The 50,032-nt window shown below is 69.9% G+C and carries 47 protein-coding genes and 1 pseudogene; 22 read left to right on the top strand and 26 right to left on the bottom strand.

Annotated elements, in window-relative coordinates; translation table 11 throughout:
- Positions 1–249: hypothetical protein (locus VI238_RS01235; protein ID WP_331647595.1), on the top strand; the 249-nt coding region annotated here is incomplete at its 5' end.
- 67 nt (positions 250–316) lie between these two features.
- On the opposite strand, the gene VI238_RS01230 is transcribed toward VI238_RS01235, so the two are convergent.
- From VI238_RS01230 to VI238_RS01180, 11 genes are all read right to left on the bottom strand, one after another.
- A complete protein-coding gene (locus VI238_RS01230; protein WP_331647593.1) occupies positions 317–1,345 on the bottom strand; it encodes a TraB/GumN family protein in 1,029 nt (342 codons plus the stop codon).
- Between the two features lie 163 nt (positions 1,346–1,508).
- Positions 1,509–2,876 carry a glutamate-1-semialdehyde 2,1-aminomutase gene (locus VI238_RS01225; RefSeq protein WP_331647597.1) on the bottom strand — a complete coding sequence of 456 codons (1,368 nt, stop codon included), beginning with the start codon at positions 2,874–2,876 and terminating at the stop codon, positions 1,509–1,511.
- Between the two features lie 160 nt (positions 2,877–3,036).
- The gene (locus tag VI238_RS01220) at positions 3,037–3,738 is read right to left on the bottom strand and encodes an MtnX-like HAD-IB family phosphatase (protein WP_331647591.1); all 702 of its coding nucleotides are present in this window, start codon (positions 3,736–3,738) and stop codon (positions 3,037–3,039) included.
- Between the two features lie 180 nt (positions 3,739–3,918).
- Positions 3,919–4,821, bottom strand: a complete 903-nt coding sequence (locus tag VI238_RS01215) for an efflux RND transporter periplasmic adaptor subunit (RefSeq protein ID WP_331647589.1) — start codon at positions 4,819–4,821, stop codon at positions 3,919–3,921.
- Between the two features lie 58 nt (positions 4,822–4,879).
- Complete coding sequence (gene chrA, locus VI238_RS01210) at positions 4,880–6,052, bottom strand: chromate efflux transporter (RefSeq protein WP_331647587.1); 1,173 nt, start codon at positions 6,050–6,052, stop codon at positions 4,880–4,882.
- Positions 6,049–6,783 (bottom strand): ABC transporter ATP-binding protein, encoded by a 735-nt coding sequence (locus tag VI238_RS01205; RefSeq protein WP_414650011.1) that lies wholly within the window; start codon positions 6,781–6,783, stop codon positions 6,049–6,051. The genes chrA and VI238_RS01205 overlap by 4 nt, the downstream gene beginning before the upstream one ends.
- Positions 6,755–7,885 carry an ABC transporter permease gene (locus VI238_RS01200; RefSeq protein WP_331647583.1) on the bottom strand — a complete coding sequence of 377 codons (1,131 nt, stop codon included), beginning with the start codon at positions 7,883–7,885 and terminating at the stop codon, positions 6,755–6,757. The genes VI238_RS01205 and VI238_RS01200 overlap by 29 nt, the downstream gene beginning before the upstream one ends.
- On the bottom strand, positions 7,885–9,297 hold the full coding sequence (locus VI238_RS01195; RefSeq protein ID WP_331647581.1) for a TolC family protein: 1,413 nt from the start codon (positions 9,295–9,297) through the stop codon (positions 7,885–7,887). Before VI238_RS01195 ends, VI238_RS01200 begins: the two co-directional genes overlap by 1 nt.
- 159 nt (positions 9,298–9,456) lie before the next feature.
- Complete coding sequence (locus tag VI238_RS01190) at positions 9,457–10,923, bottom strand: hypothetical protein (RefSeq protein ID WP_331647579.1); 1,467 nt, start codon at positions 10,921–10,923, stop codon at positions 9,457–9,459.
- A gap of 76 nt (positions 10,924–10,999) precedes the next feature.
- Complete coding sequence (gene recQ, locus VI238_RS01185) at positions 11,000–12,817, bottom strand: DNA helicase RecQ (RefSeq protein ID WP_331647577.1); 1,818 nt, start codon at positions 12,815–12,817, stop codon at positions 11,000–11,002.
- 162 nt (positions 12,818–12,979) lie between these two features.
- Positions 12,980–13,735, bottom strand: coding sequence for a DUF2884 family protein (locus VI238_RS01180; protein ID WP_331647575.1), 756 nt, complete (start codon positions 13,733–13,735; stop codon positions 12,980–12,982).
- A 191-nt stretch (positions 13,736–13,926) separates the two neighbouring features.
- Between VI238_RS01180 and VI238_RS01175 the strand changes: the two genes are divergently transcribed.
- Positions 13,927–15,147 carry an esterase/lipase family protein gene (locus tag VI238_RS01175; protein ID WP_331647573.1) on the top strand — a complete coding sequence of 407 codons (1,221 nt, stop codon included), beginning with the start codon at positions 13,927–13,929 and terminating at the stop codon, positions 15,145–15,147.
- 102 nt (positions 15,148–15,249) lie between these two features.
- On the opposite strand, the gene VI238_RS01170 is transcribed toward VI238_RS01175, so the two are convergent.
- A complete protein-coding gene (locus tag VI238_RS01170; RefSeq protein ID WP_331647571.1) occupies positions 15,250–15,615 on the bottom strand; it encodes a winged helix-turn-helix domain-containing protein in 366 nt (121 codons plus the stop codon).
- A gap of 184 nt (positions 15,616–15,799) precedes the next feature.
- On the opposite strand from VI238_RS01170, the gene modA reads away from it, so the two are divergent.
- The 10 genes and pseudogenes from modA to dxs all read left to right on the top strand — a co-directional run bounded on the left by modA (position 15,800) and on the right by dxs (position 26,523).
- Complete coding sequence (modA, locus tag VI238_RS01165; RefSeq protein WP_331647569.1) at positions 15,800–16,594, top strand: molybdate ABC transporter substrate-binding protein; 795 nt, start codon at positions 15,800–15,802, stop codon at positions 16,592–16,594.
- Between the two features lie 84 nt (positions 16,595–16,678).
- Complete coding sequence (gene modB / locus VI238_RS01160; protein ID WP_331647567.1) at positions 16,679–17,365, top strand: molybdate ABC transporter permease subunit; 687 nt, start codon at positions 16,679–16,681, stop codon at positions 17,363–17,365.
- Positions 17,362–17,964: pseudogene (locus tag VI238_RS01155) on the top strand (ATP-binding cassette domain-containing protein); the annotation flags it as partial. The gene modB and the pseudogene VI238_RS01155, both read left to right, overlap by 4 nt.
- A gap of 134 nt (positions 17,965–18,098) precedes the next feature.
- The gene (locus VI238_RS01150; protein WP_331647565.1) at positions 18,099–18,542 is read left to right on the top strand and encodes an LEA type 2 family protein; all 444 of its coding nucleotides are present in this window, start codon (positions 18,099–18,101) and stop codon (positions 18,540–18,542) included.
- Between the two features lie 60 nt (positions 18,543–18,602).
- A complete protein-coding gene (locus VI238_RS01145; RefSeq protein WP_331647563.1) occupies positions 18,603–20,393 on the top strand; it encodes an acyl-CoA dehydrogenase C-terminal domain-containing protein in 1,791 nt (596 codons plus the stop codon).
- Positions 20,394–20,680: 287 nt separating this feature from the next.
- Positions 20,681–21,172, top strand: coding sequence for a GNAT family N-acetyltransferase (locus tag VI238_RS01140; protein ID WP_331647561.1), 492 nt, complete (start codon positions 20,681–20,683; stop codon positions 21,170–21,172).
- Between the two features lie 111 nt (positions 21,173–21,283).
- A complete protein-coding gene (locus VI238_RS01135) occupies positions 21,284–21,877 on the top strand; it encodes an HNH endonuclease (protein WP_331647559.1) in 594 nt (197 codons plus the stop codon).
- Positions 21,878–21,880: 3 nt separating this feature from the next.
- Complete coding sequence (locus tag VI238_RS01130; RefSeq protein ID WP_331647557.1) at positions 21,881–22,582, top strand: ion channel; 702 nt, start codon at positions 21,881–21,883, stop codon at positions 22,580–22,582.
- A gap of 46 nt (positions 22,583–22,628) precedes the next feature.
- Positions 22,629–24,509 carry a chloride channel protein gene (locus tag VI238_RS01125; RefSeq protein ID WP_331647554.1) on the top strand — a complete coding sequence of 627 codons (1,881 nt, stop codon included), beginning with the start codon at positions 22,629–22,631 and terminating at the stop codon, positions 24,507–24,509.
- 118 nt (positions 24,510–24,627) lie between these two features.
- Complete coding sequence (dxs, locus tag VI238_RS01120; protein WP_331647552.1) at positions 24,628–26,523, top strand: 1-deoxy-D-xylulose-5-phosphate synthase; 1,896 nt, start codon at positions 24,628–24,630, stop codon at positions 26,521–26,523.
- A gap of 85 nt (positions 26,524–26,608) precedes the next feature.
- Here the strand turns inward: dxs and folE2 are convergent, their stop codons facing one another.
- The 6 genes from folE2 to efp form a co-directional block, all read right to left on the bottom strand.
- Positions 26,609–27,550 carry a GTP cyclohydrolase FolE2 gene (gene folE2 / locus VI238_RS01115; protein WP_331647550.1) on the bottom strand — a complete coding sequence of 314 codons (942 nt, stop codon included), beginning with the start codon at positions 27,548–27,550 and terminating at the stop codon, positions 26,609–26,611.
- Between the two features lie 118 nt (positions 27,551–27,668).
- Positions 27,669–28,508, bottom strand: coding sequence for a squalene/phytoene synthase family protein (locus VI238_RS01110; protein WP_331647548.1), 840 nt, complete (start codon positions 28,506–28,508; stop codon positions 27,669–27,671).
- A complete protein-coding gene (locus VI238_RS01105; RefSeq protein WP_331647546.1) occupies positions 28,508–29,170 on the bottom strand; it encodes an HAD-IA family hydrolase in 663 nt (220 codons plus the stop codon). The genes VI238_RS01110 and VI238_RS01105 overlap by 1 nt, the downstream gene beginning before the upstream one ends.
- Positions 29,167–29,871 carry a bifunctional 2-polyprenyl-6-hydroxyphenol methylase/3-demethylubiquinol 3-O-methyltransferase UbiG gene (ubiG, locus tag VI238_RS01100; protein ID WP_331647544.1) on the bottom strand — a complete coding sequence of 235 codons (705 nt, stop codon included), beginning with the start codon at positions 29,869–29,871 and terminating at the stop codon, positions 29,167–29,169. The genes VI238_RS01105 and ubiG overlap by 4 nt, the downstream gene beginning before the upstream one ends.
- Positions 29,872–29,892: 21 nt before the next feature.
- Complete coding sequence (locus tag VI238_RS01095) at positions 29,893–31,206, bottom strand: TRZ/ATZ family hydrolase (RefSeq protein WP_331647542.1); 1,314 nt, start codon at positions 31,204–31,206, stop codon at positions 29,893–29,895.
- Between the two features lie 81 nt (positions 31,207–31,287).
- Positions 31,288–31,854 carry an elongation factor P gene (efp, locus tag VI238_RS01090; protein WP_331647540.1) on the bottom strand — a complete coding sequence of 189 codons (567 nt, stop codon included), beginning with the start codon at positions 31,852–31,854 and terminating at the stop codon, positions 31,288–31,290.
- Between the two features lie 139 nt (positions 31,855–31,993).
- Between efp and epmB the strand changes: the two genes are divergently transcribed.
- Together epmB and VI238_RS01080 are read left to right on the top strand one after the other, a co-directional pair.
- On the top strand, positions 31,994–32,998 hold the full coding sequence (gene epmB, locus VI238_RS01085; RefSeq protein ID WP_331647538.1) for an EF-P beta-lysylation protein EpmB: 1,005 nt from the start codon (positions 31,994–31,996) through the stop codon (positions 32,996–32,998).
- Between the two features lie 161 nt (positions 32,999–33,159).
- Complete coding sequence (locus VI238_RS01080; RefSeq protein ID WP_331647536.1) at positions 33,160–35,232, top strand: GGDEF/EAL domain-containing response regulator; 2,073 nt, start codon at positions 33,160–33,162, stop codon at positions 35,230–35,232.
- 175 nt (positions 35,233–35,407) lie between these two features.
- Here VI238_RS01080 and htpX read toward each other — a convergent pair whose 3' ends face one another.
- Positions 35,408–36,289 (bottom strand): protease HtpX, encoded by an 882-nt coding sequence (gene htpX, locus VI238_RS01075; protein WP_331647534.1) that lies wholly within the window; start codon positions 36,287–36,289, stop codon positions 35,408–35,410.
- A gap of 249 nt (positions 36,290–36,538) precedes the next feature.
- Between htpX and gluQRS the strand changes: the two genes are divergently transcribed.
- The 4 genes from gluQRS to phbB (VI238_RS01055) all read left to right on the top strand — a co-directional run bounded on the left by gluQRS (position 36,539) and on the right by phbB (VI238_RS01055) (position 40,125).
- Positions 36,539–37,456 carry a tRNA glutamyl-Q(34) synthetase GluQRS gene (gene gluQRS / locus VI238_RS01070; RefSeq protein ID WP_331647532.1) on the top strand — a complete coding sequence of 306 codons (918 nt, stop codon included), beginning with the start codon at positions 36,539–36,541 and terminating at the stop codon, positions 37,454–37,456.
- A 72-nt stretch (positions 37,457–37,528) separates the two neighbouring features.
- Positions 37,529–38,269, top strand: a complete 741-nt coding sequence (gene phbB, locus VI238_RS01065) for an acetoacetyl-CoA reductase (RefSeq protein WP_331647530.1) — start codon at positions 37,529–37,531, stop codon at positions 38,267–38,269.
- A 520-nt stretch (positions 38,270–38,789) separates the two neighbouring features.
- Positions 38,790–39,287, top strand: coding sequence for a polyhydroxyalkanoate synthesis repressor PhaR (gene phaR, locus VI238_RS01060; protein WP_331647528.1), 498 nt, complete (start codon positions 38,790–38,792; stop codon positions 39,285–39,287).
- 91 nt (positions 39,288–39,378) lie between these two features.
- Entirely contained in the window at positions 39,379–40,125 is a 747-nt protein-coding gene (gene phbB, locus VI238_RS01055) for an acetoacetyl-CoA reductase (protein ID WP_331647526.1), read from the top strand.
- A gap of 40 nt (positions 40,126–40,165) precedes the next feature.
- Here phbB (VI238_RS01055) and VI238_RS01050 read toward each other — a convergent pair whose 3' ends face one another.
- The 6 genes from VI238_RS01050 to VI238_RS01025 all read right to left on the bottom strand — a co-directional run bounded on the left by VI238_RS01050 (position 40,166) and on the right by VI238_RS01025 (position 46,045).
- The gene (locus tag VI238_RS01050; RefSeq protein WP_331647524.1) at positions 40,166–41,242 is read right to left on the bottom strand and encodes a hypothetical protein; all 1,077 of its coding nucleotides are present in this window, start codon (positions 41,240–41,242) and stop codon (positions 40,166–40,168) included.
- Between the two features lie 80 nt (positions 41,243–41,322).
- Entirely contained in the window at positions 41,323–41,931 is a 609-nt protein-coding gene (locus tag VI238_RS01045; RefSeq protein ID WP_331647522.1) for a DUF2058 family protein, read from the bottom strand.
- A 261-nt stretch (positions 41,932–42,192) separates the two neighbouring features.
- A complete protein-coding gene (locus VI238_RS01040; RefSeq protein WP_331647520.1) occupies positions 42,193–42,408 on the bottom strand; it encodes a SlyX family protein in 216 nt (71 codons plus the stop codon).
- A 3-nt stretch (positions 42,409–42,411) separates the two neighbouring features.
- Complete coding sequence (gmd, locus tag VI238_RS01035; RefSeq protein WP_331647518.1) at positions 42,412–43,542, bottom strand: GDP-mannose 4,6-dehydratase; 1,131 nt, start codon at positions 43,540–43,542, stop codon at positions 42,412–42,414.
- A gap of 81 nt (positions 43,543–43,623) precedes the next feature.
- Positions 43,624–44,964 carry a UDP-glucose/GDP-mannose dehydrogenase family protein gene (locus VI238_RS01030; protein ID WP_331647516.1) on the bottom strand — a complete coding sequence of 447 codons (1,341 nt, stop codon included), beginning with the start codon at positions 44,962–44,964 and terminating at the stop codon, positions 43,624–43,626.
- A 244-nt stretch (positions 44,965–45,208) separates the two neighbouring features.
- Positions 45,209–46,045 (bottom strand): FKBP-type peptidyl-prolyl cis-trans isomerase, encoded by an 837-nt coding sequence (locus VI238_RS01025; RefSeq protein WP_331647514.1) that lies wholly within the window; start codon positions 46,043–46,045, stop codon positions 45,209–45,211.
- A 759-nt stretch (positions 46,046–46,804) separates the two neighbouring features.
- Between VI238_RS01025 and VI238_RS01020 the strand changes: the two genes are divergently transcribed.
- From VI238_RS01020 to VI238_RS01005, 4 genes are read left to right on the top strand one after another with little or no spacing between them, the layout of a single operon-like run.
- On the top strand, positions 46,805–47,212 hold the full coding sequence (locus VI238_RS01020; protein ID WP_331647512.1) for a hypothetical protein: 408 nt from the start codon (positions 46,805–46,807) through the stop codon (positions 47,210–47,212).
- Between the two features lie 5 nt (positions 47,213–47,217).
- Complete coding sequence (locus tag VI238_RS01015; protein ID WP_331647510.1) at positions 47,218–47,586, top strand: GntR family transcriptional regulator; 369 nt, start codon at positions 47,218–47,220, stop codon at positions 47,584–47,586.
- Complete coding sequence (locus VI238_RS01010; RefSeq protein ID WP_331647508.1) at positions 47,583–48,440, top strand: ABC transporter ATP-binding protein; 858 nt, start codon at positions 47,583–47,585, stop codon at positions 48,438–48,440. The genes VI238_RS01015 and VI238_RS01010 overlap by 4 nt, the downstream gene beginning before the upstream one ends.
- Positions 48,437–49,411: a hypothetical protein gene (locus VI238_RS01005; protein ID WP_331647506.1), complete on the top strand. Its 975-nt coding sequence runs from the start codon at positions 48,437–48,439 to the stop codon at positions 49,409–49,411. Before VI238_RS01010 ends, VI238_RS01005 begins: the two co-directional genes overlap by 4 nt.
- 67 nt (positions 49,412–49,478) lie before the next feature.
- Here the strand turns inward: VI238_RS01005 and VI238_RS01000 are convergent.
- Positions 49,479–50,032: hypothetical protein (locus tag VI238_RS01000; RefSeq protein ID WP_331647504.1), on the bottom strand; the 554-nt coding region annotated here is incomplete at its 5' end.

Below are 50,032 nucleotides of genomic sequence, written 5' to 3'. Positions count from 1 at the left end.
CCGGCGCAGGCGCGCGTCCATGTCGACATCTATGCGAACGTCGCGCCACCGCCGCTGCGCGCCGAGATCGTTCCGCCGCCACGCGGCGGCTACGTCTGGGTGCCCGGCTACTGGGGCTGGAGCCGCCACCACCACCGCTGGCATCGCGGACATTGGGTACGCGCGCGTCACGGCTACCACTACGTGCCGTCACGCTGGGATCGCGACGGCGATCGCTGGCGCTACTACGACGGCCGCTGGGAACGCTGACCCGGGGTCGGGATGTTGCGCCGGCACCCGGTGCAAACGCGGGTGGCCGCACGGCCACCCGCTGCGCTCACGGCGGTTCCGGCGCCACGTCGTCCTCGTCGGGCGCCGCGATCTCGTAGCCGCGCCGATGCAGCTCGGCGAGATAGCCGTCGGCATCGACGACCAGATGCATCGGCAGCACGGCGAAGCTCACGCTGTCATGCGCGAGGGTGTCCGTGGCCGCCTCGAGCCATCTGCGCCCGAATCTTGCTTCGAGATCGTCGAGTCCGCGCTCGCGCACGATCGACAACTTCATGATCGCGTCGCGACACGGACCTCTTTCGTCGACGTGCGGGAGCGCACGTAGCGCCGCGACATCGCCGGACGCCCACGCGTTCGCGCGTTCGGTCATCCGCGCGAGGTCGGTCGCGACGCGCTCGAGCGTGCGCTCGAAGCATTCCTGGTCGTCGAGGTCCGCCTTCTTGAAGTCCTTCAATGCCGCCTTCGGTGCATCGATGCCGACCTCGAGCTGCACCGGTACGAGCGCCACGCCCGCCTTCTTCGCCGCCTTGCGCACGGCGTCGGTCACGACCGGCTTTTCGGCCAGCCCCGCGCCGGCGATCGCCGACTCGTAGAGTTCGCGTGCGGCGAAGATCGGTCGCCATCGCTCGACCTTCGCACTGCGGCCGATGTAGCGCTGCTTGAGCGTGCGCCAGCGCTCGTAGGACGGCGCGGGAAGCACGTCCGCGAGTGTCGCGCCACCGGGGTTGTCGCGAATGCCGATCAGCGACGGCAACAGCGCGAGCCGGCCGAGGAACCCGACGTTCGCCTCCATCTTCACCTGCGGCGCCATCAGCACGTGCTGCGACTCGCCGATGCGCCGCTCGACCTCGGCGGTGCGCCACTCGAGGCGCTTCGGCAGCGGCGACAACGTGCCGAGCACCCACATCACGTGACCGTCCTTGGACACCCGCCACAGGCCGGGGCCGGGCTGCTCGCCCGTGACGACGATCGTTTCGAGGGACGCGTCGCGCGTCGACGCCTGTTCGCTGGAAAAGGCCGGCGCAGTCCCCGCCAGCAAGATGCCCGCGTAGACGCGGAACGCAAGACGACGCATCGATTCGAATTCCCTTCGCGCAGATGCGGAGTGTTCCCCAAACGGCGACGCGACGCGTCAAGTTTCGGTTAGGAGCAGCGGCGGGCATCGCAGTCCAGCGTCCGCCGCTTCCCGCATGGGTCGGTGTCCGGACCGGCGCGCGGACGGACCGCGCGTCTCGCACTCAGACCGCTCGTGCAAGGTCCGCCGCGACCTGCCTCGCCGCGTCGAGCGTCGCCGCGACGTCGGCGCGCGTGTGCGCCGTCGATACGAAGAGGTTCTCGTACGCACCGGGATGGAACAGGACGCCCTTGCCGAGCATCCCCTGCCACCAGCGGCGGAAGAGTTCCTGGTCGGCGTGGCGCTCGGCGTCGCGGTAGTTGTGGATCTCCTTCTCGGCGAACCATACCTGCATCAACGGGCCGAGACCGACGACGGAGGCCGGAAGACCCGCATCGTGCAGCAGCGCGGCGAGTCCGACGCGGAGTTCGTCGGAAACGGCATCGAGTTGCGCGTACAGTCCGGGTGTCGCCAGTTCGTCGAGCGCCGCGTTCGCCGCGGCGATCGCGATGCCGTTGGCGCTGTAGGTCCCCGCCATCGACACCGTGCCGTTGGCGACGAGCGCCATGATGTCCGCGCGCCCGCCCATCGCGGCGACCGGAAAGCCGCCACCGATGCCTTTCGCGAACACCGACAGGTCGGGCCGGATGCCCAGGCGCCCTTGCGCGCCCGCGAGACCGAGCCGGAAGCCCGTGATCACCTCGTCGAAGATGAGCACGATGCCGTGCTTCGACGTCAACTCGCGCATCGTCTCGAGGTAACCCGGCTTCGGCAGGATGCAGCCGGTGTTGCACATGACCGGCTCGGTCAGCACCGCGGCGATCGCGTCGCCTTCGCGCGCGATCGCATCGGCGAGCGCCTGCGGGTCGTTCCACGGCAGGATGAGGAGATTCTCCTCGACCCCCTTCGGCATGCCCGGGCCCTGCGGCACGGGGATCGGCCGGTCGTCCGGGCCCGCCTTGTCGATCGACGGATGCTTGCTCCAGTACACGCCGTCGGAGAAGCCGTGGTACATGCCTTCGAATCGGATGATCTTGCTGCGCCGGGTGAATGCACGCGCAAGGCGGGTCGCGTACAGGACGGCCTCGGTGCCCGTGTTGCACAGGCGCACGCGCTCGACGCTCGGTACCGCGTCCACGATCTTCTGCGCGAGGAGCGCCTCGTCGGCGGTCGGCAGCGCGAACACCGTGCCGCGCTGCTGGATGAAATCGACCACCGCCTGCGTCACGCGCGGCGGGCGATGGCCGAAGATCATCGGGCCGAGGCCGAGCAGGTAGTCGATGTATTCGTTGCCGTCGACGTCGCGCAGGCGCGAGCCCTGGCCGTCCGCGACGAACAGCGGATACGGGTTCCAGCCCGACCAGGTCGCGCGCGCGGTGCTGTTCACGCCTCCGGGTATGAGCTTGCAGGCCGCATCGAACAGGGCGGCGCTGCGCCCGGTTTCCAGACCGTCGGCGAGGCGGGCTACGGGGGCGGGTTTCGAGGTGTCCATGTTCAAGGATGCGACTCCGGGGTCGGTGCGACCTCGCGCGTGCGCGGCCGCATGGTCGGGAATGTCTGGATGCATCGCGGCTCGACCGCCGCCGCGACGAGCGGACCCGCGCGAGCGGCTTCCTCCGCGTCGGTGGCGTCCTGAAGTCCGCGATCGCGCGTCACGCGACCTGCGGCGCCGTGGTCGGCGTCGTCGCGCCGCCGTGCGTCGCGAGTTCGCCCGCGAGCAGGGTCGGCAGCAGTTCCAGCGCGTCGGCGAAGCCGGTGATCGGCACGTACGGGATGCCGGCCGAGCGGCAGTGTTCGATGAGCCGGTGCTTGGCGAACACGAGGTCGGCTTCGCCCGCGACGCAGAAGTCGGAGGTGCCGTCGCCGATGAGCAGCACGCGCCTGCGCTTGGCTCGTGCTTCGCCCGCGCTCGCGCATTTGCAGTTGCCGCTGCGGCAATTCGCGCGGCCGTGGGGGAAATCGAGGCGCCATCCGCTCTCGCCGATCGCCTCGAGGCGGTTGGCGACGATCGGCAAGCCGTCGAGGTCGTGCTGGCCGAGCACGCGGCGGATCGCGTAGTCGAGGCCGTCGCTGAGCACGGTCAGCGGCACGCCGGCCGCGCGCGTGGCAGCCACGAAGGCCGGGAACGCACGATCGATCATCATGCCGTCGAGGTGCGCGTCCAATTCGGCGTCGCTCGCATCGAGCAGGCCGACCTGCTGCGCCATGCAGTCGCGCGAACCGATCTCGCCGCGCTTCCACGCCTGTTCGAGCGCCTGCCAACCCGGACGGCCGAAGCGTTCGAGCAGCGAGTCGGTGATGTCTTCGACCGAGATGGTGCCGTCGAAGTCGCAGAGGATGGTCCAGTGGGACACGGGCTGCTTCCTGCGGTCCGACGGGACCGCCATGCATCCCACCCTAGCCGGGGTGCCTTTCGGAGCGGTTTCGCGCGAGGTTCCGAGGGACGTATTCACGAGCGCTGGCGGGGGCACCGACCGCCCGAAGCCACGCGCGAGCCGTCGTGCCCGCGCGCCGCGGTCGCCCGCCTCCGGCCCTCAGTCCTGCTTCTTGAAGCGCACGAGCACGCGTTGGCCGATGCGGAAGGCGCCGCCCTCGAGGCGAAGCACGCACTCGACGTCGTGCGCGCCCGCGCGCTCGACCGGGTCGTCCGTGAGCCGACTCGGACCGAACACTTCGCCCACGCGCAGGACCTCCGCGGTAACGGGCGTGCCCTGTCCCGCATCGCTCACGACTTCCGCGCGCATGCCGGGCCTGACGAGGTCGACGTAGGCTTCGTTGAGTTCGGCGCGCACGATGCGCGGACGATCGGGCAGCAGCTGGAACAGTTCAGTCGCCGCCTGCGCCGACACCGCGTCGCCGGCATGCACGGAACGCCGCACGATCCGCCCCGCGGCCGGTGCGGTGACCACGCGCGCATCGAGCTCGGCGCGCGCTTCATCCAGGTGCGCGTGCGCGACCTTGGCCGCCGCTTCCGCGACGGCCACCTCGGCCTTCAGCACGGCGAGCGCCGTCCCGGCGTCGTCGGCCGCCTGCCCGCTCGCGGCGCCTGCGTTCGCGGCGGCTGTCGCACGCTCGGCGGCCTGTGCCGCCGGCGCGAGCTTCGATTTCGACACCGCAAGCCGCGCATTCGCTTCGGCGACGCCGGCTTCGGCGACGCCGACCGCGATGCGTGCCTGGCGCTGGTCGAGCCGCGCGAGCACGTCGCCTGGCGCGACCGCGTCGCCATCCTCGACGCGCACGTCTTCGACGCGACCGTCGCGCGGCGCGACGATGCGCACGAGCCCGCCTTCGACATCGACCTGCCCGCGCGCCATCGCGATCCAATGGCCGTTCGCGGGCGGCGCCGACGCTCTGCGATCGGACGCATCGTCGGAGCACGCGACCAGCAGCAGCATCGGCGCGACCAGCAGCGGCATCCAGCCCGCACGCAACCTCATCGACATTCCACTTCACCTCCGCACGGCGCGAACGCGTCCGCCGAGCATATACGAGCGATCATGGCACGAGCACCGCACACGCGACGCAGGCGGCGACGACGACGAGCGGCGGCACGCGCGCCACGGCCAGCAGCGCGAATGCGCCCAGCGCGACGATCGCATCCGCGGGGCGATGCACCGCCGTCGTGAGCACCGGATCGTACAACGCCGCCGCGAGCAGGCCGACCACCGCCGCGTTCACGCCGGCGAGCGCCGGCGCAGCCGGCGCGAACGAGACCGCGCGCGCGAACAGGTGATGGGCGGCGACGGCGAGCAGCATGCCGGGGAGGAACAGCGCGCACAGTGCGAGCAGCGCCATCGCCGGCGTGCCCGCGGGCGGCGAGGCGGCCGCACCGAGATACGCGGCGATCGCGAACAGCGGTCCCGGCAGCGCCTGCGCGAACCCGTACGCCGACAGGAACGCGTCGTCGCCCATCCACGCCGGCACGAGACCGTCGCGGAGCAGCGGCAGCACGACATGGCCTCCGCCGAACACGAGCGCGCCCGCCCGGTAGAAGAGGGCGACGAACGCGGCCGCGCCGTGCGGCGCGAGCATGGCGGACGCGATCGCAACGACGCCACCCAGCGACGCCAGCAGCACGGCGGCGATCGCCGCCCGCGGCGTCGCGACCATGGCCGCTTCGCCGCGCGGCAGCGCCGCGTCGCGGCATGCGAGCGCGCCCAGCGCGGCCCCGCCCGCGAGCACGAGGAACTGCATCGCGGCGCCGCCGTGGAGCAACATCGCGAGGGCCGCCACGATCGCGATCAGCCTGCGCGCGAATCCCACGCTCAGGCGCTGCGCCATGCTGGCGACCGCCTGCGCGACCACTGCGACGGTCGCGAGCGAGAGGCCGTGCAGCACTCCCGCCGGGGAGGTCGCGAACCGCGGCAGCGTCCAGGCGAAAGCGAGCATGAGCAACGCCGACGGCGCCGTGAACCCGAGCCATGCGGCGAACGCGCCCGCCCAGCCGGCGCGCCGCAAGCCGATCAGGAAACCGACCTGGCTGCTGGTCGGGCCGGGCAGCACCTGGCACGTCGCGACGAGGCTCGCGTATTCGTCGCCGTCGAGCCAGCGCAGGCGGTGCACGTAGGTGCGCTCGAAGTAACCCAGGTGCGCGATCGGTCCACCGAACGAGGTCGCACCGAGGCGCAGCGCCTGCGCGAAGACGTCGCCGACGCGCGCGCCGCTCACGTCGGCAAGGGGGCCGCGTTGCGCCGGTCGGTGAGGATGCGACCGTCCTCCATCGCGAGCACACGGTCGGCGTGGCCGACCAGTCGTGGGTCGTGGCTCACGCAGAGCACGGTCGCGCCGTGCGTGCGTGCGATGCGGTGCAGGGTGTCGATCACGATCTGGCCGTTGGCCGCGTCGAGCGCACTGGTCGGTTCGTCGGCGAAAAGCAACTGCGGCTCCTTGGCGAGCGCGCGCGCGATCGCGACGCGTTGCTTCTCGCCGCCGGACAGTTGCGCGGGCTTGAGTCCGAGGCGGCTGCCGAGCCCGACTTCGGCGAGCGCGTCCGCCGCTCGCCGACGCGCCTGCGCGTCGCCGAGGCCGAGATAGCCGAGCGGGAGCATCACCTGTTCGAGCGCGCTCAATGCGGGGAACAGGTTGAAACCCTGGAACACGAAGCCGGTGTGGTGCAGGCGGAACCGCTCGAGTTCGACCGGACCGAGGCGGGCGAGGTCCTCGCCGAGCGCGAAGGCACGGCCGCCGTCCGGGCGCAGCAGGCCGCTGAGGATCGCGAGCAGCGTGCTCTTTCCGCAACCGGACGGACCCGACACGAGCGTGAGCTCTCCCGCCGCGATCTCGATCGACAGGCCGCGCAGCACGTCGGTGCGCACCGCACCGGTGGTGAACGACTTCGACAGCGCGTCGGCGACGAGGGCGGCGTTCACGTCAGCGCAGCAGCAAGGCCGGATCGGCATGGCGCAGCGCGCGGACGGCGGCGACGCCGGACAGCAGCGCGATGCCCATGACGAGCGCCGCACATACGGCGACGGTGACGAGGTCGAGTTGCACGGGAACGTCGCGACGGTGCGCGAGCAGCACGACGAGCGCGGTCGCGACGCCGCCGACGACGAGGCCGAATGCGCCGACCCAGGCCGCCTGCTTGAGCACGACATGGCGCAACTGCGCGAAACCGACGCCGAGCGCGTGCAGCGTCGCGTACTCGCGGATCGATCCCGCGACCGCACCCATGAGCGTCTGGCTCGTGATCAGCGCGCCGACGACGAACACGACGATCGCGAGCAGCACCACGCCGAGACCGGCGCCGGTTTCGAACATCCAGTACGTGACCGCGCGCCGCGCGAACGCGTCGCGCGTCCACACCTCGAACATGCGCGTCGCGCCGTGCGGCTGCAGGCGCTTGCGCACCGCGGCCGGGTCGGCGCCGTCGCGCAGCTTGACGACGTAGTAGGCGACGCGTCCGCGGCTGTCGCCGTTGTCGAGGCGGCGCGAAGTCGCGAGCGACGTCACGATGTTGACGCCACCGAGCGCGCGCAGGCCGCTGCCGACGCCGACGATGCGCACGCGGTGGCCATTGATGACGGCCTGCCCGCCCACGCCGAGGCCGAGCTTGCCGAGGTCGGCACGGTCGACGATGACGCCGTCCGGCTCGTCGAGCAGCGCGCGCTGCGCGGGCGCCAGCGCTGCGGCGAACATGAGTGCATCCGCGCGCGTGTCGATGCCCGACACGAACACGGACACGCCACCCTTGTCGGCCGGACCGCGCCAGTCGCCGTCGATCCAGTCGAACGGTTCGACGCGTTCGACCGCGGGATCCATCAGCGCGGCGATCTCCGCCTGCGCCGGAATCGGTCGCCCGAGCTCGATGCTCTGCGTGCCCGGATAGCCGATCCAGAGATCGCCGCCGGACGAGCGGATGTACACGGCGGAACTGTTGAAGATGCCGAACACGAGCGCCGCCTGCACGAGCAGCAGCAGGCCCGAGAACGCGACCGCGAGCGCCGATGGCAGGAAGCGGCGCCATTCGTGCACGAGCGTCTTGCGCGCGAGAGGCACCATCAGCCGGTGCTACCCGTCGCAGACGGCAACGGCGCGCCGCCGAGTGCCTTGTAGAGCGCGACGAACGCGAGGCTGCGCTGCTGTTCCGCCTGCAGCAGGTCGAGTTCCGCCTGCAGCGAGGCGGAGTCGGAAGCCGCGACGTCGATGCCGTCGGCGAGTCCGAACCGCTGCAGCGCCCGGGCCGAACGCGCGTCGTCGCCGAGCGCGGCGACGCCATCCCGCAGCGCGCGCGCGGCGAGCGTGCGCTCGTGCAACGCCGCCATCGCCGCTTCGGCTTCCGCGACGCCGTCGAGCACGGCTTGCCGGTAGGCGAGCGCGCTCGACTGCAGCAACTTCGCGCGCGCGTCCCGCGCGGCACGGCGCGCTCCCCAGTCGAACAGCGGGATGTCGATCGCGGGCCCGAACGTGACGATGCCGTCCGCATCCGACAGGCGCGTGTGGCCGATCACGCGCGCGGCATAGGTCAAGGCGCCGCCGAGGCCGATGCGCGGATACAGGTCCGCCTCGGCGAGCCCGAGCTCGCCCGCGGCCTTCACGACCTCCGCCTGCGCGCGGCGGATCTCCGGTCGCGTGCGCAGGAGGTCGGCCGGCAGCGCGGCGGCGTTCGCCGCCGTCTCACCGAGCACGAGGGGCGCACCGTCGTCGACGACGTTCTCGTCGCTGCGCCCGAGCAGGGCCGCGAGCTGGCGACGTGCGCGCACGATCTCCGCGCGCGGCTCCGCCAGCGCCGCCTGCGCGGTCGCCTCGTCCGCGCGCGCGCGCGCGGCGTCACGCGTCGATGCGAGACGCAGGCGCTCGCGGGTCGCGACCAGTTCGCGCTTTTGCTGCGCGCACGCGGCGATACGTCCGAGCAACGCGAGCCGGCGTTCCGCGGCGCGCAGTTCGACGTACGCGCGCACGACCTCGGCGACGACGCTCACGCGCGCCGCCTGCTGCTCGCTTTCGGCGATGCCGAGGTCGCCCGCGCTCACGCGCGCGCGGCTCTGCGCCCGACCGAACAGGCCGAACTCCCATTTCGCGTCGAAGCCGGCCTGGAAATAGCTTGCGCTGCTGTCCGGCGTCGGTTCCGCATAGGTGCGGAAGGCGAACTCGGGCAGCGCGGCGTCGTTCGCATGCGCATCGAGCATGCGCGCGGCCTCGATGCGCAGGCCCGCCTGCGCGATGCCGAGGTTCTCCGCCAGCGCCGCGTCGACGAGCCGGTCGAGTCCGGCGTCACCGAAAGCCTTCCACCATCCGCGCAGGTCCGGCGCGGGCGCCGCGTCACGATCCGCGTGCTGCCAGGACGCAGGCGTGTCGCGTTGCAGCGGCGGCAAGGGCGCCACCGCGCATCCGGCGAGCGCGAGCACGCCCACGACCAACGCGCGGCGACGGATCGGGATGCGCGGCGGCTTCGGCGGACGGGGGTCGGGCATTGCGGAGCGGTCGACGTGCGGACAGTGGCCGTCGTCGACGGCCGTCGCACAAGTCTAACCGAAGCGGGCCGCCGCACGGCGGCAACGCGGCAGGCGTGACGCAGCGCGCGCCACGCCTGCCGACGCCCCCGCGGGCGCAGGGTGGATCGATGCGGGCGCTCAGTTGAACCCGTTCGCGAACACGATGTCGGAATTGATCTGCAGCGCGCCGATCTCGGGCCAGTCGGGTGGCGATTGTCGCGGGAAGCCCACGCCGCGCTGCTCCCATTGCCAGCCGAGCACGTTGCTGCCGCCGAACGTATCCCAGATCCCCGGCGTCGGCCGGTGCGTGCGGGTCTGGCCGCCCTGGTCCTGCAAGGGTGCGAGGCCGGGGTCGTCGTGCGTGGTGTCGTTCGGGCACGGCGCCCCGCAGAGCATCACGTTGTTGTGACCGCCGTTGAATCCCGAGCCGGGCTTGCCGGTCAGGTCCACCGTCGGGTATTGCGCGGGCGCGGCCGTATTGACGTTGTTCGCGATGATCGTGCTGTCCATCTCTCCCGCGACGCTGAGGTGCACGCCCGCGCCGAGATAGTAGCCCGCACCGATGTCCCATTCGTGCGAGGTATTGAATGCGATCGTACTGTTGTAGAGATTGAGCTTGCCGACCGAGAAGATCCCGCCGAAGCGGTTGGCGACATTGCCCGACACCGTGCTGTTGACCAACGTCAGCGTGTAGGTCGTGGCGCCCTTGGTCGCGATACCGCCCATGCGCGCGGCCTGGTTGCCGGAGATCGTCGAGCCGAGGACCAGGCCTCCGTTCCAGATGAACAGGCCGCCGCCGAACGACGGCGTCGCGCTTTCGCTGATCGCGACGTTATTGGATATCGTGCTGTACTTGCTGACCAGGCCGTCGTGCGCATAGACGCCGCCACCGCTCGCGTAACCCCAGCCGGTCGCCTTGGCCATGCTGCCTGTGATCACGCTGTTCTGCAGCACCACCTGGCCCTGGGCCCAGATCCCGCCGCCGAGCGCGGCACGATTCCCCGTGCTGAGCGCATTGCAGTTGCGCATGACGACCTGGTCGAGCACCACGCTGCCCTGCGCCTGCACGCAACCGCCGAGCGCATCGACGTCGGTGCGGTACTTGAAGCCGTTCTCGATCGCCACGCCCGAGATCGCCAGCGTGCCGGTGCCGAGATCGACGAACACGCCGTCGGAAAGATTGCCGTCGATCGCGAGGCGGTGAGCGCCCGGCCCCTGGATCGCGAGATTGTTCTGGCCGAGCACGATCGCGCCGCTGGTCAACGTGATGCGACTGCAGGCGAGCTGCGTGAGGTCGATCGTATCGTCGCTCGCAGCCGCTCCGATCGTGTCGCGCAGGCTGCCGGCGCCGCTGTCGTCGCAGTTGGTCACGACGAGCGTCGACGTGGGCGCCGCGGGCGCCGCCAATCCGGCCGTGTCGCGCAACCGTTGCAGGAGCGCGGGCGGCACGACGAAACGACCGTCCTCGACGCGCGCCTGCAGCGCATCGAGCCGCGAATCGGCATGCAGCGGCGGCGTCGTGGTCGACAGGCAGGCGGCCAGGCAGGCGGCCAGCGGTCGCAGCGGCGATCGCGGGCGCGCGATGCGAATCTTCGATGTCTTCATGGCGATGATCCCAGGGGCGGACGATCACGGGGAACGCCGGACCGCGGGGAGTTCGGACAAGGCGCGCCTCTGCGGATCAGGCCGCGCGCGCGTTCAACGCGTCCAGAAACGCTTCGCCGTAGCGTTCGAGCTTGCGCTCGCCGACGCCGCTGATCGCACCGAGGGCGCCCAGCGTCTGCGGCCGGTCGCGCAGCATCGCGAGCAGGGTCGCATCGTGGAATATCACGTACGCGGGCACTCCCTGTTCCTTGGCGAGGCGCGCGCGCACCGCGCGCAACGCGTCCCACATCGGCGCCTCGTGCGGGGCGATGTCGAGGCTCGCGCGCGTGCGCTCGCCGCGAGCCTGTTGGCGGCGCGCGCGACGTTCGCCTCGATCGGCCTGGCGCCGCAGGTGCACCGCCTGTTCGCCGCGCAGCACGGCGCGGCTCGCTGCCGTCAGGCGCAACGTGCCGTAGCCCTCGTCGTCGGGCGTGAGCAGGCCGATCGCCACGAGCTGGCGGAATACGCCGCGCCATTGCTGCTTGTCGAGTTCGGCGCCGACGCCGTACGTGCTGAGCTGGTCGTGGCGCAACGCGCGCACGCGCTCGTCGGCCTCGCCGCGCAACACCGCGGTCAGGTGGCCGACACCGAAGCGCTGGCCGGTGCGGTACACGCACGACAACGCCTTCTGCGCGACGACGCTCGCATCCCACGTGTCCGGCGGCTCGAGGCAGTTGTCGCAATTGCCGCACGGCGCGCCGAGCGTCTCGCCGAAATAGGCCAGCAGGCGCTGGCGCCGGCACGCGGTCGTCTCGGCGTAGCCGAGCAGCTCGTCGAGCTTGCGCCGCTCGACGCGCTTGCGCTCCTCGCCGGACTCCGACTGCGCGATGAACTGGGCGAGCGTCACCACGTCGGAGAGGCCGTAGCAAAGCCACGCGTCGGCGGGCAGGCCGTCGCGGCCGGCGCGGCCGGTCTCCTGGTAGTAGCCTTCCATGCTCTTGGGCAGGTCGACATGCGCGACGAAGCGCACGTCGGGCTTGTCGATACCCATGCCGAACGCGATCGTCGCGACCATCACGACGCCGTCCTCGCGCAGGAAGCGTTGCTGGTTGCGTGCGCGCAGGCTCGCCTCCATGCCCGCGTGGTAGGGCAGCGCCGCGACGCCTTCCTCGGCAAGCCACTGCGCGGTCTCCTCCACCTTGCGCCGCGACAGGCAGTAGACGATGCCGGAAGCGCCCTCGTGCGCGGCGAGAAAGTCCTTGAGCTGGCGCCGTGCGTCGTCCTTCTCCACGACGCGGTAACGGATGTTCGGCCGATCGAAGCTCGCGACGAACTCGCGCGCGGACTCGAGTGCGAGGCGCTCGACGATCTCGCGCCGAGTCGGCGCGTCCGCGGTCGCGGTCAGCGCGATGCGCGGGATCGACGGGAAGCGCTCGTGCAGGATGGTCAGCTGGCGATATTCCGGGCGGAAATCGTGGCCCCACTGCGAGACGCAATGCGCCTCGTCGATCGCGAACAGCGCGACCGGCGCGCGCGCGACGAGTTCGAGGCAACGCTCGCCGAGCAATCGTTCCGGCGCGACGTAGAGCAGCTTCAGCGCGCCGGCGGCGAAGCGCCGCTCGACGTCGCGCTGCGCGGCCCCGTCGATGCTCGAGTTGAGGAAGGCCGCCTCGACGCCGAGCTGGCGCAGCGCGTCGACCTGGTCCTGCATCAGCGCGATCAGCGGCGACACGACGACCGCGCATCCTTCGCGAAGCAGCGCGGGAATCTGGTAGCAGAGCGACTTGCCGCCGCCGGTGGGCATCAGCACGAGCGCGTCGCCGCCACCGGCCACATGCTCGATGATCGCGTGCTGCTCGCCGCGGAACGCCGGGTAACCGAAGACGGACTGGAGGACATGCAGCGATGGCGACATCGCCGAATACTAACAAAGCGAGCCGGCGGGACTCATCCGCGCGCGCCTCGCTGCCTGCCCGGTCGGCACGCGCGCGCCACCCGCATGCGCGGATGGTGCGGCGAGCCGCGACGCCGTCGCATGGACAGGCGATGCGCGGCCGTCGCGGAACGCGTGCGGTCGTCAGTCGACGCGCGCGAGCTGCAGGCGCCTGCCGTCCGGCCGCACTTCGAGTTCCGAACCGAGGCGCGCGAGCGTGCGCAGGCGCGGACAGATCGCGTCGGCGCGCTGCGCGAGCTCGCGGCTGCGCCGTGCGACGATGCGTTCGACCTTCGCGTCGATGCCGTCCGCACGCGCCTCCAGCTCCGCCGCCGCCTTCTCGTCGCCACTCAGCGCGACGCTGATCGCCTGTCCGGCGACATTGCCGACCACTTCTGCGACGAGCGTGCCGACGGCCTGGTCGACGAGGCGATCGAGTTCCTTGCCTTTCCAGGCCGCGAGGCTGTCGTTGGCGTCGATCTGCCGGCGGATGTCCGCTGCAGTACGGGCGAGCCGTTCGGCGCTCGCGCGGGCCGCTTCCGCGTCCTTCGCGAACGCGCCGGAGACTTCCGTGACCGCATCGAAGGCGATCTGTACGGCGTCGTGCACGATCTCACGCAGCTGCGGCAGCACGTCGCGGACGCCGTGTTCGATGCCGAGGACGCGTTCGCGGTCGGCCGCGCCGAGCGCGACGACCCGGCCGTCGACGCGCAGGGTGCCATTGGCGATCACGACTTCGCCCGGCGAGCCGCCCGTGCGCGTGAAGACGAGCGCGTCGGGCTTGACCGCCATCGAGTAGTCGCTGTGCAGGCCGCAGTCGGCACCGTGCAGGTCGATTCCGGCATGCGCCACCCCCAGACCGGCGACCGCGACAGCTGCACTGCAGACGAATCGGAACATGTTGCACTCCTCCTGGCGGGTTCCGGCCCTTCGATGCGCAGGATCGCGCAAGGGTTTAACGCACGCCCGTGCCGTCCGTCGCAATGACCACGGGCACCCTGCCGGAAGTCACGCCTCGCCTGGTCCCTGGCGGGTGCAGCGGTCGAATTCGTGTGTTTGCTCCATTCGTTCGTGGCATACGGTGCGCGCTCATGAAGACACGCTTCGAACTGCTGCAGGGCGTCAACCAGCTCGCCGGCGACGGGCTGCTCGGCGCGGTCGACGTGGTCGAGGACATGCACCTCGCCATCGTCGCCGGCATCGGGCGATTCGTCCCCCTGGCCGGCGGCGTGGCACCGGCAGCGCGTTTCACCTACGCACGCGTCAGGGACGCCGTCCGGCTCGGGCGACGCGCGGCGGACGCCACGGCCGGTCTGCTCCGGCATCGCCTGCCGGACGCCGTGCGCGACGATGCGGTCGGCCCGACGCCGCTCGCGTGGCTCGCCGCGCTGAATGGCGCGATCGGCGACCGCCTGGCGGCGAGCGGCAATCCGCTCGCACTCCGCATGGGACTGTACCGCGACGGCATCGAAGCCGGCCCGCGCGCGCCGGTCGGACGCGCGATCGAGGCGGCCGATGGCACCCTGCTCGTGTTCGTGCACGGGCTCGGCATGAACGACCTGCAATGGCGCGACGCGCGCGGCAACGACTTCGGCGCGCACCTCGAGCGGGAGCGCGTCGGCTTCGCATTGCACCTGCGCTACAACAGCGGCCTCCGCATCTCCGCCAATGGTCGCGAGTTCTCGCACCTGCTGCAGGCGCTGCACGAATGCCACGCGCCGTCGATCCGTCGCATCGTGCTGATCGGCCACAGCATGGGCGGACTCGTGTGCCGGAGCGCCTGCGCGCACGCCGAGCGCCATCGGCTCGGTTGGGCCGCGACGCTCGACCAGGTGGTCTGCCTCGGCACGCCGCACCTCGGTGCGCCGTTGGAACGGCTCGGCAACGCACTCGGCGCGCTGCTTGCGACGACGCCCTACACGCGTTCGCTCGCAGCAGTCGCCGACGTCCGCAGCGAAGGCGTCAAGGACTTGCGCCACGGCTGGGCCAGCGATCACGACCGCGACGGCGTGCTTGCAGCGGCCGGTGGCCGCGGCCTGCCCTTCGCCGACCGCGTGCAGTGGCGCCTCGCTGCGGCAACCCGCTCCGCGCGCAGCACCGGCGCGCGCGCGCGCTGGCTCGGCGACGGCCTCGTGCCCGTGCCGAGCGCACTCGGCGAGCACGAAGACCCGGCACGCGCATTGGCGCTGCCCGCGAGCCATCGGCGCGTGTTCACGCGCCATGGCCACCTCGACCTCCTGACCGGCGAGGCCGTGCTGGCCCAGGTTCGCGACTGGATCTCGCCGCGTCGCCGCCCCGCGCGCGCGAAGTAGCTCCTCGCGTGCCCGGGCGACGTTCGCGTCGATACCGGCGACTTTCTTGCAGCGCAGTCTCGACACAGGGGCGCGCCTGGCCGCGTTCGCAGGGGGATCACCCTACGGTTCGCGGCGCGCGACGAGGCGCCGCAGGGCGACGACGTCGCCGGCGACCGCAGCGGTCGCGGCTGCCCGCATGCGCACGTAGCGAGCGAGCACGCTAGCGCCGAGCCGCGTGAGGCGCGCGCCGCCGCCGCCGCTGCCGCCCTTGCTCGCCTCGACCAGCGGGCCCCGAAAACTGCGGTTGAGCTCTTCCACGAGTTGCCACGCACGCCGGTAGCTCATGCGCATGCGACGGCCCGCGGCAGCGATCGAACCCGTCTCGCGGATGCCCGCGAGGAGGTCGCATTTGCCGGGGCCGAGCGCGACGCCGGGCGCCGGCATCACGCGCAGATGGATCGAGGGTGGCTGCGTCGTGCGCTTCATCGCGAGGCTCGCTGTGGATGCCGGGACGCGATCATGCGCGCGCGGCGCGCATGCGTCACGCGCGTGGCCGCGCCATGGCGCGAACGTCGTCCGGCCGCCCGGGGTCCCCGTCTCGCGGCCGCACTCGCGCGCCGGCGCCCGAAGCGATATGTTCGCGTGGAGATATCGACGAGGAGCATGCTGCATGAGCCACGCACCGCGCATCGCGCGCCTGCGCCGCCTCGCCCTGCACGGCCTGCTCGCGCTGCCCCTGCTTGCGCCACTCGGGGTACGCGCCGAAGCGCTGCTCGTCTTCGCAGCGGCGAGCCTCAAGCCCTCGCTCGACGCCGTCCTCGCCACGCCGCGAGCGGCCGCACTCGGCGGGATCACGGCGAGCTATGCGGCGAGCTCGCAGCTCGCCCGGCAGATCGAAGCGGGCGCGCCGGCAGCGCTGTTCATTTGCGCCGACCAGGACTGGATGGACTACGTCGCGCAGCGCCAGCTCGTCGCGGAAGGCACGCGCGCGAACCTGCTCGGCAACGCGATCGTGCTCGTCGCGCCCAGGGACAGCGCGGTGAAGCTCGACATCGCGCCCGGTTTCGCGCTCGCGTCCGCGCTCGGCAAGGACGGCCGACTCGCGCTGGCCGAACCGAACAGCGTACCTGCGGGCAAATACGCGAAGAGCGCGCTGGCGCAGCTCGGCGTGTGGGACGCGGTCGCCGCGCGCGTCGTGTCCGCCGACAACGTGCGCGCCGCACTCAACTTCGTCGCGCGCGGGGAAGCCGCGCTCGGCATCGTCTACCGCTCCGACGCGGTGTCGGAACCGGCTGTACGGGTCGTCGCGACGTTTCCCGGCGCGACGCACGCGCCGATCGTGTATCCGGTCGCGATCCTCGCCGGCCACGACACGCCTGCGGCGCGCGACCTGCTCGAGCTTTTGCGCGGCCCGACGGCACAGGCGATCTTTCGCGACCATGGTTTCGATGCGCCGCCCCGCTAGCCCGTTCCGGCGCGCATCCCATCGCACGCGCGTCGACGCGTCGCGCACGCGGTCGACGGCCGCGTGCGGGCAGGCGCCGTGAGCATGCTCTCTGCCGGGGAGTGGCAGGCACTGGCGCTGAGCCTGCGCGTCGCCGCGCTCAGCGTGCTCGCCTCGTTGCCGTTCGCGCTCGCGCTCGCGTGGCTCCTGTCGCGCCGGCGGTTTCCCGGTCGCCTGCTGATCGAGTCGCTCCTGTTCCTGCCGCTGATCCTGCCGCCCGTCGTCACCGGCTATGCGCTGCTCGCGCTGCTCGGCCGGCACGGGCCGCTCGGTGCGTTACTCGCGCAGGCCGGCATCGTGGTCGCGTTCCGCTGGACCGGGGCGGTCGTCGCCGCCGCGGTGATGGGCTTCCCGCTACTCGTGCTGACCGTGCGCGTCGCGTTCGACAACGTCGACCGTCGCCTCGAGGCCGCGGCCGAAACCCTCGGCGCCGGCGCATGGCGCCGCTTCGCAACGATCACCCTGCCGCTCTCGCTGCGCGGCATCGCGGCCGGATGCGTGCTCGCCTTCGCGCGCGCCTTCGGCGAGTTCGGCGCGACGATCAGCTTCGTGTCGAACATCCCCGGCGAAACGCGCACGTTGCCGATCGCGATCTACGAACTGCTCAACACGCCCGGCGGCATGCCGGGCGTGCACCGCCTCGCGCTCGTCGCGCTCGTCGTCGCGCTCGTCGCGAGCGCGGGCGCGGCGATGATCGCGGGTGGCGCACCGTGGCGGAGAACCTCCGCGTGATCGAACTTGCGCTGCGTCATTCCTGCGCCGATCTCGAACTCGACCTCGCGTTCCGTTCGGATGCGCGCACGCTCGCGCTGTACGGCGACTCGGGCGCGGGCAAGACGAGCGTGCTCAACGCGATCGCCGGCCTGCTCGCGCCGCAAGCCGGTCGCATCGCGATAGACGGCGACGTACTGCTCGACACCGCGCGCGGCGTGTCGGTGCCGGTGTCGCGGCGGAGGATCGGTTACGTGTTCCAGGACGGGCGCCTGTTTCCGCACCTGAGCGTGCGGCGCAACCTGCTTTACGGCGCCGACGGGCCGCCGGACCAGTTCGCACTGCTGGTGGACCTGCTCGGGCTCGGCGCGTTGCTCGAGCGGAGTCCCGACGGCCTTTCGGGCGGGGAACGCCAGCGCGTCGCGATCGGCCGCGCGTTGCTGTCCGATCCGCGCGCGCTGTTGCTCGACGAGCCGTTGACGGGCCTGCACGCGCAGGCGCGGCTGCAGGTGCTCGACCACCTGCGTCGGCTCAGGAACGAGCTGCGCGTGTTCACCGTGCTCGTGAGCCACCACGCGGACGAGGTCGCGACGCTCGCCGATGAAGTCGTGCGCGTCGACGCGGGCCGCGTCGTTCGGCAGCAGCCGATCGCGGACTTCGCCGCGCGCCGCGTGCGCTGAGCCGGCGGCGCTAGGCGCGGACAGCCGGATTCGCTAGGCTAGGCATTCGATTCGAACGATCGTTTGAGGTCGCCATGCTGCCGCGCCACGCCCTTCCCGCGATGCTCCTGACCGGCCTGCTCGCCGCGTGCGGCAGCGGCGGCCCGCCGCGCAAGGTGCATCCGTCGACCGCATCGATCCAGCAGCTCGCGGTGCAGGCGGACGGCAGCTGGAAGATCACCCTGCGCATCCAGAACTACAGCACGTTCGCGATGCACTATCGCCGTATCGATGCCGGCCTGTCGATCGACGGCAAGGAACTCGGCCGGCTCGAGGCGACGCCGGACATCGACATCGTCGGCAACAACGGCGACGTGGTCGAGACGACGTTCCGCCCGGCCGCGAAGACGATGTTCGGCACCGACATCGCCTACGCATTGAAGGGCACGATCGAGACGAGCGAGCCGAACGAGAGCTTCACGTTCGAGACCGCGAGCCGCCTCACGCCCGTGCCCGGCGTGCCGGACACCTATCGCTGACGCGCGCATCCGCGCCGCCCGCCGCCGCGCGTTCCGCGCGGCCATGCCCTGGAGACCACGATGAGCCGTTACAGAGCCCCGCTCGCCGACCTGCGTTTTGCGTTGTACGACGTGCTCGAGGTCGACAGGACCTACGCACGACTGCCCGGCTGCCAGGAAGCGACGCGCGACGTGATCGACGCCGTGCTGGAAGAGGCGGCGAAGTTCGCCGAGCAGGTGCTCGCGCCGCTCAACCAGAGCGGCGACGCCGAGGGCTGCAGCTACGACAAGGCGACGCGGAGCGTGCGCACGCCTGCGGGGTTCAAGGACGCGTTCGCGAAGTACGTCGACGGTGGCTGGATCGGCCTCACCGCAGCGCCGGAATTCGGCGGCCAGGGCCTGCCCGAGACGCTCGGTGCGGCGCTCAAGGAGATGGTCGACTCGGCGAACCTGTCGTGGGGCAACTACCCGATGCTCTCGCACGGCGCGTCGTCGGCGCTCGAGCACCATGGCGAGGACTGGCAGCGCGAAGTATTCCTCAAGCCGCTCGTCGCGGGTACGTGGACCGGGACGATGTGCCTGACCGAACCGCATTGCGGCACGGACCTCGGCCTGCTCAAGACGCGCGCCGAGCCCGCCGGCGACGGCAGCTACCGCATCAGCGGCACGAAGATCTTCATCACCGCGGGCGAGCACGACTTCGTCGACAACATCCTGCACCTCGTGCTCGCGCGGCTGCCGGACGCGCCTGCGGGCGTCAAGGGCATCTCGCTGTTCCTCGTGCCGAAGTTCAAGGTGGGCAGGGACGGGCGCGTCGGCGAGCGCAACGCGCTCGCGTGCGGCTCGATCGAGCACAAGATGGGCATCCACGGCTCGGTCACGTGCGTGATGAACTTCGACGGTGCCGAAGGCTGGCTCGTCGGCCAGCCGAACAAGGGGCTCGCCGCGATGTTCACGATGATGAACACGGCGCGCCTGGCCGTAGGCCTGCAGGGCCTCGGCCTGACCGAGCGCGCGTACCAGAACGCGCTCGCCTATGCGCGCGATCGCCTGCAGATGCGTTCGCTGTCGGGGCCGAAGTTTCCCGACAAGCCGGCCGATCCGCTGATCGTGCATCCGGACGTGCGCCGCATGCTGCTCACGCAAAAGGCGTTCGCCGAGGGCGAACGCGCGCTCGCGCTGTATGCGTACCTGCAGGAGGACATCGCCAAGCACTCGACCGATGCGGCCGAACGCGAGCGCGCCGAAGCGCTCGTCTCGTTCCTCACGCCGATCGTCAAGGGACTGCTCACCGAGACCGGGATCGAATGCACGTACCACGCGTTGCAGGTGTTCGGCGGCCACGGCTTCATCGTCGAGCACGGCATGGAGCAGTTCGCGCGCGACGCCCGCATCACGACCCTGTACGAGGGGACCACGCAGATCCAGGCCATCGACCTGCTCGGCCGCAAGATCATGCAGCTGCAGGGTGTCGGCCTGAAGCATTTCCTGGCCGAGATCGGCGCGTTCTGCGCGAAGCATGCCGCCGACGCCGCGCTCGCCGAATTCATCGCGCCGCTCGGCGCGGCAGCGAAGGAATGGGGCGACCTCACGCTCGAACTCGGCAAGCGCGCGGGCGCGAACCCGGAGGAAATGGGCGCGGCCGCCTACGACTACCTGTTCTATTCCGGCTACGTCGCACTCGCCTACCTGTGGGCGCGCAGCGTCGCGGCTGCCGACGCGTCCGCCCACGCAAACGATTTCAAGGCGGCCAAGCGCAGCACCGCGCGCTTCTACTACGCACGCATCCTGCCGCGCACGCAAGCGCACGCCGCGGCGATGCGCAGCGGGGCGGCGAACCTGCTCGAGTTGCCCGACGTACAGTTCGGTTGAAGGGCGGGGCTGGGCGGCCGGGGCGAAGGCCCAGGTTCGGCGTTCGAGCATGCACGTTGCGTCGGCGTCGCGACGGTTCGCCCCGAGCGCGGCGCGCAAGAAGGCGTCGAAGGGCACGAGGCGGAGGGCCGCGCGACCGCCGGCCCGGCGTACGCGCGTCCGCTCGCCGCGCCAGGCGCTGACATCGATCGGCGACGCGTTCGAGCAGGCAGCCTGTTGCGACGACACGCGCGACGACGCCACATTGGCGTACCATCGCCGAAGCCGCCCGTCCGCCGAATCGCCGCATGGCCTCGCCGCCCGACGCACGCACCGACCTCTCGATCCGCCTCGCCAACGCGGACGACGACGATTTCATCCTCGGCCTCATCGGCCGCTTCGTCGAGTTCGAGCTGCCGCCGTGGCGCCGACGCGGCGAATGCGCGCAGGGCATCCGCAACGACATCGCGCGCCATTTGCTCGAGCAACCGCCCGGGTCGCACGTGTTCGTCGCCGAGAACTCGGACGGCGAGCGGGTCGGTTTCCTGCACCTGCAGGCCGCGACCGACTATTTCACTTCGGCGCAGAACTGCCACATCTCCGATCTCGCGGTCGCGCCCGGCTTCGACGGCCAGGGCATCGGCGCGGCCCTGCTCGGGCATGCCGAAGCCTGGGCGCGCGCGCACCGCTGTCGCCACCTGACGCTGGCCGTGTTCCCCGGAAATGCGCGCGCCCGCGCGCTGTACGAACGCCACGGTTTCGGCATCGACGTGCTGCGCATGGCCAAGCCGGTCCACTGAGCGTCGCGAAAGCGTCAATTTCCTGCCATCCTCCTTTTGTTCTATGCTCGCCGCGCCCCCCGCCGCGGCGGGGGCTTGCCACCGGTTTTCGTAACGAGAACGGAGGTCACGATGCTTGCGGAAGTCAAAGCTTCCGGCGACATCCACAGTACCCGCGTCCTGTCCCTGGACTCCACCGGGCGCATCCTCGACTGGATGAGCTGGCAGGACGCGGTGTGCCTCTACGTGCGTGGCGCCGTCGCCTGGACGCTGGGCGACCCGTGCCTAACGATCCACGGCGGGTACAACCAGCGCAGCGGCGAACAGAGCCTGCTCGACCTCCACCCGATCGTCGCGAGCACGGGTCACGTCCGACCGCACGCGATCGATCCCGCGCCCGCGCTCACGAACGTCGCGCTGTTCGCGCGCGACCGCATGCTCTGCCTCTACTGCGGCGAACATTTCAGTCGCGGCGAACTCACGCGCGACCACGTCGTGCCGGTTTCCAAGGGCGGACGCGACACCTGGGTCAACGTCGTCACCGCGTGCTGGTCGTGCAACGTGAGGAAAGGCAACCGCACGCCGCAGCAGGCAGGCATGCCGTTGCTCGCGGTGCCGTACCGCCCGAGCTGGGTCGAGCACCTGATCCTGTCGAACCGCAACATCCTCGCCGACCAGATGCAGTTCCTCGTCAACCACCTCCCGCGCGATCGACGCCCGCAGTAGCCCGTGTCGACCGAAGCCGCCGCGCGCTTCGCGCGCCTGCGCCTGCTCGCCGGAATCGGGCGGCACCCGTCGGCGATCCTGCTGCTCGCCCAGCTCGCGGCCCTGCTCGCCTACCCGTCGTTCGAGGGGACTCCTGCCGGCGCCGCCTGGTTCGGCGCGTTCGGCGCGATCGTGCTGCTGCTCGCGATGCGCATGGTCCATCGCACCGCGGGGCACGCGCGGCTCGCCGTCGCGCTCGTGCTCGCCGTGCCCGCGATCACGTCCAACCTCGTCTCGACGCTCGACGGCCAGGCCTGGCTCGCACCGTGGTCGGCGATGCTCGAGGCGCTGTTCTACTTCCATGCGGCCGCCTGCCTCGTCGCCTACATGCTCGCCGATCGACACGCGACGAGCGACGAGCTGTTCGCGGCGGGCGCGACGTTCACGCTGCTCGCGTGGGCGTTCGCCTACGTGTTCGTCGCCTGCCAGCTGATGCAGCCGGGCAGCTTCGCCGCCGCGGCGAATCCACTCGCGCCACGCACCTGGACCGAGCTGCTGTTCCTCAGCTTCGTGCTGCTGTCGAGTACCGGCATCGGCGACGTGATGCCGCTGACGCCGCTCGCGCGCGCGCTCGCGAGCCTCGAGATCTTCGTCGGCGTGATGTATCTCGCGCTGGTCGTCTCGCGACTGGTCGGGTTGACGATGATCGCGCGCACGGAACGCTGAGCGCCGCGCGGCGTTATCATGGCGTGTTTTCCGCGCAGCCGCCGAGATGACCGAATCGAACCTGCATCCGCCGCGCGTCGAGGCGCTCGCGAGCACCGACGCGCTGCCGGTCGCCCCGTCGCTCGGCGCGAGCCTCGATGCCGCGCGCATGCCGCGGCGCTCCACGCTCGTCGATCGCCGCGTGCTCGTGATCAGCTTCGTCGCGGGCCTCGTCGCCGCGATCGCCGCGCTGGTCGCGCAGCTACTGACCGCGCTGATCGGCCTCGTCACGAACCTCGCGTTCTACGGGCGCTGGTCGACCGCGTTCACGTCGCCGGCAGCGCACCGCCTCGGCGCATGGGTCATCCTCGTTCCCGTCGTCGGCGGCCTCGTGGTCGGTGCGATGGCACGATGGGGCTCGCGAGCGATCCGCGGCCACGGCATCCCGGAGGCGATGGAACAGGTATTGCTCAACGAATCGAAGATACCGCCGCGCATCACGTTCCTGAAGCCGCTGTCGTCGGCGGTCGCGATCGGTACCGGCGGCCCGTTCGGCGCGGAGGGTCCGATCATCGCGACCGGTGGCGCGCTCGGCTCGCTGTTCGGCCAGTTGCTGCGGGTGACCGCGATCGAACGCAAGACCCTGCTCGCGTCGGGCGCCGCCGCGGGCATGGCCGCGGTGTTCGGTTCGCCGCTGTCGGCGATCATCCTCGCGATCGAGCTGCTGCTGTTCGAACTGAAGCCGCGCTCGCTGATTCCCGTCGCGCTCGCGACCGTGGTCGCGACCGGCGTGCGGCACATGCTGGTCGGCACGGCGCCGGTATTCCCGATGCCCGCCCTCGCCGAACCCGGTGGCGTCGCGCTCGCGTTCTACGTCGCGCTCGGCACGCTCATCGGCCTCGTCAGCGTCGCCACCACGCGCATCGTCTACGGCATCGAGGACCTGTTCGAGAAGCTGCCGATCCACTGGATGTGGTGGCCCGCGATCGGCGGCCTCGCGGTCGGCCTGATCGGCTGGTACGCGCCGCTCACGCTCGGCGTCGGCTACACCAACATCGAGGACATCGTCGCCGGCCGCCTCGGCATCGCGGTGCTCGGATCGCTCTGCGTGATGAAATTCCTGTCCTGGTCGATCGCGCTCGGCAGCGGCACGTCCGGCGGCACGCTCGCGCCGCTGTTCACGATCGGCGGCGCCCTCGGTGCGCTGGTCGGCATCGCATTCGCGGCGGTCGCGCCGCGGCTCGGCGTCGACCCCCGCATCGCCGGCCTGGTCGGGATGGCGGCGATCTTCGCCGGCGCCTCGCGCGCGTTGCTCGCCTCGATCGTGTTCGCGTTCGAAACCACGCGCCAGCCGGTGGGCCTGCTGCCGCTGATCGGCGGATGCACCGCGGCCTACCTCGTTTCCGCGCTGCTCATGCGCAACACGATCATGACCGAGAAGATCGCGCGTCGCGGCGTGCGCGTCCCGAGCGAGTACGCAGCCGATTTCCTCGAGCAGATCGCCGCGGGCAAGGCCTGCACGCGCGAGGTCGTCCCGCTGCACGCGGACCAGTCGCTCGGCGACGTGCGCCGTTGGCTCAACTCCGGCAAGGTCGAGGCGCAGCATCAGGGTTACCCGGTACTCGACGGCGACGGTCGCGTACGCGGCGTGCTGACCCGGCGCGACCTGCTCGACGTGCGCCTGCCCGACATGCATCGCATCGGCGACATGGTGCGGCGTGCGCCGATCGTCGTGCGCGAGGATCATTCCCTGCGCGAAGCGGCCGACCACATGGTCGGCGAGAACGTCGGTCGCGTGATCGTCGTCGCGACGCATGCGCCGTACGCGATGGTCGGCATTCTCACCCGCGGCGACCTGCTCGCGGCGCACGCACGGCGCCTGCGCGAGGCGAACGAAACGTCGCGCCACCTGCGCATGCGCCGCAGCGGGCCCGGTTCGCGCGCGTGACACCGCCACGCGGCCGCGTTCAGGCGCCGGTTGCGCCGCCTGGACGCCGTCCACTGGCCCGTTGTTGCCCGGAAAACGCCGGTAGCCGACAATAAAGGGCTTGAACACTGGCGTCCCCATGATCGACCCGCAGCGCTATCCCCGCCTCGCCCGCATCGAATCCCCGGCGGACCTGCGCACCTTCCCCGAATCCGAACTCGGCGACGTCGCGCGCGAGCTGCGCGCGTACCTGATCGAGTCGGTGTCGACCTCGGGCGGGCATTTCGGCGCGAACCTCGGCGTGATCGAGCTCACCGTCGCGCTGCACTGGCTGTACGAGACGCCGGTCGATCGGCTCGTCTGGGACGTCGGCCACCAGGGCTATCCGCACAAGATCCTCACCGGCCGCCGCGACCGCATCACGACGGTGAAGAAGAAGGACGGCGTCGCGCCGTTCCCCAAGCGCGACGAGAGCGAGTACGACGCCTTCGGCGTCGGTCATTCGTCCACGTCCATTTCGGCCGCGCTCGGCATGGCGATCGCCGCGCAACGCAAAGGCGATCCGCGCAAGGTCGTCGCCGTGATCGGCGACGGCGCGATGACCGCGGGCATGGCGTTCGAAGCGCTCAACCACGGCGGCGACGTCGAGCCCGACCTGCTCGTGATCCTCAACGACAACCAGATGTCGATCAGCGAGAATGTCGGCGCGCTGACCAAGATGCTCGCGCGCCTGATGGCGAGTCGCACGCTCAACAACATCCGCGAGCGTGGCAAGCAGATGATGAAGCGCGGCGGTTTCCTGTGGCGCTTCGCCAAGCGCTGGGAGGAACACGCGAAGGGCATGTTCGTGCCGTCCACGCTGTTCGAGGAACTGGGCTTCCACTACACCGGCCCGATCGACGGTCACGACCTGCCGCAACTCGTCTCGACCTTGCGCACGCTCAAGGGCCTCAAGGGCCCGCAGCTGCTGCACGTGATCACGACCAAGGGCAAGGGCTACGCGCCCGCCGAGCGCGAACAGATCGAATACCACGCGGTGGGTCCGTTCGACCCTGACGCCGGCGTCGTCAAGAAGGGCGGCGTGTCCAGGCCGACCTACACCGAGATCTTCGGCGACTGGCTGTGCGACATGGCCGCCGCGGACGAGCGCCTGTACGGCATCACACCGGCGATGCGCGAGGGTTCGGGCCTGGTGCGCTTCTCGCGGGAATTCCCGCAGCGCTACTTCGACGTCGGCATCGCCGAGCAGCACGCGGTCACGCTTGCCGCGGGGATGGCCTGCGAGGGCGCCAAGCCGGTCGTCGCGATCTACTCGACGTTCCTGCAGCGCGCCTACGACCAGCTCATCCACGACGTCGCACTGCAGGACCTCGACGTGCTGTTCGCGATCGATCGCGCCGGCGTCGTCGGCCCCGACGGCGCGACGCACGCGGGCAGTTTCGACCTCTCGTACCTGCGCTGCATCCCGAACATGGTCGTGATGGCGCCCGCGGACGAGGACGAATGCCGGCGCATGCTCACGACCGGTTTCCTGCATGCGGGGCCGGCCGCGGTGCGCTATCCGCGCGGCACCGGCACCGGCGCCGCGGTGTCGAAGGAACTGCTGCCGCTGCCGGTCGGCAAGGCGGACGTGCGCCGTCGCGGTCGCGGCATCGCCGTGCTCGCGTTCGGGGCGATGGTCGCACCGTGCTCGAAGGTCGCCGACGCGCTCGACGCGACGCTGGTCAACATGCGCTTCGTCAAGCCGCTCGACGAGGCGCTGCTGCTCGATCTCGCGAAGTCGCACGCGGCCTTCGTCACGGTCGAGGACAACGCGATCATGGGCGGCGCCGGTAGCGCGGTCGCCGAAGCGCTCGCCGCGCACGGCGTGAATGTCCCGATGCTGCATCTGGGCCTGTCCGACCGCTTCCTCGAGCACGCGAGCCGCGACGAACTCCTCGCGAGCGACGGCCTCGACGCGGCCGGCATCGAAGCCTCGATCCGCCGCCGCTTGCCCGACCTCACGCTCGCCCCGCCGCTGCGCAGCGCGGGCTGAGGCGTTCGCGCGCCTGCGCGGACGCGAAGCCACGCGAATCCCGGCCAAGCAAAGCCAGGCAAAGCCAAGGCCAGAGCCGCGCTGCCTACGAAGCGGCGTAGCCGCCGGCGACGCCCTTCGTCGCGATCGCGACGGCGTCGTGCGGATGGAGGCTCTCGTAGTGTTCGACGCGCACGCGGTAATCGGCGATCCGCTCGTCGGCGTCGAGCACGCGGCGGATGCGCCGTGCGGCGTCCTCGCAGAACATGAGGTTCTGGCCATTGGCGAGCGCGAAAGCCTGTTCGTCCTCGCGCTTGACCGCGGTCTGCACCGGCGTCTGCAGCGCGCGCTCGACGCGGTCGATCACGTCCTCGACCGGCAGTTCGAAACCGGCGGCGAGGCGCAAACGCAGCATCGCCGCACTGCGCTGGCTGTGCGGCGTCGCGACGATACCGTCGCTGCGGCCGAGCCAGGCGATCACGCTGTCGCGGTCGAGGGCGCAGCCGTCGCGGAAGTCGGCGGCGAAGCGCTCCTGCACGAGCTGCCGGGCGAGCGCGGCCGATGCGGGGCACGTGCTCGAATACTGCACCTCCACGCCGAGTTCGAGCGCGTACTCGCCGCCGTGCAGGCTCGCCCGGAGCTCGACGGGATAGGCGCGCCAACCGCTGTGTCCGCTCGCGAGCGCGGCACGGCGCACGAGATGCTCGTAGCGCACGCGCACCCATGCGCGATCGGCGATGCCCGCGTGCGATTCGAGGAAATCGCGCAGCAGCCGGCGTAGGCTCGCGGGCGTCAGCGGTTCGGCCGAAAGGTGGCGATCGAGGTGGAGGTACAGGCGCGACATGTGGATGCCGCGCGCGTCCTCGCGAGCGAGGTTCACGAATGCGTCGACGCGCGCACTCGCGCGCTGCGCGTGGCCATCCGCATCGAGCAGCAGCACGGGCATTTCGATGCGCTGCATGCCGACGCCGTCGAGCGCCCCGGCATGGTCGACCTGCGCTTCGCTGGCGACATCGGGCAGCAGGCGCTGCGGGCGGGGTGCGGACATGCGCGGATTCCTGCGGGCGATGCGGGCCGAGATGGTGGCCGCGCAGCGCGGGTTCAACAGTCTACCGCAGGGCCGGCCGCTCGACGGGCCTCCCGGGCTTGCCGTGCGTGGCCCAGCCCTACGGGTTGGCCCGGCGGGCGAATCGCCGGCCAGCGCGCCAGGCGGCCCACGACGCTCGCAGCGGCAGCCGTGTCATCGCGGCCTGCAGCGCGGCGAGCGGATCGTCGGCGGCGGCCGCGGTCTTCACGCGCCAGCGATCCGCGCTCGCAGCCGCCGCCTGGCCGGGGCCGCCCCCGACCGCCTCGAGCGTCACGTACTCGCCGTGCAGGACCCCGAGCCAGTCGCGCAGTGCCGCGGTCTGGGCCGGCGATTCGCGCGCGAGGTCGCCACGCGCGAGTCGATGCCGCGCGAGCAGATCGAGCGGCAGCGGCAGGCGTCCGTCGCGCAACGCGTCGGCGAGCGTCGCGGTCTCGCGCACCGCGCGGCCGAGCGCTCGTGCGCGCGCGAGCGCCGCGCCATCGAGTGCGAACAGGCGCGCTTCGACCGCGGCGAGCGGGCGATACAGGGCGTCGTACGCGGCGAACAGGGCGCGCGCATCCGCCGCAGGTTCGGGATCGCGCTGCGCGAACGCACCGACGACGACCTCGTGCCACGGCGCGGGCGCCAGCGCGGCGATCCCGGGCAGTCCGGCGAGCGCCCGCGTGAGCGGATGGCGTGCGGCGCCGTCGCGCAGGCGCGCAAGCTCTTCGGCCCACCACTGCAGTTTCATCGCCGCCGGTTGTGCTTCGCGGATGCCGAACGCGGCGTGCTCGATCTCGTAGCCGATGCACGCGAATGCACCGTACGGCGCGCGCAGCGGCGACGGCACGAAGGTCAGCGCGAGCCTGAACTCGGGATGGGCGTCCGACCACTTCGCCTCGAAACTCGCGAGCGGCGCATCGCCGGAAGCGGCGTCCATCACGCGAGCCCGAACGCGGACAACAGGTCCAGAGGGCGATCGACGACGAGGTCGGCGCCCCACGCGTGCGGATCGCCGCCGTCGAGGTATCCCCAGGCGGCAGCGACCGTGCGCGCGCCCGCCGCGCGGCCTGCGAGCACGTCGCGCAGGTCGTCGCCGATCATCACCGCGGAGGCCGGATCGATGCCCGCCTGCTCGCAGGCGAACAACACCGGCGCAGGATCTGGCTTGCGCACGGGCAGGCAGTCGCCCGTGACGAGCGCGGCTGCGCCGCGGTGGAACTGCATCTGGGCGAGCATCGGGCGCGCGAGCCAGCCGGGCTTGTTGGTGACGATGCCCCAGGCGACGCCACGAGATTCGAGCCGGTCGAGCACCTCGTCCATGCCCTCGTACAGGCGCGTATGCACCGTCATCGCGACCGAGTAGATGTCGAGGAAGCGCGGCAACCACTGGTCGATCATCGCGTCGTCGGCGCCGGGCAGGCCCTGACGCAACATCGCGCGGCCACCCGCGGAGACGACGCGCCGCACTGCCTGCGCATCCGGCGGCGGCGCGCCGAGTTCGGCGCACAGGGATTCCACCGCCGCGACGAGATCGGGCGCGGAGTCGACGAGCGTGCCGTCGAGGTCGAAGAACAGCGCGCGCGGCGATGCGGCACTCATGCCGGCTTCTTCGCGCAGGCGAGATAGTTCACCGCGACGCTCGCGGTGCGCCACGCACGACGCGTGAGCGGATTGTAGGCGAGACCGGAGAGGTCCTCGAGCACGAGGCCGCTCGCGCGCACTTCGCCCGCGATCTCGCTCGGCTTGAGGAACTGCCCGTAGCGGTGCGTGCCGCGCGGCAGCAGCCGCAGCAGGTATTCGGCGCCGAGGATCGCCGAGCCGAACGCGACCGGCGTGCGGTTGAGCGTGGACAGGAACAACCTGCCGCCCGGCTCGAGCAGGGATGCGCACGCGCGGATCACGCTCGCGGGATCGGGCACGTGCTCGAGCATTTCCATGCACGTGACGACGTCATAGCTACCCGGCATCTCCGCGGCGAGCGTCTCGACCGCGATCTCGCGGTAATCGACCGACAGGCCGCTCTCGTGCAGGTGCAGCCTCGCGACGTCGAGGACCGCGGGCGCGAGATCGATGCCGGTCACGCGCGCGCCGGCGCGCGCGAGCGCCTCGCTGAGCAGGCCGCCGCCGCAGCCGACGTCGAGGGCGCGCGCGCCGTCGAGCGCGACGCGCTCGGCCACGTAGGCGAAGCGCACCGGGTTGAGGTCGTGCAGCGGCCGCGATTCGCCGTCGGGATCCCACCAGCGCGCGGCAAGCCGGTCGAACTTCGCGGTTTCGCCGCGATCGACGTTGGTCGAAATCATTGGGGCACTCCCGATTTCATCTCAGCCGGCCAGCCGCTCGCGCCAGCGCCGGGCCTTCTCGCGCACTTCGGCGAGGTCGAGGTCGGGCAAGCTGCGCTCGCGGAGCTTGCGCGCGCCGGCAATCCAGACGTCGCTGACCTGCTGGCGGCCGGTCGCGTAGACGAGCTGCGACACGACGTTGTAGAGCGGCTGCGTCTCGATCTCGTCGAGGCGCACGGCGACGAGGTCGGCCTGCTTGCCCGTCTCGATGCTGCCGATGCGCTCGCCCCAGCCGAGCGCGAGCGCGCCACCGAGCGTCGCCGCGCGCAATGCGCTCGCGGCGTCGAGTGCGCTCGCGTCCTCGGCGACCGCCTTGGCGAGCAACGCGGCGGTGCGCATCTCGCCGAACATGTCGAGATCGTTGTTGCTCGCGCAACCGTCGGTGCCGATCGCGAGCGTGACGCCGGCGCGACGCAGCTTCTCGGCCGGGCAGAACCCCGAGGCCAGCTTGAGGTTGGACTCCGGGCAATGCACGACCGCTACGCCCGCTTCGGCGCACGCGGCGATCTCGGCATCGGTGAGCTGCGTCATGTGCACGGCGATGAGATGGTCGTTGACGAGGCCGAGCGCCTGCATGCGCGCGAACGGGCGCGCGCCGCGCTCGCGCTTGGCGTCCTCGACCTCGTGCGCGGTCTCGTGCAAGTGCAGGTGCACGGGCACGTCGAGCTGGTCGGAGAGCAGGCGGATGCGTTCGAAACTCTCGTCCGAGACGGTGTAGGGCGCGTGCGGCGCGAAGCTCGTGCCGAGCAGCGCCTCGCCGCGGAACTCGTCGTGGACGGCCAGGCCGCGGTCGAAGTATTCGTCGCGCGTCGCCGCCCATGCGCTCGGGAATTCGATGATCGGCAACCCGACCAGCGCGCGGAAACCGAGGCGGCGATAGGTCGCGGCCTGCACGTCCGGGAAGAAATAGTTCTCGCTGCAGCAGGTGGTGCCGCCACGCAGCATCTCGGCGACCGCGAGCTCGATGCCGTCGCGCACGAAATCTGGCCCGATCGCCTTCGCTTCGGCCGGCCAGATGTGTTCCTGCAGCCAGCGCATGAGCGGCAGGTCGTCGGCGAGCCCGCGCATGAGCGTCATCGGGTTGTGCGTGTGCGCGTTGACGAGGCCGGGCATGAGCGCGTGCTCGTCGAGCACGACGCGTTCGCGCGGCGCGTAACGCGTTCCCGCCTCCGCGGCCGGCAGCAGCGCGACGATGCGCCCTGCGTCGACCGCGACCGCGTGGTGTTCGAGCACGATGCCGTGCGGCTGGACCGGGACGACCCAGCGGGCTTCGATGAGGAGATCGATGGGGTGCATGGGGACTAAGCCTGGAAAGCGGTATCGAACATATGCGAAGCCTGGCGTCCCACCCTCAGCCCTCGACCCTCCGCCCTTGCGTCACTTGACGCGGGACATGTACTCGCCGGTGCGCGTGTCGACCTTGACCTTCTCGCCCTGGCCGACGAACAGCGGCACGCGCACGACCGCGCCCGTTTCGAGCGTGGCCGGCTTGCCGCCACCACCGGAGGTGTCGCCACGTACCCCCGGATCGGTCTCGGTGATCTCGAGTTCGACGAACACCGGCGGCGTCACCGTCAGCGGCGCGCCATTCCACAACGTGACGATGCAGACCTCGTTGCCCTTGAGCCACTTCGCCGCGTCGGCGACCGCGTTCTTGTCGGCCGCGATCTGCTCGTGGGTGTCCGGGTGCATGAAGTGCCAGAACTCGCCGTCCGAATAGAGGAACTCCATGTCGGTGTCCATGACGTCGGCGGCCTCGACCGAGTCGGTCGACTTCATCGTCATTTCCACCGTGCGGCCGGTCTTGAGGTTGCGGTACTTCACGCGCGTGAACGCCTGGCCCTTGCCCGGCTTCACGTATTCGGTGTCGACGATCGTGCACGGGTAGCCGTCGACGATGATCTTCTGGCCGTTCTTGACGTCGTTCATGCCATAGCTGGCCATGGGTCACTCCTGCTGGATGATGTCGGGGCGCCGGCCGGCGAACGCGGGGCGTCGCGGCCCTTGCGCGATCGTCGGAGTAGCATCCGGCGAAACCGGCTAGAATGGTCGGTTCCTGCGAATGCATCGGACGTATCCGCCCATGATACCTGCTAACCGGCTGCCGGCGCAGCCCGTGCGCTGGCAGCAGCTCTGGCGCGAGGCCGTCACCGACCCACGCGAACTGCTCGCCCTGCTCGGGCTCGAGGATCGGGCCGAAGAACTCCTGCCCGCGGCCGACACCGGCTTCGCACTGCGCGTCCCGCGAGGCTTCGTCGCGCGCATGCGCCACGGCGATCCGGACGACCCGCTGCTGCGGCAGGTGCTGCCATCGGCGGCCGAACTCGGCGAAGTGCCCGGCTTCACGCGCGACGCGGTCGGCGATCTCGCCGCGCGCAGCGGGAACGGCGTGCTCCACAAGTACGACGGCCGTGCGCTGCTCATCGCGACCGGATCGTGCGCGGTGCACTGCCGTTACTGCTTCCGCCGCCATTTTCCCTACGCCGCGGAGACCGCTGCCGCGAACCGCTGGAGCCAGGCGCTCGATCACCTGCGCGCGGATGCGTCGATCGGCGAGGTGATCCTGTCCGGCGGCGACCCGCTGTCGCTGTCGACCGCGAAGCTGGCCGAGCTCGGAGACGCGCTCGCGGCGATGCCGCACGTGCGCCGACTGCGCATCCACACGCGCCTGCCCATCGTCCTGCCCGAGCGCATCGACCCGGAGTTCCAACGCTGGTTCGCCGCCCTTCGGCTGCAGCGCGTGGTCGTGCTGCACGCCAACCATGCGGCGGAGTTCGACGCGACGGTCGACGCGGCATGCGGCCGCCTGCGCGATACGGGCGCGACCCTGCTCAACCAGGCGGTGTTGCTGCGAGGAGTCAACGACGACGCCGGCGCCCTCGCCGCACTGTCCGAACGTTCGTTCGCCGCCGGCGTGCTGCCCTACTATCTGCACCAGCTCGACCGGGTCGCGGGCGCCGCGCATTTCGAGGTGGAGGACGCCCGCGCGCAGGCGCTGGTCGCGGCGCTGCGCCGAGGCCTGCCGGGCTACCTCGTACCGCGTCTCGTGCGCGAAACTGCCGGCGAACCGTCCAAGGTCCCGTTGTAAGCCTCGTGCAAGGCCGGCGACCGGCCCATGGAAATGATGGGCCGAATCCGGTAAATAACATCCAGCCATCCGTGGGCTCGCACCTCCGGAACTCCGACGCCACGCGTGCCCCGAGCGCGGAGCCGGCAGGACCCACCACCGCCGCACCGATCCGCCGCCCGATGACCCGATCCGACAACATCATCAAGCTTCTGCTCGTCGACGAGTCGGTCGACGACGCCGAACAGACCATCAGCGTCCTGCGCAACGGCGGCATCGCCGTGCGTCCGGCGCGCGCGGGCAACGAGGCGGAGCTCGAGGCCGCACTGGAGCAGCAGACGCCCGACCTCATCATCGCCGACCTCGCCTGCAAGGATCTGCCGCTCCAGCGCGTGCACGAGTTGGCCGAACGCGGTGGGCGCGACATCACCCTGATCGCCTGCGGCCGAGGCATCACCGAGGCGGCGATCGTCAAGGCATTCCGCGACGGCGCGCGCGCCATGATGCTGCGCGACTCGCACGAACACGTGCAGATGATCGTGCGCCGCGAGTTCGAGGCGCTGACGATGCGCCGCAACGTGCGCCGCCTCGAAGCGTCGCTGCGCGAGTCGGAACGGCGCTGCGAGGCGCTGCTCGATTCCTCGCGCGATCCGATCGCGTTCGTGCATGAAGGCATGCACGTGCGCGCGAACAAGGCTTACCTGGAAATGTTCGGCTTCGACGACTTCGAGGACGTCGAAGGCATGTCGATCCTCGACATGATCGCCTCGCAGGACGCCGACGACTTCAAGTCGCTGCTCAAGCGCCTGTCGAAGGGCGAGAAACCGCCGCAGCGCCTGAACCTCAAGGCCCAGCGGTCGGATGGATCGACGTTCGACGCGACGATGGAATTCACCGAAGCGAGCTACGAGGGCGAGCTCTGCCACCAGATCACGTTCCGCCTGCAGGCCGTCGACTCGAACCTGACGCAGGAACTGGAGGCGATGCGCCAGAAGGACCTCGTCACCGACCTGTACAACCGCCAGTACCTGATGTCGCAGCTCGAGGAAGCGGTCGCGCGCGCCGCCAACGGCAAGACCGACCAGGCCTTGCTGTTGCTCGAGCCGGACAACTTCAAGCAGGTACTCGACACGGTCGGGCTCGGCAACGCCGACGTGCTGCTCGGCGACATGGCGACGATGCTGCGCCGGCACGCGGGCGAGGACGTCGTCGCCGGGCGCATCGCCGAGCACACCTTCGGCCTCTTGCTGCCGGCGCACGACGTCGACGCGACGCGCAAGCTCGGCGAGAAGCTGCGCAACGCGTTCGGCGAGAAGATCTTCGAGGTCGGCAAGCAGTCGATCAGCCTCACCGTGAGCATCGGCGGCGCACTGCTCGGCGAGAAGAACGCGAATGCGTCGACGGTGCTTAACAGCGCGACGACCGCGCTGCGCTCGTCGCAGAACGAAGGCGGCAACCGCCTCAACGTCATCGATCCCTCGGAGCAGGACAAGGCGGCGGTCGAGAGCACGCGCCGCTGGCTCGAGGCGATCGACCATGCGCTCGCGCACAACGGCTTCGTGCTGTACTACCAGCCGATCATCAGCCTGCACGGCGCCGAAGGCGATTACTACGAGATTCTGCTGCGCATGGCGGGCCCGAAGGGCGAGATCCCGCCGGCCCAGTTCCTGCCGATCGCCGAGCGCAACGGTCGCATGCCGGCGATCGACCGCTGGGTCATCGCCAATGCGATCCGCGCGATCGCCGAGCGCGAGCGTTCCGGGCACAAGACCACGTTCTTCGTGAAGCTCACGCCGCAGTCGCTCGAAGACCAGACCTTGCTGCCGTGGATCGCGCAGCAGCTAAAGGCTGCGCGCCAGCGCGGCGACTCGCTCGTGTTCGAGATGCCGGAGAGCAAGGTCGTCACGAGCCTCAAGCCCGCGCGCGCGTTCGCCAAGGGGCTCGAGCAGATCCACTGCGGCTTCGCACTCGAGCAATTCGGCTCCGGACTCAATTCCTTCCAGTTGCTCAAGCACATCCCGGTCAACTACCTCAAGATCGACCGCAACTTCATGGCGGAGCTGCCCAAGCACAAGGAAAACCAGGACAAGATCAAGGACATCTGCGACCAGGCCCACCACGCGGGCAAGCTCACGGTCGCGGAATTCGTCGAGGACGCGGCGAGCATGTCGATCCTGTTCAGCTGCGGCGTGAACTTCGTCCAGGGCAACTTCCTGCAGGAACCCGAGAAGATCCTCAGTCACGCGGTGGCGTGACGCGCCTACCCCGCTTGGTGGGAGCGGCGGAAGCCGCGATGCTATTCAGCTCCATCGCTCGGCATCGAGAGCATCGCCGCTTCCGCCGCTCCTACAGAAAAAAGGCCCGGAATCCCGGGCCTTTTTCGTTTCGTCGCGATCGGTGCGGGAGCGGCTTCCGCCGCTCCCACGACGGTCAGGCGGCGGCGCGCAGCGCAGCGACGCGCTCGGCGATCGGCGGATGGCTCATGAACAGGCGCGCGACGCCGCCCTCGCCCGAGATGCCGAACGCCTGGATCGCCTTCGGCAGCGTCGTTTCACCGTGGTTGGCGCCAAGCCGCTCGAGCGCGGAGATCATCGCGCCGCGACCGGCGAGGCGCGCGCCGCCCGCATCGGCGCGAAACTCGCGCCAGCGCGAAAACGCCATCACGATCAGCGATGCGAACAGGCCGAGCACGACCTGCAGCACCATCACGATCGCGAAATAGGCGAACCCGCCGCCACCGCCCTCGCGGTTGCCGCTGATCGCACGGTCCACGAGCGTGCCGAGCACGCGCGCGAGGAAGATCACGAACGTGTTGAGGACGCCCTGCAGCAGCGCCATCGTCACCATGTCGCCGTTGGCGACGTGGCTGATCTCGTGGCCGAGCACGGCGTCGACCTGCTGGCGATCCATGTTCTGCAGCAAGCCGGTGCTGACGGCGACGAGCGAACTGTTCTTCGACATGCCGGTCGCGAACGCGTTCATTTCGGGGCCTTCGTAGATTGCGACCTCGGGCATGCCGATGCCGGCCTTCTGCGCGTGTGCGCGCACCGCATCGAGCAGCCACTGCTCGGTCGGGTTGCGCGGTTGCGCGATCACCTGCGCGCCGACCGACATCTTGGCGATCCACTTCGACATCGCGAGCGAGATGAACGAGCCGCCCATGCCCATCACCGCAGCCATGATCAGCAGCCCCTGCAGGTTGAGGCCGCCGCGACGGTAGGCGTAGACGTCGAGCCCGGTCAGCTTCACGACGATGGTCAACAGCGCCATCACCGCCAGGTTGGTCAGGACAAACAGTACGATGCGCAGCATGGCCTTCCTCGATATCGACTACGTTCGGGTTGCGCGCCGGTCCCGCAGGCCGGCACCGGCAACGTCGTTGCTCTCCCGCGCCACAGCCTGGACGGCTGTGGTCCGGGCGCCGATCGGTCGCTCGCGCGCCCGACCGTCACTGGCACTTCCCGGTGCCTGGACCACCGCTTCTTCCTTCGAAGTCCCCAGATGGGGGCTGTGGTCGCGTTTGGAAGCCTATCGGTTTCCCCGCACGACCGGGAGTGCGACTTGGACCGTGAAGCGCGCCGCAGGTTCGCAGTGACGACGGCGCGGGGTCGCTTCGCGCCGTCGCCGACCGGCCGCCTGCACTTCGGCTCGCTCGTCGCCGCGCTCGGCAGCTGGCTGTTCGCGCGGTCGGCGGGCGCAGCCTGGATCGTGCGCATGGAGGACCTCGACCGCGAGCGCGAAGTCGACGGCGCGGCCGCGGACATCCTTGCGACCCTCGATGCGTTCGGGCTCGCGAGCGACGAACCGGTGGTATTCCAGAGCGCGCGCACCGCGCTCTACGCGCAAGCGCTGGCGCAACTCGAGCGCGACGGCCACGCCTATCGCTGCTGGTGCAGCCGCTCCGATCTGGAACCGTTCGGCGGCATCCATCCGTCCAGCTGCATCGCGCCCGCGCGCGAACGTCCGGCCGCCTGGCGCCTGCGTGTCGGCTCGGAAAGCATCGGGTTCGACGACCGCGTGCAGGGACCGCGGCGGCAGGACCTCGCGCGCGACGTCGGCGACTTCGTGATCTGGCGCGCCGACGGCGCCTGTGCGTACCAGCTCGCGGTCGTCGTCGACGACGCCGCGCAATGCATCGGCGAAGTCGTGCGCGGCGCCGACCTGCTCGACTCCACCCCGCGGCAGATCCTGCTGCAGCGTCGACTCGGCCTGCCGCAGCCCCGCCATGCCCACCTGCCGCTCGCGCTCGGCGCAGACGGCCGCAAGCTCAGCAAGCACGAGGCCGCGCTCGCGGTCGACGCGCACGATCCACTGCCGGCGCTGCGGGCGGCGCTGCAGTTCCTCGGCCAACCCTCGCAGGCCGAACGCAATGTCCACATGTTATTGTCGCGGGCTTCGCGCGCGTTCGACGCGGCGCGCATCCCGCGCAAGGCCGCCGCTCCGGCGGCCTTTGCGGCAGCGCGCAATGCAACCTCGTGAGCCTCAGGCACAATCGCGGCAGGCGCCTCGCGGCGTCTTCCGCTCCGACCATCGAAAGGGAGTACACACATCATGACGGCACGCGTCGCCCTCGTCACCGGTGGCACCGGCGGTATCGGTACCGCCATCTGCAGACACCTCGCCCAGCTCGGCCACAAGGTCGCGACCAATTACCGCGACGAAGCGAAGGCGAAGGCGTGGCAGGACGCCCAGCGCAAGGCCGGATTCGAGTTCGCGATCGCGAAGGGCGACGTCGCCGATCCCGCGACCGCGGAGGCGATGGTGCGCGACGTCGAGAAGCAGCTTGGACCGGTCGAGATCCTCGTCAACAATGCCGGCATCACGCGCGACACGACGTTCCACAAAATGACGGCGCTGCAGTGGCAGGAAGTCATCGCCACGAACCTCGGCTCGTGCTTCAACGTGACGCGCCCGATCATCGACGGCATGCGCGAGCGCAAGTGGGGTCGGATCGTGCAGATCAGCTCGATCAACGGCCAGAAGGGCCAGTACGGCCAGGCCAATTACGCGGCTGCCAAGGCCGGCATGCACGGCTTCACGATCTCGCTCGCGCAGGAGAGCGCCAAGTTCGGCATCACGGTGAACACCGTCTCCCCCGGCTACGTCGGCACCGACATGGTGATGGCCGTGCCCGAGGACGTGCGCGCCAAGATCGTCGCGCAGATCCCGATCGGCCGCCTCGGCGAGCCGGACGAGATCGCCTATGCGGTCGGTTTCTTCGCGGCCGAGCAGGCGCGCTGGATCACGGGCGCGAACCTCGCGATCAACGGCGGCCAGTACATGGGTTGGTAGATTCCGCGTTTGCGAGATGCCATGAATGGCATCTCGCGCGGAATCTGCCAGGTGAGGCAGGAGCCGAACGGGCGGCGTCCCATGGACGGCTGCTTGCCGAGTCTCCAGCGCTGCCCATCCGATGCCCTCCGGCGTCGGATATGCACATCACCAAGTGAGACAGGATGTCGAACGGGCAGCGGCGCAGGGATGCCTGCTTGCCCAGGTTCGTTTGCGAGATGCCATGAGTGGCATCTCGCGCGGAATCTGCCAGGTGAGGCAGGAGCCGAACGGGCGGCGCGCCATGGGCGGCTCTGCTCGCCGAACGTCCCGCGCGTGCCCTTCCGACGCTGCCCGGCGTCGGATACCCACATCAGCGGGTGAGACCGGGTGTCGGACGCGCCACGGCGCGGGATGCCCGCGTGCCCGCGTTCGCCTCCCGGACCGCCCGCGGCGAGACCGGAGTCCGCACCGGCACACCCCCTTTGCTGCGCAGCATCGCCAACTGGTGCGCCGCATCACATTCTGCTAGCGTTGGCCGATGACCACGCCCCGCATCATCAAGAAGTACCCGAACCGTCGCCTGTACGACACGGAGATCTCGAGTTACATCACGCTCGAGGAAATTCGCCAGCTCGTGCTCGACGACGAGGAATTCGAGGTTCGCGACGCGAAGACCGGCGAGAACCTGACGCGCTCGGTGCTGCTGCAGATCATCGCGGAGTACGAGGAGCGTGGGCAGCCGATGTTCACGACCAAGCTGCTGTCGCAGATCATCCGCTTCTACGGCGACTCGCTGCAGGGTTTCATGGGTGGCTACCTCGAGCGCAGCCTGCAGGTCTTCCTCGACCAGCAACAGCAGTTCCGCAGCCAGCTCAACAACATGCTCGGCCAGGGGCCATGGTCGATGCTCAATGACCTGACCGAACGCAACATGGACATGTGGAAGTCGTTGCAACAGGGGTTCCTCACCGCGGCTGCGAACAGCGTGCGCGGCACGCAGGACCCCGGCGCCAAGAAGAAGGAAGGCAAGTCCTGACGAGACCGCCCGGCCGGCACGCGGCAGGGCGACGCATCGCAGCATATTCGCGCGGCCGCCGATGCCGCATCGCACGATCCAGGGGTTTTCCATGATCAAACGCGTCGCCGTCGTCACGGGCGGCATCGGCGGTCTCGGCAGCGAGATCTGCAAGTACCTCGCTCGCGCCGGACGCCAGGTGATCGCCGCCGACCTCGCTTCGCGCAGCGAGCGCGTCGAGGCATTCCGGGCCGAAACGGCGGAGTTCGACGGCGCGATCGCGTTCGAGCCGCTCAACGTCGCGGACCACGCGGGCTGCGCCGCCTTCGCCGAGCGCATCGCCGCTCGGTACGGACCGGTCGCGATCCTCGTCAACGCAGCGGGCATCACGCGCGATACATCGCTGCGCAAGATGAGCGCCGAGCAATGGAGCGACGTGATGCGCGTGAACCTCGACGGCGTGTTCAACATGTGCCGGCCCATCGTCGACGGCATGACCACGCAGGGATTCGGCCGCATCGTCAACATCTCGTCCGTCAACGGCCAGACCGGCCAGTTCGGCCAGACCAACTATTCAGCGGCGAAGGCGGGCATGCACGGTTTCACGATGGCGCTCGCGCGCGAGGTCGCGAAGAAGGGCGTGACCGTCAACAGCGTGTCGCCCGGCTACTGCAATACGCCGATGGTACAGGCGGTGCCCGAGGAGATCCGCAACCAGATCATCGCGAACATCCCCGTCGGCCGCCTCGGCGAGCCGCGCGAGATCGCGCGCACGGTCGAATTCCTCACCGCCGACGATGCGGGTTTCATCACGGGCGCGAACATCCCGGTGAACGGCGGCTACTTCATCGATTTCTGAGGCTTGCGATGGCGCGGCTACCCGCCGCGGGCCGAGCCGCCTAGAAGTCGTACCCGTCGATGTAGATGAAGTCGTCCGGCGTGCGCTCGCAATCGTAGGTGACCGTCATCGGATCGCCGGCTTCGACGACGTCGAAATCGGTCGGGCGGATGCCGAACAGGGAATGCGAATCGACGTCGACGTCGGCATCGGTCCACTTGTGCGTCGTGAACGCGTCCGACTCCGCGGTCAGCGGCACGCCGCCGCCGTCCGACAGGAACATGCCGTACTTCTGCAGCGTGCGCAGGATCGCGCGCACCGATTCGTTGCTGCTGAATGCATCGACGTCGAACGTCGACTTGAGCTTGAGGCGGGAGCCGTAGGGCACGGCATTCGCGTTGGCGTCCGACGTCGCGAGCGTGCCGTGCGAAGCCGGGTGCACGTACTTGTCGTTCGCCATGCGATTGTTGCCGAGGATGAAGCGGATCGCATGACCGAGGTCGCCGTGCGCCTGGGCGGCGGCCCAGACTTCGTCCGCGTTGAACAGCAGCGGCGCGATCGGAAAACCCGCGCCGTCGGCGCTCGTGCAGTGCTCGCCTCGCCCGTGGCGCGGATAGGTCTTGGTGAGGTCCCAGCGCAGGCCGCAGATCGCGTGCACGCCGCTCGCATCGGCCGACTCGGTCGCGTACGCCTCGTAGAGGACCTTGCTCGCGTCGTTGACGACGAGCAGATGGCAATCGTCGTTGCCGGCGTCGCACGCGTACGCAGGCGGATCGGTGCCCTCGATGCCGCCGCCCGCGGGCACCGGGAACGGAAGACCGGGCGCGTCGCAGTCGGGGCTGTAATAGTCGACGTCCGACGGCCACGCGACGACCGGCCGCGTCGTGGTCGACCCATTCGCGTGCAGAACGTAGAACGAGAAGTCGATCTGGAAGTCGAAGTCGCGATCGTCGCCCCACCCCGACGCCGAGAAGGCGGCGAGGTGGCTCATCATCGCGGCCGAATTGGGGCGCAGCGCGGCGTGGCTCACGTCGACGTTCCAGATCGCGTTCGGCTGCGAGAAACGCGGCAATGGCACCGCGACGGCGAGCGCCGGCAACACCGACAGGACACAGGCGAGGAGCGCGGATCGGTGCATCGGATTCCCCCTCGGCGATACGGCGATCATCGTCGCCCGGGCGCAGGCGGATTTCCGCGCACTGCGTCGCAGGCCGCGCGCTACCAGACGAGGTCTGCCGGGATGTCGTCCTCGGGCGCAGGCGCCTGCGGATCACACAACAGCACGAGCGCGTCGGGATCGATCGCCTGCGCGGCAAGTCCGGTTTCGCGCGTCACGAGCAGGTAGCGGCCGGCCAGCTGCACCACCGCGAGTTCGCCGCCGTTGAGTCGCGGCAGCTGCTCGGCCGTGACGTAGATGCGACGGATCTTGTTGGTGTGGGGGAAATGGCGCGGGATGTCCGCCCCGCCGTCATTGAGGGCGGCGCCCTGTACCTGCAGCAACGCGGTGAGCTTCTGCTTGCGTTCGCGCTTCTCCCGCGCGCGCTGTTCCGCCTCGCGTTGCTCGCGCTCGCGCTGTTCGCGCTCGGTGCGGTCGCGCAGCGCATACGCCTTGGCGAGGTCGATCTCACCCTTCTCGCGGGGTGGCGACGGCGGCCTGCCGGCATGTGCGCGGCCCGGTTTTCCGGACGGCTTCCCCTGCGGTCGCGCATTCGCCTGCCCCTGGGGCCTCCCCTGCCCCGACCGCTGCTGCGGCTTCGGACGGTTATCGGCCTTCGGCAGCGGCGCGAAGCCGGCCTTCAACAACTGGTCACGCAGCGAATCGGACATGACTGTGACACTCGAAACAGGAACGGAGCATGGTCAGCAAGCGCACTCGCGCATTTCATTCATCGAACCCATGTGATCGCGGCTCAAGCCGCTCCCACATCGCCCTTTACCGCTTTTGCATTGCCCGCCCAACCACGCCTCCGATCGAAGCGGCTGTCTATTGAAAGTGCGGCCCTCGATGGCCGCTTCTGGACCCGATCCGAGCCGCGACCTGCAAGCGCCCCTCGCCCTGCCGACACGCCGCGATCACGGACGATCGCATCAGTAATGCGGCGGTGGTGGCTCGTCCTGAGCCGCCTGCCCCAACGTGCCGCGCACCGCCTGCAGGTCCACGCGCAGCGCATCGAGCGCGTTGCGCAGCGCATGCAGTTGCCGATCGTGGGCCGCGACCGTGTCGCTCAGCGCGACGAGCGTGTCGTCGACGAACGACAAGCGAACCTCCAGCTCCGTGAGGCGTTCCTCGAGCGAGACGGCCATGGCTTATCCGGGCAGCTTCTCGACCAGATGGCGACCGTGACGCGCGCCGATCGCGCCGTTCGCCTCGCGCTCGGCGAGGGCGAGGTCGGCCGCGGCCATTTCCCGCACGAGTTCGGCGAAGCTCGTCTTCGGCGTCCAGCCGAGACGCTCGCGCGCGAGCGTCGGATCGCCGAGCAGCGTCTCCACTTCGGCCGGCCGATAGTATTGCGGATGGATTCGCACGATGACGTCGCCCGCCGCGAGCTTCAGCCCGGCATTGGACATCTTCGCGACGACCGCGTGCTCGTCCGCGCCGCTGCCGCGGAACTCGAGTTCGAGCCCCATCTCGCGCGCGGCGAGGACGACGAACTCGCGCACGGAGTGCTGCAGGCCGGTCGCGATCACGTAATCTGCGGGCTGGTCCTGCTGCAGGATCAGCCACTGCGCCTCGACATAGTCGCGTGCATGGCCCCAGTCGCGCTTCGCATCGAGGTTGCCGAGGTAGAGGCAATGTTGCAGTCCGCAAGCGACGCGCGCGAGCCCGCGCGTGATCTTGCGCGTCACGAACGTCTCCCCGCGGATCGGCGACTCGTGGTTGAACAGGATGCCGTTGCAGCCGTAGATGCCGTACGCCTCGCGGTAGTTGACGGTGATCCAGTACGCGTACAGCTTGGCGACGCCGTACGGCGAACGCGGATGGAAGGGGGTCGATTCGCGCTGCGGCGTTTCGCGCACGAGGCCGTACAGCTCCGACGTCGAAGCCTGGTAGAAGCGGCAGCGGTCGCCGAGGCCGAGGCTGCGCATCGCCTCGAGCACGCGCAACGTGCCGATGCCGTCCGCGTTCGCGGTGTACTCGGGCTCCTCGAACGACACCGCGACGTGGCTCTGCGCGGCGAGGTTGTAGATTTCGTCCGGTTTCACCTGCTGGATCACGCGCAACAGGCTCAGCGAATCGGTGAGGTCGCCGTAATGCAGGTGGACGCCGGGCCGCGTGTCGTCGAGTTCGTGGTGCAGGTGGTCGATGCGCTCGCTGTTGAACGACGAAGCGCGGCGCTTGAGCCCGTGCACCTCGTAACCCTTGGCGAGCAGCAGCTCGGCCAGGTAAGCCCCGTCCTGCCCCGTGATGCCGGTGACCAGCGCTCGTTTCTTTTCCATTGACCTACGCTATGAATTCCACAAGCGGGCGATGGTAACGCAAAAGCCGCGGCCCAAGCGGGCCCGGCGACGGTGCGGCGTTCAGGGCGCGACGACGCTGCGTCCGCGACCGATGCCGTAGTAGGCGAGCCCCGCCGCCTCGACCGCCTTGGGCTCGAAGATGTTGCGGCCGTCGAACACGACCGCCTGCTCGAGCGAGGCGCGAATGCGCTCGAAATCGGGGCTGCGGAACGCCTTCCATTCGGTCACGATGACGAGCGCGTCCGCACCGTCGAGGGCGGCGTACTGCTGGTCGCAGAGCACGAGGTCGGTGCGCTCGCCGTAGATGCGCGCTGCTTCCGCCGCCGCCTCCGGATCGTATGCGCGTACGCGCGCGCCGGCGGCCCAGAGTTGCTCGAGCAGGGTGCGGCTCGGCGCTTCGCGCATGTCGTCGGTGTTCGGCTTGAAAGCGAGGCCCCACAGCGCGATCGTACGGCCGCGCAGCGAGCCGCCGAAGTGGCGCTCGACCAGCGCGAACAGCTTGCGCTTCTGCGCCGCGTTGACCGCCTCGACCGCGCTGAGCAGGCGAGGTTCGTAGGCATGGGCGCGCGCGGTGTGCTCAAGCGCCTTGACGTCCTTCGGAAAGCACGAGCCGCCGTAGCCCGCGCCGGGATAGATGAAGTGGTAGCCGATGCGCGGGTCCGAGCCGATGCCGCGGCGGACCTGCTCGACGTCTGCGCCGACCTGCTCGGCGATGTTGGCGATCTCGTTCATGAAGCTGATCTTCGTCGCGAGCATCGCATTGGCAGCGTACTTGGTCAGCTCCGCCGAGCGCACGTCCATGAGGACGATGCGTTCGTGATTGCGGTTGAACGGTGCATACAGCGTCTTGAGCGCGTCGACCGCGCGCGCGCTGTCGGCGCCGATGACGATGCGGTCCGGGCGCAGGCAATCCTGTACGGCGTCGCCCTCCTTGAGGAATTCCGGATTCGAGACGACATCGAACTCCACGTTCGCACCACGCGCTGCCATCTCGGCCGCGATCGCGGCGCGCACCGCGTCGGCGGTGCCGACCGGCACGGTGGACTTGTTGACGACGACCACGTGGCGGGCGAGGTTCGCGCCGATGGTGCGCGCGACGGTCAGCACGTGGCTGAGATCGGCGCTGCCGTCCTCGTCCGGCGGCGTACCGACCGCGATGAAGACGATCTGCGCATGCGCGATCGCATTCGCGGCGTCGGTGGTGAATCGCAGGTGCCCACTCGCGTGGTTCGCGCGCACGAGTGGCTCGAGGCCGGGCTCGTAGATCGGGATCTCGCCTCGTTCGAGCCGGGCGATCTTGTCCGCGTCGACGTCGACGCAGACGACATCGTTACCGACTTCGGCGAGACAGGTGCCGGTGACGAGGCCGACGTAGCCGGTTCCGAAAATCGTGACGCGCATGCGGCATTCCCATTCTGTTGGGCCTCGAACGAGCCCACCCGAGACTCGTACGGACTCGTTGCGTCCGGTCCATGACCGTACGCGATCGCGAATCGGTCGACTCGCCCCTGCACCTGCGAACGTCGAATGTCCGGAGGTTCCTGCAGCGGATCGCGGATTTTACCAGCCCGCGCGTTTCGGACCGCAACAAACGCGAAAGGCGCGCCGGTACGCGGCGCGCCTTTCGTGCGTCAGTGCAGACCGATTACTTCTTGTCGGCCGGCTTCGCCGCGGGCTTCGCCGCCGGCTTCGGAGCCGCCTTCATCGCGGCGCCCGGCTTGGCCTCGCCGGCCTTCTCGGCCTTCTCGCCCGCCTTTTCGATGTCGAGCAGCTCGACTTCGAACACGAGCGTCGCATTCGGACCGATCTGGCCCGGGCCGTTTTCGCCGTAGGCGAGGTCGGCCGGCACGAACAGCTTGTACTTGGAGCCCACCGGCATCAGCTGCAGGCCTTCGCTCCAGCCCTTGATCACGCCGTTGAGCGGGAACGTCGCCGGCTGACCGCGATCGTACGAGCTGTCGAACTTCGTGCCGTCGATCTTCGTGCCGAGGTAGTTCACCTTGACCGTGTCGGTCGCCTTCGGCTTCGCGCCGGTGCCTTCCTTCTCGACCATGTACTGCAGGCCGGAGGCCGTCGTCTTCACGCCGGGCTTCGACTTATTCGCGGCAAGGAACGCCTCGCCTTCCTTCTTGTTCTTCTCGGCCGCGGCCTTCTGCTCGGCGACGCGCTTGGCCTGCAGGGTCTTCATGAACTCCTGGCGGACCTGCAGCGCCTCTTCCTGCGTCAGCGAGGTCTTCTCGCCCTTGAGCGTCGCCTCGAGCGCCTGCTCGACGACCTTGATGTCGATGTCGTCCTTGATCTGCGTGAGGCCGCGTCCGACGTCCATGCCGACCATCGTGCTGATGCTGTTCTTGTCGACCTTGACGGTCGGAGCCGCGGGCTTGGCCTCGGCCTTGGGCGCGTCCTTGTCCTGCGCGATCGCGCCGATCGCGAAACTGGCCGCGAGCGCGGCAACGAGGGTCTTCTGCACGAAACGCGTCATGTCTGCTCCTGGAGGTTGCGATTGTCTTGCCGGTGAGTGCCCGTGGGCGTCGCGGCGTGACCGACCCGGCCATCATGCGGGGCCGCGTATTGTGAACACGGCACCCGGTGTTGGCAAACGGCGAATGTCCGCGCCTCCCGGGCGGCGCCATGGCCTGGCCGAGCCGGTGCACGGCGCGTGCACTGTCCGGACGCTGCGCTTCGACAACGTCCACCCGCGTCGTGGTTCCCGACTTTCGCTGAACGGCGCGAACGTTCTCGTTCATCCTCGCTACCGCGTCCGACCCGGCGAGCGGAGCAGCGGCACGACGTGCTCGTGCTGATCCGCAGCGAGCTCGCCGTCGCCGCCGGCGCTCCAGTCCGGTGGTGCGACGGGTGGCCGGATGTTCGGAGGCACGCGCGTACGCCTCGACCCCGCGCGGGCCCCACGGTGCCGCTCCGACCTGCTGCTCGACACCGCTCCCGTTCGTCCCGGCGCGGGGCCATGGCTCGCGGTTGGCTGCCGTGGAGGCACGCCTGCGATCGTCTTGCACGATCCCGATCCTCGACCGCATCGATCGTCAGGGGCGCCCACATTGGACATCGATCCGCTCGAGCAGCACGGCCGCGGCGGCGGCGGCGACCGCGGCCTCGATAGCGGTCTGGCGCGACGCTCGTCTCCCTCCCCCCATCGGTCATGCGTTGCGGTGCTTGACGTTGGCTTTTTTGGTGTTATAGTTAACTACAACACTAGTTCATCAAGCACCTCACGGAGGCTGTCATGAGGTACCACCCGTCCCACCCATTGATGGAACTGGCCGCCGTCGCCCTGCCGCGGCGCGCGATCCCTCTACTCGCCCTCGCGCTCGCGCTGGCGCTGACCGGCACGACCATCACGTTCCTGTCGCACGCGTTCGCCAGCGACGTCGCAGCCGCGGCGGCGGAGGCAGCCCCCGTGCTGCTGCCGACGGTCGTGGTGCATCCCGAACCGGAGATCCCGACCTTGGCCACGGTCACCGTGCGCGTCGGCGACGGAACACCGGGCGGCGGCGCCCTGCTGCCCGCGGTGGCCCGTTTCGCGCCGGTGCACGCAGTGACTTCGTTCGCCTCGACCGGCTCGGCCGGGACGGGATTCGGCATGCCCTACTATTCCTTCGGCAAGCCCTTGCGCCATGGCACCGAGGAATGACGCTGATGAGCATCGCCTGGAACGATTCGACGCCGATCTACCGCCAGCTGCGCGACCGCGTGGTGGCGATGATCCTGGACGGCGTCCTCAAGCAAGGTGATCCGTTACCCTCGGTACGCCAGGTGGCCGGTGATTTCCAGATCAATCCGATCACCGTCTCCAAGGCCTACCAGGAACTGGTCGACGAAAACCTGGTGGAAAAGCGGAGGGGGCTAGGCATGTACGTCACCGACGGCGCGCGCGACGCGCTGATGAAATCCGAGCGCGAGCGCTTCCTGCGCGAGGAATGGCCGATCCTGTCGGCGCGCCTCGATCGCCTCGGGCTCAGCCTTGGCGAGCTGATGGCGGCGGCACGCAAGGAGGAGAGCCGATGAGCGCGATCGTGCACGCACGCAACCTGGCGAAGCGCTACGGCGCGACCAAGGCGCTCGACTCGGTCAGCTTCGACATCGAGGCCGGTCGGATCGTCGGTCTCATAGGGCCGAACGGCGCCGGCAAGACGACCGCGCTGAAGGCGATCCTCGGCCTGACCGACTACGAAGGCGAACTCAAGGTGCTCGGCCTCGATCCACATCGCCAGCGTACGCAGCTCATGGAGCACGTGTGCTTCATCGCGGACGTCGCGGTGCTCCCGCGCTGGCTGCGCGTTCGCGAGGCGATCGAGTTCGTCGCCGGCGTGCACCCGCGCTTCTCGCGCGAAAAATGCCTCGCCTTCCTCTCGCACACGAACATCGGCCACGACAAGCGCGTACGCGAACTGTCCAAGGGCATGATCGTGCAGCTGCACCTCGCGCTCGTGATGGCGATCGACGCCAAGCTGCTCGTGCTCGATGAACCCACGCTCGGGCTCGACATCCTCTACCGCAAGGCGTTCTACGAGAGCCTGCTGTCGGACTACTTCGACGAACAGAAGACGATCATCGTGACGACGCACCAGGTCGAGGAGATCGAGCACATCCTGACCGACCTCATGTTCATCCAGAACGGCAAGGTCGTGCTCGCCGCGACGATGGACGAAGTCGGCGACCGCTACGCCGAAGTCATGGTCAACCCGGACAAGGCCGACGCCGCGCGCGCGCTCAAGCCGCTCAACGAGCGCCAGGTGTTCGGCAAGTCGATCTTCCTGTTCGACGGCGTCGACCGCGCCCGCCTCGCCGGACTCGGCGAACTGCACAAGCCGAGCGTCGCCGACCTGTTCGTCGCGACGATGAAAGGAACCTACGCATGAACAACCTCCCGCTCCTCATCAAACGCGAATACTGGGAACACCGCGGCGGGTTCCTCTGGACCCCGGTCTGGATCACCGGCGTGATGCTGATCTTCACCGTGCTCGGCATCCTCACCGCGGAAGTGTTCAACAGCCACGCGCACGTCCGGATGGGCGTCTCGCTCGACGAACTGCGCGACAACATCAGCACGCAGGATTTCGCCGAAGCCGGCCGGGCCCTGGACATGGTCCAGTTCACGTTCGGCGCGGTGCCCTGCATCGGCCTGTTCTTCGTGCTGTTCTTCTACCTGCTCGGCGCGCTCTACGACGACCGTCGCGATCGTAGCGTGCTGTTCTGGAAGTCCCTGCCGGTGTCGGACGGCGCGACCGTCGCGTCCAAGGCGCTCAGCGCGATGCTCCTGGCGCCTCTGATCGCGTTCGCGGCGTCGACCGCGGCCTACGTCGTGTTCCTCGTGCTCGTCACGCTCTGGACCGGCGTGCACGGCCTCAACGTGCTGCCGGCGATCGCCGCGTCGCATCCGTTCACGACCTTCGGCCGCTTGCTCCTGACGATCCCGCTCGACGCGCTGTGGGCCCTGCCGGCGATCGGCTGGCTGATGTTCTGGTCCGCGTTCGCGCGCAGCAAGCCGTTCCTGTGGGCAGTGCTGCTGCCGCTCGGCGCGCTGTTCATCAACTGGTGGCTCGGCGTGCTCGGTGCACCGAACATCGGCGGCGACGTCCGCCTGGCTTCGATCCTCGGCCGCTTGCTGCTCAGCGTGGTTCCGGGCAGCTGGATGGTCGTTCGCGAGAACGGCTTCGGCGGACCGCGCGGGTGGTTCGCCGACGACGGCCAGGTGCTGGCCAACGTCGATGCCGGTCACGTGCTGGCGATGCTGTCCTCGGCGAACGTGTGGATCGGCGCCGTGGCGGGCATTGCGCTGCTCGCCGGCGCGGTGTGGCTGCGCGGACGCCGCATCGAGGTGAACGTCTGAACCGCGATGCCGACGCACGAAAAAGGGCCGCATGGGCGGCCCTTTTTCCGTGTACCCGAAGCGACGCTCAGCGCAGGGTGTCGTTGAGCACCTTGTACTTGTTCGGGCCATCGGCCTGCAGGCCCGACTGCTGCACATCGAGCGAGCCGACCAGCCAGAAGCGCGCGATGTCGCGACCGAGGCGGCGGACCACTGCAGCGGCATCTCCATTGACGTAGATCACGTCGCCGCTGCGGAGCTTGGCCGGCTCGATCGTCTCGCTGATCTCGTGGCCGTCGTTGAGGCTCTTCTCGAGCGCCGTGCGTGCAGGCGCTCCGGCGGCGGGCTCGCGAGCATTCAGCGCCGCGGCACCACCGGCGAACTCCTTGCGCAACGTGCCCTCGCCTCGCACCGAAGACAGCACCTGGTAACGATCCGTCGCGAGCGGCTTCAGCTCGGAACGGCGCACATCGATGTCGCCTTCGAGCCAGTACAGCGCGAGGCGGCGGCCTTCGCGGCGCGTGACCGCGCGGACCGGGCCGTCGACGTAGAGCGTGTCGCCGGACTGCAGCGCGGCGACGCCGAGACTGCCGTCCGCGCTGCGACCGTCGTTGAGCGTCTTCTCGAAGCGCGCGCGAATCG

The organism is Dokdonella sp. (assembly GCF_036518555.1).
Lineage (GTDB): Bacteria > Pseudomonadota > Gammaproteobacteria > Xanthomonadales > Rhodanobacteraceae > Dokdonella_A.
Note: the sequence above shows the minus strand (reverse complement) of the source record. Positions and strands in the feature narration are given on the sequence as shown.

What these genes read in the sequence shown, in the direction of transcription:
- VI238_RS01230 (WP_331647593.1), bottom strand. Translation starts at nt 1,345, where the DNA reads ATGCGTCGTCTTGCGTTCCGCGTCTACGCGGGCATCTTGCTGGCGGGG.
- VI238_RS01225 (WP_331647597.1), bottom strand. Translation starts at nt 2,876, where the DNA reads ATGGACACCTCGAAACCCGCCCCCGTAGCCCGCCTCGCCGACGGTCTG.
- VI238_RS01215 (WP_331647589.1), bottom strand. Translation starts at nt 4,821, where the DNA reads ATGAGGTTGCGTGCGGGCTGGATGCCGCTGCTGGTCGCGCCGATGCTG.
- VI238_RS01205 (WP_414650011.1), bottom strand. Translation starts at nt 6,783, where the DNA reads ATGCCGATCCGGCCTTGCTGCTGCGCTGACGTGAACGCCGCCCTCGTC.
- VI238_RS01200 (WP_331647583.1), bottom strand. Translation starts at nt 7,885, where the DNA reads ATGGTGCCTCTCGCGCGCAAGACGCTCGTGCACGAATGGCGCCGCTTC.
- VI238_RS01195 (WP_331647581.1), bottom strand. Translation starts at nt 9,297, where the DNA reads ATGCCCGACCCCCGTCCGCCGAAGCCGCCGCGCATCCCGATCCGTCGC.
- VI238_RS01190 (WP_331647579.1), bottom strand. Translation starts at nt 10,923, where the DNA reads ATGAAGACATCGAAGATTCGCATCGCGCGCCCGCGATCGCCGCTGCGA.
- recQ (WP_331647577.1), bottom strand. Translation starts at nt 12,817, where the DNA reads ATGTCGCCATCGCTGCATGTCCTCCAGTCCGTCTTCGGTTACCCGGCG.
- VI238_RS01180 (WP_331647575.1), bottom strand. Translation starts at nt 13,735, where the DNA reads ATGTTCCGATTCGTCTGCAGTGCAGCTGTCGCGGTCGCCGGTCTGGGG.
- VI238_RS01175 (WP_331647573.1), top strand. Translation starts at nt 13,927, where the DNA reads ATGAAGACACGCTTCGAACTGCTGCAGGGCGTCAACCAGCTCGCCGGC.
- VI238_RS01170 (WP_331647571.1), bottom strand. Translation starts at nt 15,615, where the DNA reads ATGAAGCGCACGACGCAGCCACCCTCGATCCATCTGCGCGTGATGCCG.
- modA (WP_331647569.1), top strand. Translation starts at nt 15,800, where the DNA reads ATGAGCCACGCACCGCGCATCGCGCGCCTGCGCCGCCTCGCCCTGCAC.
- modB (WP_331647567.1), top strand. Translation starts at nt 16,679, where the DNA reads ATGCTCTCTGCCGGGGAGTGGCAGGCACTGGCGCTGAGCCTGCGCGTC.
- VI238_RS01150 (WP_331647565.1), top strand. Translation starts at nt 18,099, where the DNA reads ATGCTGCCGCGCCACGCCCTTCCCGCGATGCTCCTGACCGGCCTGCTC.
- VI238_RS01145 (WP_331647563.1), top strand. Translation starts at nt 18,603, where the DNA reads ATGAGCCGTTACAGAGCCCCGCTCGCCGACCTGCGTTTTGCGTTGTAC.
- VI238_RS01140 (WP_331647561.1), top strand. Translation starts at nt 20,681, where the DNA reads ATGGCCTCGCCGCCCGACGCACGCACCGACCTCTCGATCCGCCTCGCC.
- VI238_RS01135 (WP_331647559.1), top strand. Translation starts at nt 21,284, where the DNA reads ATGCTTGCGGAAGTCAAAGCTTCCGGCGACATCCACAGTACCCGCGTC.
- VI238_RS01125 (WP_331647554.1), top strand. Translation starts at nt 22,629, where the DNA reads ATGACCGAATCGAACCTGCATCCGCCGCGCGTCGAGGCGCTCGCGAGC.
- dxs (WP_331647552.1), top strand. Translation starts at nt 24,628, where the DNA reads ATGATCGACCCGCAGCGCTATCCCCGCCTCGCCCGCATCGAATCCCCG.
- folE2 (WP_331647550.1), bottom strand. Translation starts at nt 27,550, where the DNA reads ATGTCCGCACCCCGCCCGCAGCGCCTGCTGCCCGATGTCGCCAGCGAA.
- VI238_RS01110 (WP_331647548.1), bottom strand. Translation starts at nt 28,508, where the DNA reads ATGGACGCCGCTTCCGGCGATGCGCCGCTCGCGAGTTTCGAGGCGAAG.
- VI238_RS01105 (WP_331647546.1), bottom strand. Translation starts at nt 29,170, where the DNA reads ATGAGTGCCGCATCGCCGCGCGCGCTGTTCTTCGACCTCGACGGCACG.
- ubiG (WP_331647544.1), bottom strand. Translation starts at nt 29,871, where the DNA reads ATGATTTCGACCAACGTCGATCGCGGCGAAACCGCGAAGTTCGACCGG.
- VI238_RS01095 (WP_331647542.1), bottom strand. Translation starts at nt 31,206, where the DNA reads ATGCACCCCATCGATCTCCTCATCGAAGCCCGCTGGGTCGTCCCGGTC.
- efp (WP_331647540.1), bottom strand. Translation starts at nt 31,854, where the DNA reads ATGGCCAGCTATGGCATGAACGACGTCAAGAACGGCCAGAAGATCATC.
- epmB (WP_331647538.1), top strand. Translation starts at nt 31,994, where the DNA reads ATGATACCTGCTAACCGGCTGCCGGCGCAGCCCGTGCGCTGGCAGCAG.
- VI238_RS01080 (WP_331647536.1), top strand. Translation starts at nt 33,160, where the DNA reads ATGACCCGATCCGACAACATCATCAAGCTTCTGCTCGTCGACGAGTCG.
- htpX (WP_331647534.1), bottom strand. Translation starts at nt 36,289, where the DNA reads ATGCTGCGCATCGTACTGTTTGTCCTGACCAACCTGGCGGTGATGGCG.
- phbB (WP_331647530.1), top strand. Translation starts at nt 37,529, where the DNA reads ATGACGGCACGCGTCGCCCTCGTCACCGGTGGCACCGGCGGTATCGGT.
- phaR (WP_331647528.1), top strand. Translation starts at nt 38,790, where the DNA reads ATGACCACGCCCCGCATCATCAAGAAGTACCCGAACCGTCGCCTGTAC.
- phbB (WP_331647526.1), top strand. Translation starts at nt 39,379, where the DNA reads ATGATCAAACGCGTCGCCGTCGTCACGGGCGGCATCGGCGGTCTCGGC.
- VI238_RS01050 (WP_331647524.1), bottom strand. Translation starts at nt 41,242, where the DNA reads ATGCACCGATCCGCGCTCCTCGCCTGTGTCCTGTCGGTGTTGCCGGCG.
- VI238_RS01045 (WP_331647522.1), bottom strand. Translation starts at nt 41,931, where the DNA reads ATGTCCGATTCGCTGCGTGACCAGTTGTTGAAGGCCGGCTTCGCGCCG.
- VI238_RS01040 (WP_331647520.1), bottom strand. Translation starts at nt 42,408, where the DNA reads ATGGCCGTCTCGCTCGAGGAACGCCTCACGGAGCTGGAGGTTCGCTTG.
- gmd (WP_331647518.1), bottom strand. Translation starts at nt 43,542, where the DNA reads ATGGAAAAGAAACGAGCGCTGGTCACCGGCATCACGGGGCAGGACGGG.
- VI238_RS01030 (WP_331647516.1), bottom strand. Translation starts at nt 44,964, where the DNA reads ATGCGCGTCACGATTTTCGGAACCGGCTACGTCGGCCTCGTCACCGGC.
- VI238_RS01025 (WP_331647514.1), bottom strand. Translation starts at nt 46,045, where the DNA reads ATGACGCGTTTCGTGCAGAAGACCCTCGTTGCCGCGCTCGCGGCCAGT.
- VI238_RS01020 (WP_331647512.1), top strand. Translation starts at nt 46,805, where the DNA reads ATGAGGTACCACCCGTCCCACCCATTGATGGAACTGGCCGCCGTCGCC.
- VI238_RS01015 (WP_331647510.1), top strand. Translation starts at nt 47,218, where the DNA reads ATGAGCATCGCCTGGAACGATTCGACGCCGATCTACCGCCAGCTGCGC.
- VI238_RS01010 (WP_331647508.1), top strand. Translation starts at nt 47,583, where the DNA reads ATGAGCGCGATCGTGCACGCACGCAACCTGGCGAAGCGCTACGGCGCG.
- VI238_RS01005 (WP_331647506.1), top strand. Translation starts at nt 48,437, where the DNA reads ATGAACAACCTCCCGCTCCTCATCAAACGCGAATACTGGGAACACCGC.